General features: G+C 69.2%; 44 protein-coding genes and 1 pseudogene (2 of these 45 only partly in view). 25 read left to right on the forward strand and 20 right to left on the reverse strand.

What is annotated here, in order from left to right:
- From yidC to HUA74_RS22130, 5 genes are all read left to right on the forward strand, one after another.
- On the forward strand, window positions 1–629 hold the end of the coding sequence (gene yidC, locus HUA74_RS22110) for a membrane protein insertase YidC (protein ID WP_174456106.1). The gene continues 1,192 nt to the left of window position 1, outside the view; 629 of the gene's 1,821 nt are visible here — the last part of the coding sequence; the start codon falls outside the window, past its left edge; it ends in the stop codon at window positions 627–629.
- A complete protein-coding gene (locus tag HUA74_RS22115; RefSeq protein WP_371817285.1) occupies window positions 626–1,456 on the forward strand; it encodes a hypothetical protein in 831 nt (276 codons plus the stop codon). The genes yidC and HUA74_RS22115 overlap by 4 nt, the downstream gene beginning before the upstream one ends.
- Before the next feature lie 11 nt (window positions 1,457–1,467).
- On the forward strand, window positions 1,468–1,695 hold the full coding sequence (locus HUA74_RS22120; protein WP_141648817.1) for a hypothetical protein: 228 nt from the start codon (window positions 1,468–1,470) through the stop codon (window positions 1,693–1,695).
- A 39-nt stretch (window positions 1,696–1,734) separates the two neighbouring features.
- Window positions 1,735–3,291 (forward strand): tRNA modification GTPase, encoded by a 1,557-nt coding sequence (locus HUA74_RS22125; RefSeq protein ID WP_174456107.1) that lies wholly within the window; start codon window positions 1,735–1,737, stop codon window positions 3,289–3,291.
- Between the two features lie 77 nt (window positions 3,292–3,368).
- Window positions 3,369–3,980, forward strand: a complete 612-nt coding sequence (locus tag HUA74_RS22130; RefSeq protein WP_174456108.1) for a Uma2 family endonuclease — start codon at window positions 3,369–3,371, stop codon at window positions 3,978–3,980.
- 15 nt (window positions 3,981–3,995) lie between these two features.
- Here the strand turns inward: HUA74_RS22130 and HUA74_RS22135 are convergent, their stop codons facing one another.
- From HUA74_RS22135 to HUA74_RS22150, 4 genes are all read right to left on the reverse strand, one after another.
- A complete protein-coding gene (locus HUA74_RS22135) occupies window positions 3,996–5,039 on the reverse strand; it encodes a general secretion pathway protein GspE (protein WP_174456109.1) in 1,044 nt (347 codons plus the stop codon).
- 341 nt (window positions 5,040–5,380) lie between these two features.
- Window positions 5,381–7,171, reverse strand: a complete 1,791-nt coding sequence (gene sppA, locus HUA74_RS22140) for a signal peptide peptidase SppA (protein WP_174456110.1) — start codon at window positions 7,169–7,171, stop codon at window positions 5,381–5,383.
- Window positions 7,172–7,388: 217 nt separating this feature from the next.
- On the reverse strand, window positions 7,389–8,030 hold the full coding sequence (locus tag HUA74_RS22145; protein WP_174456111.1) for a metallophosphatase domain-containing protein: 642 nt from the start codon (window positions 8,028–8,030) through the stop codon (window positions 7,389–7,391).
- 99 nt (window positions 8,031–8,129) lie between these two features.
- Window positions 8,130–8,768 carry a hypothetical protein gene (locus HUA74_RS22150; protein WP_174456112.1) on the reverse strand — a complete coding sequence of 213 codons (639 nt, stop codon included), beginning with the start codon at window positions 8,766–8,768 and terminating at the stop codon, window positions 8,130–8,132.
- Window positions 8,769–9,047: 279 nt separating this feature from the next.
- Here HUA74_RS22150 and HUA74_RS22155 point away from each other — a divergent pair, with 279 nt between their 5' ends.
- A complete protein-coding gene (locus HUA74_RS22155) occupies window positions 9,048–11,870 on the forward strand; it encodes a pitrilysin family protein (protein ID WP_174456113.1) in 2,823 nt (940 codons plus the stop codon).
- A gap of 139 nt (window positions 11,871–12,009) precedes the next feature.
- Here the strand turns inward: HUA74_RS22155 and HUA74_RS22160 are convergent.
- Both HUA74_RS22160 and HUA74_RS22165 read right to left on the reverse strand, forming a co-directional pair.
- A pseudogene (locus HUA74_RS22160) lies at window positions 12,010–12,165 on the reverse strand (ClpX C4-type zinc finger protein); the annotation flags it as partial.
- Window positions 12,166–12,601: 436 nt separating this feature from the next.
- On the reverse strand, window positions 12,602–13,849 hold the full coding sequence (locus tag HUA74_RS22165) for a multidrug effflux MFS transporter (RefSeq protein ID WP_174456114.1): 1,248 nt from the start codon (window positions 13,847–13,849) through the stop codon (window positions 12,602–12,604).
- 889 nt (window positions 13,850–14,738) lie between these two features.
- Here HUA74_RS22165 and mnmG point away from each other — a divergent pair.
- The 4 genes from mnmG to HUA74_RS22185 all read left to right on the forward strand — a co-directional run bounded on the left by mnmG (window position 14,739) and on the right by HUA74_RS22185 (window position 18,752).
- Entirely contained in the window at window positions 14,739–16,586 is a 1,848-nt protein-coding gene (mnmG, locus tag HUA74_RS22170) for a tRNA uridine-5-carboxymethylaminomethyl(34) synthesis enzyme MnmG (RefSeq protein WP_174456115.1), read from the forward strand.
- A gap of 98 nt (window positions 16,587–16,684) precedes the next feature.
- Entirely contained in the window at window positions 16,685–17,338 is a 654-nt protein-coding gene (rsmG, locus tag HUA74_RS22175) for a 16S rRNA (guanine(527)-N(7))-methyltransferase RsmG (protein WP_174456116.1), read from the forward strand.
- Window positions 17,339–17,494: 156 nt separating this feature from the next.
- Window positions 17,495–18,163: a hypothetical protein gene (locus HUA74_RS22180; RefSeq protein ID WP_174456117.1), complete on the forward strand. Its 669-nt coding sequence runs from the start codon at window positions 17,495–17,497 to the stop codon at window positions 18,161–18,163.
- Between the two features lie 196 nt (window positions 18,164–18,359).
- Window positions 18,360–18,752, forward strand: coding sequence for a VOC family protein (locus tag HUA74_RS22185; RefSeq protein ID WP_141642454.1), 393 nt, complete (start codon window positions 18,360–18,362; stop codon window positions 18,750–18,752).
- A 49-nt stretch (window positions 18,753–18,801) separates the two neighbouring features.
- Here the strand turns inward: HUA74_RS22185 and HUA74_RS22190 are convergent, their stop codons facing one another.
- Window positions 18,802–19,683 (reverse strand): hypothetical protein, encoded by an 882-nt coding sequence (locus HUA74_RS22190; RefSeq protein WP_174456118.1) that lies wholly within the window; start codon window positions 19,681–19,683, stop codon window positions 18,802–18,804.
- A 7,818-nt stretch (window positions 19,684–27,501) separates the two neighbouring features.
- On the opposite strand from HUA74_RS22190, the gene HUA74_RS22195 reads away from it, so the two are divergent.
- The 6 genes from HUA74_RS22195 (at window position 27,502) to HUA74_RS22220 (ending at window position 31,401) form a co-directional block, all read left to right on the forward strand.
- Window positions 27,502–28,293: a ParA family protein gene (locus tag HUA74_RS22195; RefSeq protein WP_141642456.1), complete on the forward strand. Its 792-nt coding sequence runs from the start codon at window positions 27,502–27,504 to the stop codon at window positions 28,291–28,293.
- Window positions 28,294–28,360: 67 nt separating this feature from the next.
- Window positions 28,361–29,251 carry a ParB/RepB/Spo0J family partition protein gene (locus HUA74_RS22200; RefSeq protein WP_141642457.1) on the forward strand — a complete coding sequence of 297 codons (891 nt, stop codon included), beginning with the start codon at window positions 28,361–28,363 and terminating at the stop codon, window positions 29,249–29,251.
- Window positions 29,252–29,254: 3 nt separating this feature from the next.
- Window positions 29,255–29,713, forward strand: coding sequence for a bactofilin BacM (bacM, locus tag HUA74_RS22205; RefSeq protein WP_141642458.1), 459 nt, complete (start codon window positions 29,255–29,257; stop codon window positions 29,711–29,713).
- Window position 29,714: 1 nt separating this feature from the next.
- A complete protein-coding gene (locus HUA74_RS22210) occupies window positions 29,715–30,263 on the forward strand; it encodes a hypothetical protein (protein ID WP_141642459.1) in 549 nt (182 codons plus the stop codon).
- A 218-nt stretch (window positions 30,264–30,481) separates the two neighbouring features.
- Window positions 30,482–30,949 carry a CoA-binding protein gene (locus HUA74_RS22215; protein ID WP_174456119.1) on the forward strand — a complete coding sequence of 156 codons (468 nt, stop codon included), beginning with the start codon at window positions 30,482–30,484 and terminating at the stop codon, window positions 30,947–30,949.
- Between the two features lie 266 nt (window positions 30,950–31,215).
- Window positions 31,216–31,401 carry a hypothetical protein gene (locus tag HUA74_RS22220; protein WP_174456120.1) on the forward strand — a complete coding sequence of 62 codons (186 nt, stop codon included), beginning with the start codon at window positions 31,216–31,218 and terminating at the stop codon, window positions 31,399–31,401.
- 64 nt (window positions 31,402–31,465) lie between these two features.
- Here HUA74_RS22220 and egtD read toward each other — a convergent pair whose 3' ends face one another.
- Together egtD and egtB are read right to left on the reverse strand one after the other, a co-directional pair.
- On the reverse strand, window positions 31,466–32,494 hold the full coding sequence (gene egtD, locus HUA74_RS22225; protein WP_174456121.1) for an L-histidine N(alpha)-methyltransferase: 1,029 nt from the start codon (window positions 32,492–32,494) through the stop codon (window positions 31,466–31,468).
- Window positions 32,495–32,498: 4 nt separating this feature from the next.
- Window positions 32,499–33,845, reverse strand: coding sequence for an ergothioneine biosynthesis protein EgtB (egtB, locus tag HUA74_RS22230; protein ID WP_141642463.1), 1,347 nt, complete (start codon window positions 33,843–33,845; stop codon window positions 32,499–32,501).
- Window positions 33,846–34,141: 296 nt separating this feature from the next.
- Here egtB and HUA74_RS22235 point away from each other — a divergent pair, with 296 nt between their 5' ends.
- Complete coding sequence (locus HUA74_RS22235) at window positions 34,142–34,531, forward strand: response regulator transcription factor (protein WP_141642464.1); 390 nt, start codon at window positions 34,142–34,144, stop codon at window positions 34,529–34,531.
- 18 nt (window positions 34,532–34,549) lie between these two features.
- Here HUA74_RS22235 and HUA74_RS22240 read toward each other — a convergent pair whose 3' ends face one another.
- Entirely contained in the window at window positions 34,550–34,819 is a 270-nt protein-coding gene (locus HUA74_RS22240; RefSeq protein ID WP_254625175.1) for a hypothetical protein, read from the reverse strand.
- Window positions 34,820–35,172: 353 nt separating this feature from the next.
- Between HUA74_RS22240 and HUA74_RS22245 the strand changes: the two genes are divergently transcribed.
- Together HUA74_RS22245 and HUA74_RS22250 are read left to right on the forward strand one after the other, a co-directional pair.
- Window positions 35,173–35,700 carry a hypothetical protein gene (locus HUA74_RS22245; protein WP_141642465.1) on the forward strand — a complete coding sequence of 176 codons (528 nt, stop codon included), beginning with the start codon at window positions 35,173–35,175 and terminating at the stop codon, window positions 35,698–35,700.
- Between the two features lie 161 nt (window positions 35,701–35,861).
- On the forward strand, window positions 35,862–36,242 hold the full coding sequence (locus HUA74_RS22250) for a helix-turn-helix domain-containing protein (protein WP_141642466.1): 381 nt from the start codon (window positions 35,862–35,864) through the stop codon (window positions 36,240–36,242).
- Between the two features lie 136 nt (window positions 36,243–36,378).
- On the opposite strand, the gene HUA74_RS22255 is transcribed toward HUA74_RS22250, so the two are convergent.
- The gene (locus tag HUA74_RS22255) at window positions 36,379–37,656 is read right to left on the reverse strand and encodes a serine/threonine-protein kinase (RefSeq protein ID WP_174456122.1); all 1,278 of its coding nucleotides are present in this window, start codon (window positions 37,654–37,656) and stop codon (window positions 36,379–36,381) included.
- 453 nt (window positions 37,657–38,109) lie between these two features.
- On the opposite strand from HUA74_RS22255, the gene HUA74_RS22260 reads away from it, so the two are divergent.
- Window positions 38,110–38,604: a hypothetical protein gene (locus HUA74_RS22260; RefSeq protein WP_174456123.1), complete on the forward strand. Its 495-nt coding sequence runs from the start codon at window positions 38,110–38,112 to the stop codon at window positions 38,602–38,604.
- 19 nt (window positions 38,605–38,623) lie between these two features.
- Window positions 38,624–39,103 carry a cupin domain-containing protein gene (locus HUA74_RS22265; RefSeq protein WP_174456124.1) on the forward strand — a complete coding sequence of 160 codons (480 nt, stop codon included), beginning with the start codon at window positions 38,624–38,626 and terminating at the stop codon, window positions 39,101–39,103.
- A 15-nt stretch (window positions 39,104–39,118) separates the two neighbouring features.
- Here the strand turns inward: HUA74_RS22265 and HUA74_RS22270 are convergent, their stop codons facing one another.
- The 3 genes from HUA74_RS22270 to HUA74_RS22280 form a co-directional block, all read right to left on the reverse strand.
- On the reverse strand, window positions 39,119–41,962 hold the full coding sequence (locus HUA74_RS22270) for an Ig-like domain-containing protein (RefSeq protein WP_174456125.1): 2,844 nt from the start codon (window positions 41,960–41,962) through the stop codon (window positions 39,119–39,121).
- 382 nt (window positions 41,963–42,344) lie between these two features.
- Window positions 42,345–42,662: a hypothetical protein gene (locus tag HUA74_RS22275; RefSeq protein ID WP_371817286.1), complete on the reverse strand. Its 318-nt coding sequence runs from the start codon at window positions 42,660–42,662 to the stop codon at window positions 42,345–42,347.
- 15 nt (window positions 42,663–42,677) lie between these two features.
- Window positions 42,678–44,519 (reverse strand): chloride channel protein, encoded by a 1,842-nt coding sequence (locus HUA74_RS22280; protein WP_174456126.1) that lies wholly within the window; start codon window positions 44,517–44,519, stop codon window positions 42,678–42,680.
- Between the two features lie 61 nt (window positions 44,520–44,580).
- On the opposite strand from HUA74_RS22280, the gene HUA74_RS46425 reads away from it, so the two are divergent.
- Window positions 44,581–44,706 (forward strand): hypothetical protein, encoded by a 126-nt coding sequence (locus tag HUA74_RS46425; RefSeq protein WP_256434696.1) that lies wholly within the window; start codon window positions 44,581–44,583, stop codon window positions 44,704–44,706.
- A 74-nt stretch (window positions 44,707–44,780) separates the two neighbouring features.
- Here HUA74_RS46425 and HUA74_RS22285 read toward each other — a convergent pair whose 3' ends face one another.
- Together HUA74_RS22285 and HUA74_RS22290 are read right to left on the reverse strand one after the other, a co-directional pair.
- Window positions 44,781–47,633, reverse strand: a complete 2,853-nt coding sequence (locus tag HUA74_RS22285; protein WP_174456127.1) for an Ig-like domain-containing protein — start codon at window positions 47,631–47,633, stop codon at window positions 44,781–44,783.
- Between the two features lie 484 nt (window positions 47,634–48,117).
- Entirely contained in the window at window positions 48,118–49,077 is a 960-nt protein-coding gene (locus tag HUA74_RS22290) for an ornithine cyclodeaminase family protein (protein WP_174456128.1), read from the reverse strand.
- Window positions 49,078–49,156: 79 nt separating this feature from the next.
- Between HUA74_RS22290 and HUA74_RS22295 the strand changes: the two genes are divergently transcribed.
- Complete coding sequence (locus tag HUA74_RS22295) at window positions 49,157–50,107, forward strand: DUF1152 domain-containing protein (RefSeq protein WP_174456129.1); 951 nt, start codon at window positions 49,157–49,159, stop codon at window positions 50,105–50,107.
- A gap of 257 nt (window positions 50,108–50,364) precedes the next feature.
- Window positions 50,365–55,311 carry a tetratricopeptide repeat protein gene (locus tag HUA74_RS22300; protein WP_174456130.1) on the forward strand — a complete coding sequence of 1,649 codons (4,947 nt, stop codon included), beginning with the start codon at window positions 50,365–50,367 and terminating at the stop codon, window positions 55,309–55,311.
- A gap of 13 nt (window positions 55,312–55,324) precedes the next feature.
- Here the strand turns inward: HUA74_RS22300 and HUA74_RS22305 are convergent, their stop codons facing one another.
- From HUA74_RS22305 to HUA74_RS22315, 3 genes are all read right to left on the reverse strand, one after another.
- A complete protein-coding gene (locus tag HUA74_RS22305) occupies window positions 55,325–55,747 on the reverse strand; it encodes a DUF4326 domain-containing protein (protein ID WP_174456247.1) in 423 nt (140 codons plus the stop codon).
- Between the two features lie 17 nt (window positions 55,748–55,764).
- On the reverse strand, window positions 55,765–56,046 hold the full coding sequence (locus HUA74_RS22310) for a hypothetical protein (RefSeq protein WP_141642476.1): 282 nt from the start codon (window positions 56,044–56,046) through the stop codon (window positions 55,765–55,767).
- A gap of 188 nt (window positions 56,047–56,234) precedes the next feature.
- Window positions 56,235–57,005, reverse strand: coding sequence for a class I SAM-dependent methyltransferase (locus HUA74_RS22315; RefSeq protein ID WP_217443530.1), 771 nt, complete (start codon window positions 57,003–57,005; stop codon window positions 56,235–56,237).
- 134 nt (window positions 57,006–57,139) lie between these two features.
- On the opposite strand from HUA74_RS22315, the gene HUA74_RS22320 reads away from it, so the two are divergent.
- Entirely contained in the window at window positions 57,140–57,454 is a 315-nt protein-coding gene (locus HUA74_RS22320) for a hypothetical protein (RefSeq protein ID WP_174456131.1), read from the forward strand.
- Window positions 57,455–57,512: 58 nt separating this feature from the next.
- Here HUA74_RS22320 and HUA74_RS22325 read toward each other — a convergent pair whose 3' ends face one another.
- A protein-coding gene (locus HUA74_RS22325) for a Fic family protein (protein ID WP_174456132.1) crosses the window boundary here: on the reverse strand, window positions 57,513–57,671 show its end. 1,374 nt of this gene lie beyond the right edge of the window; 159 of the gene's 1,533 nt are visible here — the last part of the coding sequence; the start codon falls outside the window, past its right edge; its stop codon occupies window positions 57,513–57,515.

The raw sequence follows: 57,671 nt of genomic DNA on the forward strand, positions 1-57,671 counted from the left end.
CCGGCAACTGGGGCGTGGCCATCATCCTGCTCACCGTTGTGGTGAAGCTGGTGCTGCTGCCACTCACCTACCGCTCCATGGTCAGCATGGAAGAGGTGAAGAAGCTCCAGCCGCGCATGGAGGAGATTCGCAAGAAGTTCGCGGACAACCGCGAGCAGCAGAACGTGGAAATCATGAAGCTGTACCAGGAGGCGAAGGTCAATCCGCTCGGCGGCTGCCTCCCGCTGCTCATCCAGATGCCGGTCTGGATTGCCCTCTTCACGGCGCTGCGCAACAGCTTCGACCTGTACGGTGAGCCCTTCTTCGGTCCCATCTGGAGGGACCTGACCTACAAGGACCCCACGTACCTGCTGCCCCTGGCGCTGGGCATTTCGATGATCATCACCCAGAAGATGCAGCCGCAGATGATGGATGCGACCCAGGCGAAGATCATGACCTGGTTCGTGCCCGGCATCTTCACGCTGACGCTGCTTCAGTACCCGGCGGGCCTGTCGCTCTACATCTTCACCAACAACATCCTCTCCATCGCGCAGCAGTACGGGCTCCGGAAGTGGCTGGACCGGAAGAACAAGCCCCAGGCAGGGGGCGGAACGCCCGCGGTGGCGACAGCGGGAGGAAAACGCAAGTGAGCGAGCAGCAGGTTCCTCAGCAGGCCCCCGTGGGCGGCGCTCCCGCCTCGGGCGGGACTCCGGCCCCGGACTTCCGGCCGCGCGTGGAGAAGCTCCTCGGGGACATCCTCGGGCTGATGGGCTTCCCCGCGCGCCTGGACATGCAGGACGCGGCGGATGGCAGCCTGTCCGTCTCGCTGCACTTCGAGGCGGGTCCTCCTCCCGGCGTGGAGCAGGGTCGCCGCAGTCAGGTGCTGGATTCGCTCCAGTTCCTGCTCAACAAGATGCTGCACCGTCCCGGCGTCGAGCGGCGCTGGGTGGTGCTGGGCTGTGGCGCGCACCCGGAGCCTCGTCAGCGTCGCGAGCCGCAGCAGCAGGCCCCCGCGCAGGCGCCCGCCCCCGTGGCTGGCGCGGCGGCGGCCCCGGCTCCTGCTCCCGCGGCGGCGCCCCGTGCGCCTGCTCCCGTGGCTCAGTCGCAGGCTCCCGGGAAGCAGGCGCAGCGAGGGGCGGCTCAGGCCGCGGCGCCTCGGAGTGCGGCGGCGCCCGCGCGGGCGGGCGGCGAGTCGGATGAGCGCTCGGTGGCCGTGGAAGAGGATGCGGCGCTGCGAGAGGCGGTCCGCCGGCTCGCGGAGAAGTCCGCCAGCCTGGGGCGCTTCTACGCGCTCGCCGCGATGAAACAGGATGACCGCGCGCGCGTCTTGAAGGCGGTAGAAGGTGTGGCGGGGTTGAAGGTGACGGCCGAGGGCGAGGGTCGCAACCGCCGTGTCGTGTTCACTCCGGAGAAGCCGGCGCCGCTGCCCAAGCGGAGCTTGCTCCCGGATGATGACGAGGACGATTTCGACGAGTGAGAGGGCGGTGCATGGGCAAGGCGAAGGGTCTCAAGGACAAGCTGTACGGCGCGGCGGTGCTGAAGATGAGCTTCCGCCTGCGCGGGGATGAGGAGTCTCCCGCCTTCCGCTTCGTCTACCCGGGAGTGCTCCGGGACCTGGAAATCGAAGACGGAGCGGTCGAGAAGTACATCGAGGAGAATCGCGAGGCCGTCGAGAAGGCCGCCCGTGGTTCCACGCCCCCCATGGGGCCCCGGTAGTCTCTCCCGCGCGGAGGGGAGCATCGCTCCCCAGCCGAGATGACTTCAGCCACTTCCACCATCGTCGCGCTGGCCACGGCACCCACCGCTGGGGCCGTGGGCATCCTCCGGCTGTCGGGCCCCGCCGCGCTGGAGGTGGGTCGCCGCCTGGCGCCGAGCATTCCCGTGGAGCCCACGCCTCGCCACGCGTACCTCGCGGGCTTCGTGGACGCTCAGGGCCGCGCGCTGGACGAGGGCCTCTTCCTCTACTTCCGCGCGCCCTCCTCCTTCACGGGCGAGGACGTGGTGGAGCTCCAGGCGCACGGCAGTCCGCGATTGCTTCAGTTGTTGCTGGCGCGTGCGCTGGAGGACGGGCTCGCGCGTCCCGCGGCGCCCGGTGAGTTCACCCGGCGCGCCTTCCTGAATGGCCGCATCGACCTGACGCGCGCGGAGGCGGTGGCGGACCTGGTGGCGGCCGACTCGGAGTCTGCGGTGCGTGCCGCCGCGGCGGGGCTCTCGGGTGCGCTCACGGAGCGGGTGCGTGCGCTGGAGGAGCCGCTGCGCTCGCTGCATGCGGACCTGGAGGGAGTGCTCAACTTCCCCGACGAGGCGGAGGGCGCGGACGAGGATTCGGAGGCGCGAGTCCAGGTGCTGCGGGCTCGGGCGGAGGTGCTGCTCTCCGAGGCGGGACAGGGTCGACTGGTGCGCCGGGGCGCGCGCGTGGCGTTGTTTGGCCCGGTCAACGCGGGCAAGTCCACGCTGTTCAACCGACTGGTGGGCGAGGCGCGCGCGCTGGTGGACGACGAGCCTGGGACGACGCGCGATGCACTGGAGGCCCGTGTCGAGTGGAACGGCCTGGGCGTCACGCTGTTCGACACGGCGGGCCTGCGCGAGACGCCGGGCCGCGTGGAGGCGCTGGGTATCGCCCGGACGCGCGAGCTGCTGGCGGGCGTGGACCTGACGGTGCTCGTGCTGCCTCCAGGGACTTCCGAGTCTGACGCGGAGCGCTGGCGGGCCGAGGCGGGCGCGACGGACGTGCTGGTCATCGACGGCAAGTGCGACGTGGGGCCGGAGACCCTCGGTGCGCCGCTCCCCCGTGTCAGCGAAGCCGAGGCAGCATCCGATGCTGAGACGACGGCGGGAGGGACACTCCCGCCGCGTCGCCGCATCAGCGGGCTGACCGGTGAAGGCGATGGAGGGCTCGGCGTCGAAGCACCCTCGTTGGATTCCCCACCGCGCCCGCGTGTCAGCGGGCTGACCGGCGAGGGCGATAGCAGGCTCGGCGTCGAAGCACCCTCGTCGGCTTCCCCACCCCGCCCGCGTGTCAGCGGGCTCACGGGCGAAGGCGTGGACGCCCTGCGCGAATCCCTCCTCTCCCGGCTGTGGGGTGGCGGTACGCCCTCCGCGGTAGCCCTCGTGTCCGAGCGCCACGCCGATGCCCTGCGTCGCGCCGCCGAGGCACTTTCTCGCGCGGAGTCCGCGTCGCGCCTGTCCACCCTGGAAGTCGTCTCCGGTGAGCTGGCCCTCGCCCTGGAGGCGCTCGGCGAACTGTCCGGAACCTCCGCTTCCGAGGCACTCATCGACGCAATCTTCCAGCGATTCTGCATCGGAAAGTGACGCGTTCCGAGCAGTCGGGGACGTGTCAGACCCCCTCCTAGAATGCCGCCCTCAACCGCCGCACCTTCGGAGGCGCTGTGACGGAAGGCATCATCCACCTGGCGAACCACTCGATGCTCTCGGCCCTGCCCTCGGGCTGGGTGGGAGAAGTCCTCGACGAGGAGTTCGTCGCTTCACCCAGGCTGACTCCCGCGCAGACTCGCGCCGCTTTCATGCTGGGGGTGGAACTGGGCGAACAGCTCGACCGACGCCGGGGTGGCAGTGGCCGCTGGTGCTTCCTGCGCGCCCCCGAGCTTCGGCTCGGTCACGACGTGCTCGTCCCGGACGTGGCCGGCTGGCGTCGAGACCGCGTCGCCTCCCCCATCGACCCGGACGTGCCCTTCCTCACGCTGGCCCCGGATTGGGTGTGCGAAGTGCTTGCGCCCTCCACCGCCGCGCTGGACCGCACGCGCAAGCTGCCCGTCTACGCGCGCCAGGGCGTCTCCCATGTCTGGCTGGTGGACCCCCTCGCGCGCACGCTGGAGACGTACCAGCGCGTCAAGCGAGGCTGGCTCCTCACCGGCTGCTACGAGTCCGACGCGCTGGTGCGCGCCGAGCCCTTCACCTCCGCACCGGTGGAACTCGAGACGCTGTGGCTCCCCGAGTCCTCGCTGTGCGGGGAGACCTCACTGCTCTCCGCCGTGCCCTGACTCCCGTCGCGCCCTTCAGCTGGCGCGGCGGAGAAACGTGGCATCACCCGCGGGATGCACCATCCTGCGCACCGCACGCAGCAAGAGGTCCGGATCCACCGGGGCGGCCAGGAAGCCTCGGGCCCCCACCGCCTGCGCGCGAGGCAGGTCCACCTCGGGCGTCTTGCCCGCAACCACCACCTGCGCGGGCACCTTGCACCCCAGGGCCTCCAGCGACGGCAGCGGCGTCACCACCACCTGCATCTCGCTCGAAGCCAGCAGCTCCTCGGTGCTCGCCACGCGGGAGGTGAGTCCCGCGCCCGCCAGCACCTTCACCAGCCCCGCAGCCGCGTCCACGCCCCAGCCGTACACCAGCACCTGGGCCATGGGCTCCGGACGGGCCGCCGTCAGCGTGGGCAGCTTCGAGCGCAAGGGCGCCCTCGGCGCGGGCACCTTCACCGCGGGCTGGGGCCGCGCCGCCTCTTCCTCCAGCGAGGACAGGAGCGGCAGCGCCTCCTCGGGCGGCGCCTCCATGTTCGTCAGCTCCACCATGCTGGCGCCGAGCACCATGGTCATCTGCTCGTCCGCCTCGGGCAGGGAGAACCCCTCCATGCCGGGCCGCCGGGCGACGACGTCCGTCTCGCCCCGGTACATCCGGCCAATGGCTCGGCGGATGGACGCATCCGTGGCCAGCTTCGCCACCACCCGCGTCCGCCCCGTCACGCTCTTCACCGCGTCCAGCGACGCGAGGCTCGCCGGAGCGGCCATGGCCACCACCAGTGTGTCCTTGGGCGCGTGTCCTTCCAGCCGCAGGGGCACCACCCGGTGCGCCTCCGCCACCCGCTCCGGAATCAGCCGCGCCAGGCCGGGCTCGGGCGCCTGCGCCGACAGGTCCACCGTCTGCATTCCCACCTGCTCCCCCAGTGCCTCCAGCACCTGATCCGCCGAGCAGAAGCGTTGATCCACGACCACCTGCCCCAACGGCACCCCCCACTTGCGCTGATACGCCAGCGCGGAGTGGAGCTGCAGCGCATCAATCACGCCGCGCGCCAGCAAGATGTCCCCCAGTCGCTTCTTCATACCCGGCTCCTCCGGCCCCCCACGGCGGCCACTACCCCTGGGAACGCACTCGTCCCGGAAAATTGAAACAGTTCTACGCTCGCACCGGCCGTTTCGGCTTCCTCGCCGACGACAGACGGTTCCGCGTCCACGACATCTGCAAGGCAGGGGCCCAGGGGCGCCCACCCACCGTGCCGCGTCGTCACGTCTCCTCTGGGAGACGGAGCGCGTCCAGGGTTGTGACGGCGCGAAAAGGGCTTCGAGGCGTGCAGCGAGCCCCGAAGCCCTTGGATCCACGGCGTTCCGACATCACGCCCCTGCGTCCGGAAGGCACGCGGGGCCGCGTAAAACGGAAAGGCCCGCTACCAGCGCGTCTGGGGCATGGGCGCGTACAGCGAGCCGCGCTCGGGTGCGAAGACACCCAGCCGCACCCCCAGGCCATGCACCACACGCGTGGCCTCCACCAGCGGCGCCCAGGGCGTGACGACCGCCGTCGTGGCGGAAGTGTCCTCGCTGTTGTCCCCGGTCTCGCCCAGCACGGAGGAGAGCACCTCGGCGGGGCTCTTCTTGCGCGGATACTCCTCGATGCGCACCCGGGCATCCGCGGGGAGCTTCGCCGCTTCCTTCGCCAACTCGAGCGCCTTGGCATAGCCGCCCAGCGCGTCCACCAGTCCGTTCTCCAGCGCGTCCTCACCCGTCCAGACGCGGCCCTTGGCCAGGCCCTGCAGCTTCTCCAGCGGCATCTTCCGGCTGCTCGCGGCGCGCGTGGTGAAGTCCGTGTAGATGCGGTCCAGCTCCGCGTCCACCCGCGCCTGCTGCTCCGGCGTGTAGTCCGCGTCCGAGCTGGCGAGCGTGGCGTTGCGCCCCAGCGCCACGGTGTCGAAGTTGACGCCCAGCTTCTCCCAGAAGCCGTTGGTGACGAACTTGCCGGTGTACACGCCGATGCTGCCCGTCAGCGTGCCGGGCTGGGCGACAATCTTGTCCGCCTCCATGGCGAAGTAGTACCCGCCGCTGGCGGCGTACGAACCCATGGTGGCGATGACGGGCTTGCCCGCCTCGCGAGCGCGCTGCACCTCGCGGCGCACCGTGTCGCTGGCCACGTAGCTGCCGCCGGGGCTGTCCACGCGGAAGATGATGGCCTTCACGCGCGAGTCGTCGGAGGCCTTGCGCAGCGCCGCCGCCACGGTGTCACCGCCCATGGCCCCCTCGCCGAACGGGCTGCCTCCGCTCTTGCCGCGCGCCACCTCGCCCACCCCGTACACGAGGGCAATGGTCTCCCCCGTGGTGTGCGGCCGGCCCGCGCGCTCCAGGTACTTCTTCACGTACAGGAGCTCCGCGCCGTCGCCCGCCGCCTTCTTCTGCTCGGCGTAGACCTCGTCGCGGTAGCGCAGGCCGTTCAGCAGCTTGCCGTCCACCGCCTCCGGCGCGAGCAGCGGCGCCCGGTCGATGAGCGCGCGCACCGCGTCCTCCGTCAGCCCGCGCCCCTCGGCGATGCCTCGCACCATCTGCCCGAAGAGGCTGCCCGCGAAGCGCTCGGTGGCCTCCAGGTGCGGCCCGGTGTAGCCCTGCTCGGTGTAGCTGTTGACCGCGTTCTTGAACTCGTAGCGCTTGTCGAACTGGGGCTTCACGCCCAGCTTCGCCAGCGCATCCCGAGCGAACGGCGTCTCGAACGCGAGGCCGATGATGTTCACCGCGCCGGACGGCTGCATGTAGATTTCATCGAAGGCCGAGGCGAAGTAGTACGCGCTGGTGCCGTTGGCCTCCTCGCCGAAGGAGTCGGTGAAGGCGATGGCCTGCTTGCCCTTGGCCCGGAACGCCTTCACCGCGTCGCGCAGCTCCTGCGTCGTCGCGGGAGTGCCGGGGCTGGTGCCCACGCGCACCACCAGCGACTTCACCCGCGAGTCCTCTCCGGCCTTCTCCAGCGCATCCACCACGTCGCGCACCGTGAGCGGGTCCTCACCGAAGGCCCCGGCCAGCGAGTCGCCCGACACGTGCTCCGGCAGCGGCTGCGACAGGTCCATTTCCAGCACGAGGTTGGACGGCACGCTCGGGCGGCTCGTGGAGGCCATCACGATGAGGGCGATGAGGCCCAGCATGAAGAGGACGGACATCGCGCCAATGAAGGCGAGCGCGCCGATGAGAAATCGTTTCATCCGAAGAAGCTCCTGGTACCTGGGAGACGGGCCACGAATCCGGCACGCGGTCCTTACTACTTAACGGGCCAGGGTGCCGATGCTTGCACGTCTCCCCACGCCTCCCCGCCGCCCGAGCGACATTCCGGAGGATGAAGACTGGACGCACGGGTCTTCCTGGCCCCTCGCCGGGGGACGGGGCGCTCGTTCCCCCCTGGCGCGGGTGGAGCCACCCGGCTCAGCGCGCGTCCAGCTCCACCACCACGGGAGGCCGCATCCCGAACGGGTGGAGGTGACAGTTGGCCACGTTGAGGAAGCGGGTGGGCACGTCGGGAAGCGCGTGCTCGCCCGGTGACTCGTGGATGTGGCCGAAGACGTGGAGGCGCGGGAGGACCTGCCGCACGCGCGCGAGCAAATCCGCGCAGCCCACGTGCGCCCCGAGGAACGTGCGGTCCCCGAGGCCCTTGGGGGGACCGTGGGTGATGAGCACATCCAGGCCCTCGGGGATGCGGTTCCAGTGGGTGAGGATGTCGGCGCCCCGCTCGCGGTTGAAGGCCATGCCGCCGAAACGTGGCGTCACCGGGGAGCCCCAGAGGCGCAGTCCTCCAACGAGCACCTCCTCGTCTTCGAGGTAGTGCACGCCCGCTTCTCGCGCCAGGGTCCGGGTCAGCTCGGGCTGCGTCTCGCAGATGAAGTCGTGATTGCCCGCGACGAACACCTTCTCGCGGGCCGGGCGGCTGGCGAACCAGGCGAGGAAGGACTCCAGCTCCGGCTGCTTTCCCCGGCGAGAGAAGTCACCCGCGTGGATGAGCACGTCACACGCGGGGACCTCCAGCTCCTCGTGCCGTCGATGGGTGTCGGAGATGAGCACCAGCCTCATACGAATCCCTTCGCTTCGGGCGTGGAAGTCCGAGGCTGGAGGGGACGCTACACCGGCACGAGGGCCTTCCTCGCGGCACTTCGCTCGGGAGTCAGTGACTCAGTTCTTGAGCAGCTTGTTCAAGATGCTCTCGTGGGCTTGCAGCCGCCGCTCGGTGTCTTCCCGGTCGACGGTGAGCCGGGCGACCTTCCCGTTGACGTGGAACAGTCCCCGACGCAGCTCCGAGGTCGAGGCACCCACGTGGTCGCTCAACTTCGCGAGGGACTCGACGGCTTGCTCGAAGCCCGCTCGGACCACCTGGAGGTCACGGGAGAACACGTCGACCTTCTCCTCGACGACCAGGAGCCGATGGTCCGAGGCCTTCGACTTGTCTTCCAGCGTGTGGACCCTGTTGTCCAAGGTATGCACCTTGCTGTCCAGGGCATCCACCTTGCTGTCCAGGGCATCCACCTTGCTGTCCAGGACCTCCACCTTCTGCTTGAGCGCACTCACCTCATGTTTCAACTCACGGACGTCCTGCCTGACCTCCGTGACGTCCTGCCTGAACTCCGTGACCTCTCGTCGCAGCTCCCCGACTGCAACCGTGGCCTCTTGGGACGCCCTCCGTCCGTCCCGGATGGCCTCCTTGAGCTCCATGTGGCTCCGGTCGAGCGCATCCAGACGCACTCGAGTGCGCTCCATGACCTTCGAGAGGTCCTTGAGCGCCGCGTCCACTCCCCCACCGTCGTATCTCGCCATCCCGCCTGCCTCCCTCCGAGCGGCCCCATGCCGCTTCCAAGGTTGAAGACACCCTACCAAACCAATCTGACACGGTGGCAATCAGACAAACAACCCATGAGGTTGTCATGGGAAATCCAGACGAACCCGTGTGTCGAGGGGCCGAGGGGCGGGTCCGCGCGCTCCCTCCCCTGTCTCACGGTGGACGCCCGTCAGGAGGAAGTGCTGGCTTCCGGGATGGCGGATGACCCGTACCGGGTTAGAAGCGCCGTGCACTTTATGAAGACCCGCGAGGACCGCATGAGGCGTCGTACCCCGCTTTCCCTGTTGGCCCCCCTGATGCTGGTGGCCACCACTCCTGTATGGGCCCAGGCCCCTGCCCCCTCCCCTACCCCCGCCGCGAAGGCCGCTCCCGCGAAGGCCAAGGGCTCCGCGCTCACTCCGGTGACGAGCGTGGAGGGCATCACCGAGTACCGCCTCGCCAATGGCATGCGCGTGCTCCTCTTCCCCGACCCGACCAAGCCCAACGTCACCGTGAACGTGACGTACTTCGTGGGCAGCAAGCACGAGGGCTATGGCGAGACGGGCATGGCCCACCTGCTCGAGCACCTGATGTTCAAGGGCACGCCCACCACCAAGAACGTGCCCCAGGCGCTCACCGAGCGGGGCGCTCGCCCCAACGGCACGACGTGGCTGGACCGCACCAACTACTTCGAGACGCTGCCCGCCTCGGACGAGAACCTGCGCTGGGCGCTGTCCTTCGAAGCCGACCGCATGGTCAACAGCTTCATCGCCAAGAAGGACCTCGACAGCGAGATGACCGTCGTCCGCAACGAGTTCGAGTCCGGCGAGAACGACCCGGGCAGCATCCTCCAGGAGCGCGTCCTCAGCGCCGCGTACATCTGGCACAGCTACGGCAAGTCGACCATCGGCGCGCGCTCCGATTTGGAGAACGTGCCCATCGACCGGCTCCAGGCCTTCTACCGGAAGTACTACCGCCCGGATAACGCGATGCTGGTGGTGGCCGGCCGCTTCGACGAGGCGAAGACGCTGGGTTTCATCCAGTCCTCCTTCGGCAAGCTGAAGAAGCCCGCCGCGCCCCTGCCCGTCACGTACACCGCCGAGCCCACCCAGGACGGTGAGCGCGAGGTGACGCTGCGCCGCGTGGGCGACAACACCCTGCTCGCCAGCGTGTATCACGTGCCCGAGGGCGCCCACCCCGACTTCGCCGCCATCGACGTGCTGACGCTCGCGCTGGGCGACCACCCGTCGGGCCGTCTCTACAAGAGCATGGTGGAGACGAAGAAGGCGTCGAACGTGTCCGCGTACAACTACCAGTTCCGCGACCCGGGCATCATCGGGTTCAGCGCGGACATGCGCGAGGACCAGCCCCTGGCCGCCGCGCGCGAGGCGCTGCTGAAGACGGTGGAGGACTCGGCGCGCACGCCCTTCACCGAGGAGGAGGTCTCCCGCGCGAAGACGACGCTCTTGAAGATGATGGAGCTGACGCTGAACAACTCCGAGCGCGCCGCCATCGGCCTGTCCGAGTGGGCCGCCACCGGCGACTGGCGCTTGATGTTCCTGCACCGCGACCGCATCGAGGCGGTGAAGCCCGTGGACGTCACGCGCGTGGCGGCCACCTACCTCAAGGCCTCCAACCGCACGCTGGGCGCGTTCATCCCCACGGCGAAGCCGGAGCGCTCGGAGCTGCCGCCGCCGGTGGAGATGGCGAAGATGATGGACGGCTACAAGGGCCGCGCCGCGGTGGCGCAGGGCGAGGCGTTCGACCCCTCCCCCGCCAACATCGAGGCGCGCGTGCAGCGCGGCGAGCTGCCGGGCGGCATGAAGTACGCGGTGCTGTCCAAGAAGACGCGCGGTGAGATGGTGAACGCGTCCCTGTCCTTCCACTGGGGCACGGAGGCGGCGCTGCGCGGGAAGGCCGACGCGGCGTCGTACGCGGGCCGCATGCTGATGCGCGGCACCAAGAAGCACACGCGGCAGCAAATCCAGGACGAGTTCGACAAGCTGAAGGCGCGCGTTGGCGTGGACGGGGGCCTTGCCGGAGCGTCGGTGTCCATCGAGTGCCCGCGCGCGAGCCTGCCCAAGGTGCTGGCGCTGGTGGCCGAGATTCTTCGCGAGCCCTCCTTCGACGAGAAGGAGTTCACCCTGCTCAAGCAGTCGCGGCTGGCGGACCTGGAGTCGCAGCGCAGCGAGCCGGAGACGCAGGGCAGCATCGCCTTCTGGCGGACGCTGTCGAGCCACTACACGAAGGGCCACCCCTACTACGTGCCCACGCTCGACGAGCGCATCGCCGGCGCGAAGGACACCACGCTGGAGCAGGCCCGCGCCTTCCACAAGGCGTTCTACGGCGGCGCCAACGCGGAGCTGGCCGTGGTGGGTGACTTCGACCCGAAGGAACTCGTGGCCGAGACTGGCAAGCTGTTCGGCGACTGGAAGAGCCCGGCGCCCTACGCGCGCGTGCCGGAGGTCTTCAACGACGTGGGCCCCAAGGCCGTGGCCCTGGAGACGCCGGACAAGGCGAACGCGTACTTCTACGCGGGGCAGACGCTCAAGCTGCGCGAGGACGACAAGGACTGGCCGGCGCTGATGCTCGGCAACTTCGTGCTCGGCGGCGGCTTCCTCAACTCGCGGCTGGCCACGCGCATCCGCCAGAAGGATGGCCTGTCCTACGGCGTCGCGAGCAACATCGACCCGGGCGATTTGGACGCGGTGGGCACGTTCATCACCTACGCCATCTACGCGCCGGAGAACGCGAGCCGGCTCGAAACGGCGATGCGCGAGGAAGTGACGAACGTCTTGCAGAAGGACTACTCAGCGGAGGAGCTGGAGAAGGCTCGCGCGGGTCTGCTGGAGTACCGGCAGGCGGCTCGTGCGCAGGACGGCAACCTGGCGCGCAAGCTCGCCGGCTACCTGTACCTGGGCCGCACCCTCACCTTCGACGCGGGCGTGGAACAGCAGCTCTCCAATCTCAAGCCGACGGACGTGCGTCAGGCCATGTCGCGACACCTGGACTGGACGAAGGTCACCCAGGTGAAGGCGGGTGACTTCGCCACCGCGGAGAAGAAGGCGAAGGCCCCCGTACCGGCTCAGGCCGCGCCGTGACGCGGTGACTGCTCACCCTTCACGGGGTTGAGCGCTCAGCCCCGAGGTGCCCGCGTGGCGCCTCGGGGCTTTTTCATGCCCGCGCGGGGGCGTGAGAGATGTGGGAGCGGACCTCGCCGATGCCCTAGGTCGAGGAACGTTCCTCATTGATGACGTCGTTGCACAGGCCGACGCATTCGTCGCAGATGAAGACGTTCGGGCCCGCGATGAGCTTTCTCACCTCGCGCTGGTACTTCTCGCAGAATGAGCATTGGACGTTGATGCCGGGGTCGAATTTCCGCGTGGCGTCGGCGATCTTGTCGAACCACAGAGAACTCCAATACGCCAGTGCTCTCTCCGCGTCCTCGGAGCGGACCAGGTCGGCCCGCCATTCGAGGACCATGGTTTTTTCAAGGCGGGCCCAGCTCCCATCCGGCGCCACATTCAGGGCCCAGCTTTCAGGCTTGCGTTCACCGTCCTTGTAGACACCCAGATGCACCACCAGGCCGTCTGGACCGAACTCCGCGTAGAGCCCCTCCTTCCGGTCGAATGAGACGCCCTCTGGCATCCACGAGCGGTCGAACCGTTCCTTCTTGTCCATGCGGTGGCACCTCTTCCCGCGAGGCGGATGGAGGAGAAGACCCACGTCGGTGCGGGAACCCGATGGTCCACACGAGAAGATAGCCTTTTCATGAGAGGCTTTCGCTCAGGGTGCACCCGCGGACGACAGGCTCGAAGTCACATTTCACACATCACGTTTCGCCAACACGTGACGCCCCGGTCATCGTGGGCTCCGTGCTCGCGGCTCGCGAGCGCGCCCTGTGGCCCAGGAAGCCAGACAGCCACGCCAGCACGGCCGCCGCCAACACCACGCCGCCCATCGGCTTCGCGGTGTTGTCATTGAGCACGCTCACCGCCCAGGACGCGGAGGCCGCGGCGGTGAACTGGAGCGCGCCCAGCACCGCGGACGCGAGCCCCGCGTGCGCGGCGTGTCGCTCCAGCGCGATGGCCGCGGAGTTGGGTCCCACCAATCCCAGCGTCGGCACGAACAGGAACAGCGCGGCGGCAATCCCCCAGAAGCCCCCTACCCCACTCCACGTGACCGCCATCACCCCCGCCGCCGTCACCACATACAGCGTCAATGCCAGACGCAGCAGCCGGTGCAACGGGATGTGGCGCAGCAGCTTGCGATTGAGCTGCGCCAGCGCCACCAGCCCCACCGCGTTCGCACCGAAGAACCAGCCGAAGTCCTGCTCCTTCACGCCATGCAGCGTGATGAACACGAACGGCGCGCCCGCGATGTATGCGAACATTCCCGCGTACGCGAAGCCACCCGCGAGCGCCGGGCCGACGAAGTCCGCGTCCCGCAGCAGCTCCCCCAAGCGCGCGCGCATGCTCTTCGTCTTCGAGTGCTCGGGCGCGGTCTCCGGCAACACCCTCCACGTGGCGACCAGCGCCACCGCGCCGATGCCCGCGAGCAACACGAAGATGACCCGCCAGCTCGTGTGCTGGAGCACGAAGCCTCCCAGCAACGGCGCGAGCACGGGCGCCACGCCCACCACGAGCATCAAGCGCGACATCGTCCTCGCCGCGTCCGCGCCGGACCACAAGTCCCGCACCACCGCGCGCGGCGCCACCAACGCCACCGCGCCGCCCAGCGCCTGGAAGAAGCGCATCGCCACCAGCGCCGTCGCCGTGGGCGCGAGCGCACAGCCGAGCGAGCCCAGCACATACACCGCCAGCCCCGCGTACAACGGCCGCGTCCGTCCGAACCGGTCGATGAGCGGACCGGTGAAGAGCTGTCCCAACGCCAGCCCCGCGAAGCACGACGCGAGCGTGAGCTGGATGACGGACTGGGTCGACTGCAGGTCCGTCGCGATGCGTGGCAGCGCGGGCAGGTACATGTCGATGGACAGCGGCGCGAACGCGGTGAGCGCTCCCAGCAGCAGCTCCAGCGACAGGGTGCCCGATGGGGGCGACTTCTTCGTGAGGGTGTTCATGCCATCCCAGGCGTGAGGCGCGCACCGCCGCGCGCGCGAGTTCGTTCAGGGCTCTGGATGCCGAGCAGGCGACCTCTCGGCGGGCCGCTCGCGAGCAACGCGGTGGCGACTCCCTGGGAGGTTCTCCGGAGCTTCATCATCGTCGACGCTGGATTAGCGGCGCGGACCCTGGCTGACCAGCGACACGAGGTTCCACGCAGTGTTCCACGCACGGAACAATCCCCACGCCTGTCCCCGGCGGGCGTCACAAGTCCTGCCTCCGCCCGTCTTCAGGATGAAGCAGCCGCATGCGGGGGAGGGGAGTGGCCGGGTCCCACCTCCACGCCAACTCACCCTCGGAGGGGCCGGCCTGGCGAAGGCCGGCATGTCAGACCCTCCGGTTATTCCTTTCCCCGTCGCGCACACGGGGGTGCAGGACCCTTCGGAGTCTCGAGCTCGAGTTTACCGTCGCGCCCTCACCGCCACGGTCCCAGGTCCGCCCTCCGTGTGTGCGACACCATGAAGACGAAGCACGCGAGGAGGCAGGGGCCATCTCGCGCGCGCAGGGGGATGGGGCGCCGCGCTCGGGAATCGCGGGCCCCATGAGGTACCGGCGACGCCTTCGGGCTCGCCCGACATTCTTGAATCGCCATCCACGCCGGAGGGGAAGCCCGTTGCACGGGACTTGTCCTTCCGGAGGATGGCCGGTGCGCGCGAGGCAGGCAGCTCCTCAACCCCTCCCACTGCCCGCCTCGCGCGCTCCCGTAAACCTTCCCTTTGCTTGCCAAGGGGGCGCACCGGAGACATAGGGGACATCACAGGTCGCGGCGCGCGGAGCGAGGGTGCTCGGTGCCATGACGGAGCGGGCGCCACGTCAGGTCCCGAAACCCTCCGGCGACCCTCGTGAGCAATGGGACTCCGGTACGACGTCATCGTGGTGGGCCTGGGCCATGCGGGCTGTGAGGCGGCGCTGGCCTGCGCGCGCCTGGGCCTGGCCACGCTGGGAATCACGCTCAAGCGCGAGCGCTCCGCGGTGATGAGCTGCAACCCCGCCGTGGGTGGCACCGCCAAGGGACACCTGGTGCGGGAGCTGGACGCGCTCGGGGGACAGATGGGGCGCGTGGCGGACCTCGCCGGCACGCACTTCAAGACGCTCAACGCCTCCAAGGGCCCCGCCGTCCAGGCGACTCGCGTGTTGTGCGACCGCGAGCAGTACTCCGCCCTGATGCAGTCGGTCCTCTTCAACGAGCCGAACCTCACCGTGCGCGAGGGCGAGGTCTCCACGCTGGTGGTCGAGGAGGGGAGGGTGACGGGCGTGCTGCTCGGCGACGGCACGCAGGTGTCCGCGTCGGCGGTGCTGCTCACGACGGGCACCTTCCTCCAGGCGCTGATGCACGTGGGCGAGAAGAAGGAAGTCGGCGGACGGCTGGGCGACGACGCGGCGCGAGGCCTGTCCGATTCGCTTCGCGCGCTCGGCTTCACGCTGGGCCGCTTCAAGACGGGTACTCCGGCGCGGCTCGCGCGCGCGAGCATCGACTGGGACGCGGTGCAGCCGCAGCACGGCGACTTCCCGCCGCGTCCGCTCTCCTGGCGCACGCGCGCGGAGTCGGCTTCGGGAGTGCCGTTTCCGCGTCAGCCCTCGGTGACGTGCGGCATCACGGCCACCACGCTCCAGACGCACCGCGTGCTGCGCGACAACCTGCACCGCTCGCCGCTGTACCAGGGGGAGATTGTCGGCCGGGGGCCGCGCTACTGCCCGTCGCTGGAGGACAAGGTCGTGCGCTTCGCGGAGCGCGAGCGGCACCAGGTGTTCCTGGAGCCCGAGGGCCCCGACTCGCCGCTGGTGTATCCGGCGGGCCTGTCCACCAGCCTGCCCGCGGACGTGCAGCTCGACTTCCTGCGCACCATCCCCGGACTGGAGCGGGTGGAGGTCATCCGCTACGGCTACGCGGTGGAGTACGACTACGCGCCGCCCACGCAGCTCAAGCCCACGCTGGAGACGAAGGCCGTCGCGGGCCTGTTCTTCGCGGGCCAGCTCAACGGCACCTCGGGCTACGAGGAGGCCGCCTTCCAGGGCCTGTGGGCCGGGCTCAACGCGGGCCTCATGGTGAAGGGCGAGCCGCCGCTGCTGCTCGGCCGCGACGAAGCCCATGGCGCGGTGCTGGTGGATGACCTGGTGACCAAGGGCGTGGACGAGCCGTTCCGCATGTTCACCAGTCGCTCCGAGCACCGGCTCCGGCTGCGCGAGGGCAACGCGGACCTGCGGCTGGCGCGTCACGGGCACCGGGTGGGGCTGTTGCCGCGCGAGGCGTTGGAGCGGGCGGAGGCGCGGCAGCGCGCGGTGACGGACGAAGTGACGCGGCTCAAGCGCACGGGTCTGGCGGCGCGGCTGAAGCGGCCCGAAGTCACGTACGGGCAGCTGGGGGAGGGGAGGGTGGACTGGCCCGTGGTGGCGGAGGATGTGGCCGAGGAGGTGGAGGTGGAGGTGAAGTACGAGGGCTACATCGCCCAGGCGGCGCGAGCGGCGGCGCGCGAGTCGGAGGCGACGGACCGGTGGCGGATTCCGGAAGGCTTTCGCTTCACGGAGGTGCGGGGGCTGAGCAAGGAGGCGGCGGAGAAGCTCGGCGCGCACCGGCCTTCGACGGTGGGACAGGCGCGGAGGATTCCAGGCCTGACGCCCACGGCGGTGTCGCTGCTCCTGGTCGCGCTCAAGCGCGTCTCGGGCCCCTCGGGCGGCGGCGAAACACCCCTGGAGTGATCAGAACAGGGGGTGTGGACAACGTGTGGACAACTTTGGGGATAGAAATCCCCTGAATGATTCCGGAGGGTTATGCCCCTCCGCGCTGTGGAGGTGCTGTGGATAACACGAGGTTCGTAGATCTGCTGGCATCCGGCTGCCAGGCGCTGGGCGTGTCGGTGGGGGAGGACGTGGGCCCCCGGTTGCAGCGGCTGATGGCGGAGCTGCTGAAGTGGAACGCGAAGGTGAATCTCACGGCGATTACGGCGCCGGAGGAGGTGCTGGAGAAGCACTTCCTGGACTCGCTCGCGGTGCTGCCGGAGGTGACGGGCGCGGCGTCGTTGTTGGATTTGGGCGCGGGTGCGGGCTTCCCGGGACTGCCGTTGAAGATTGCGTTGCCAGCGCTCGGCGTGACGCTGGTGGACACGGTGGGCAAGAAGGTCGCGTTCATCAAGGCCGCGTCGGCGAGCCTCGGGTTGCAGGGCGTGCGCGGGTTGCACGCGCGCGCCGAGGGACAGCCGGAGACGGAAGGGATTCCGCGCGCGGAGTTGTTGATTGCGCGCGCGTTCATGGACCTGCCGGACTGGCTGGCGTTGGCGCCGGCGTATGTGGAGCCGGGCGGGCGCGTGGTGGCGATGCTCGGCAAGTCGCAGACGGACGCGGAGCTGGCGTCGCGCGCCGCGGAGCGACACCTGCGAGTGGTCTCCGCGAGGGCGTACCGGCTGCCGTTCTCCGGCGCGGAGCGTCAGGTCGCGGTGTTCGCGAAGGAGTAGGGCAGGGGAGGGCGGGCCCGCGCGTGCACGGTGGAGGTGCGCGCGTGGCGCCATGCGGACAACTGCTATCCATTGTCAGTTGTGGACGTGGCGTGGGAGTGAGGGGGCAGGCATGCGAGGAGGGGCCGCGTTAGCTTCAAAGCGGAGGTACCTCGCATGCAGCCGATTCCGACGGACCGACCGGTGGTCTGGGGTGACGACGAGCCCCATGAGTCTGAAGTCGCGGTGGCCCGAGCGTCCCGCGCCGACTTCGAGCAACGCTGGGGACCTCCGCACTTCCGAGACGTGGAAGGTGATGGACTCGGACCCACTGACTACTGGGGTTGGCGCGCGGACTGCGGCTTCCAGTTCTTCGTCTTCTATCTGCAGGCCACGGACGATTTCCATGTCATGACCTCGGAGGAGGAGCTGAGCCATGCGCTCGCGCATCTCGACTGGTGGCGCGATGAAGTGGTGTGGCGGGCCAACCCTGGAGCGCCGCCGCTGACGGATGGCTGGGCGGTGTACCGGCAGGACGACACGGGTCATCGCCATGATGTCTGTGTGATGACGAGCCGAGGACATGCGGAGTGCCTGGCACGTCGGATGGAGGCTCGGGCGCACAAGCAGTGGTACGCCGTGGAGCAGCGTGGAACACCGCCCGTGAGGCAGTCCCGTCCGCGTCAGGGTTGGGCTGTGATTCGGCAGGATGAGCACGGCAACCGGGCGGAGGTGGCCGTGTTTCGGACCGAGCGGCGCGCGCGGGAGCTGGCCGCCGCGTACGACTCCGAGCCTCGGCACAAACAGGCGTACTTCGTGGAGCCCGTGTCTCCTCCGAATCCGTGAGGCGTCGGCCCACGGCGCTGACGCGTTGGCCTTCTGCCATTGCCTTGCCGTGTGCGGACACGCGCGCCGGAGATGGCGCGATGCTTCCGCGACTTCATCGTGCACCGCGCACTGCTCGTCATTGAGTGCGCACGCGTCACGACCGTGAGACGCGCGAACCTTCACCGGGTTCGTTCGTGGTGAGGACGGACCTGGGATGGAGATGTGCAAGCTGCGAGTCGCTCGACCGACGCGGAGCCTGGCGACGGTGGTGCGGTTCTATCGAGAGGGGCTTGGCTTCGAGCTCGTGGGAGGCTTCGAGGACCATGCGGGCTTCGATGGGGTGATGCTCGGCCAGGTCGGGACGCCGTACCACTTGGAGTTCACGGTGGAACGCGGACACGAGGCGCCTCGCGCTCCTTCGCCGGACCATCTGCTGGTTCTCTATGTGTCGCGGCGCGAGGAGTGGGACGCGCGGGTGCGGCGCATGGTGCAAGCGGGCTTCCACCCTGTGCGCTCGCACAACCCTTACTGGGACGTGTACGGGAAGACCTTCGAGGACCCCGATGGATATCGCGTCGTGCTCTACCAGGGAGAGTGGACGCGCTGAGCTTGTGTCGAGGCGCGATGTCTCTCGAACCCTGGGTTTGCGTTGGGCGTTACCCCAGGTCGCGCAGGAGCGCGTCGCGGTCCGTGATGAGCTTCTTCGAATTGAGGTGTTTGCGAATCACGCGCTCCGCCTCCGCGCGGACCGTTGAGTCACTGAGTCGAGCGAGCCACTGCGTGCGCAGTGCTTCGAGTTGTTGTCGCTGGGGCAGGGGTGTCGATGCGAACCATTGCTCCAGTTCGAGGATGATGTCGGGACGGGGTGGTCGAACCGGAGGCTCCGCGACGAGGTCCGAGGGCTTCGGCGTGTATCGAAGCGAGGCCAGTTCATCGGAGAGCGGACCCCATGATTCGGCGAGTCCGCGCAGCCCGTGTCGGACCACGTCGAGCGGTACTTCCTGTCGCGGGTCGGAGAGAAGGCCCCAGTCGACGAGTCGTTGCTGCAAGGCCTCGCGTCCGTGGACCTCGTCATGGACTTCTTCGCCCAGGTGGGCGGTGCCCCAGACGTTGAATTGATGGTTGTGGGAGAAGATGGCGCTCTCGACGTAGGCATCGCCGAAGACGCAGGTGCCCAGGGGTTCGTCTTCGCCGAACAGGCGGCGGACGCGAAGGTCCCCGAGGATGACGAGGTACTCGGAAGTGTAGACGGTGTGCGCGATGAGGTTGCCGCGCACGAAGACGAGTCCGCCTGGATTTTCGAACCAGCCATCGACGACCAGGTCGCCGTCGATGAACGTCGAGCCTCGGGTGTTCTCCAGCCTGAGTGATGAGACGCGCCCGCCTGTGAACAGCCCGGCGCCGCTGAAGAAGCCGTCGGAGAGGACGAGGGCGTCCACGTCCATGCCGTTGCCGGCGCTTCGTTGCTTGAAGGCCGCATAGGGACGGAGCACCTCGGCGGCTTCCTCGGGAGACAACCAGCGTTGAAGCGGGAGCACGGAGTGAGCCTTGGAAGTGGAGGTGTTGGCGTGTCGCCGCGGACGATGCCCGCGATGGGTCGTGTGTCTCGCGGAGTATCGCAAGGGTTCGAGCGCTGCGGTTGCCAGCTCAGGATGTGACCAGGCACTCGCGCGGATACTGGCTCGGGGCAGGGGAGGGGAGTGCGAGCGGACGGTTCCTTCAGTCGGGGAACACGCCTGCCTGGTCTGGCGTGAAGCTGAGTGCGAGAGCACACGCTCGATGGGACGGTCACTCGACCAGCGAGAGGTCCAGGGGTGGACTTGTCTGCTCGCGAGGCGAGAGGTGAGCGAGCTTTGGACCACGGCGCGAACTCTGTTGCACGCGGCTGTGCTGCCACTCATCGCGCGGGAGTCTTTCGGCGCGTGTGGCATCGGGGCGACTGCTCTCGAAGCGGACGCGTGACGCCAGGACTGTTCGCGAGTGACTCCGTTCGAGCCCATGGCGTACTCAGGCGAGGTGCCGCGGATGGAGTCGCGTCACGAGGTTGGAGGAGGAGCATTCCTGCGTGCTCAGCCCTGCACGGTTGTCATGACTTGATGCGAGCGTCCAAGCAGGTGCCCGCAGGCCCTGTTGCGCGGGTTCTGAGCCCGCGGCTACTGCTCGTTCCACGTGGAACAGGGTGAGTCGGGTCCAAGTCAGCGCGGGCTCCGACCGTGAGGACGGAGGCGTCATCGTGAAGCGATGGCTTCGAACGGACCTCGCGTGAGTTTGCCGCTCGTGGCTGAAGTTCCTGCAGCCCGTGGTGATGCAGGCCAGCCCTTCGAACCACACGTCGGTGAGCTCCATCGTTCGTGACGCGTGGACATGAGGGCCGTTCGACGTGTGTATCCCTGGAGGTTCGTGCCCACGGTTCGGACGCCATGCGCACCGGCGCAGGTGATGGGCCGTACGCAGACTCTTTTCGGTGGGGCCTCCGGATTCTTCGCGAACCCCAGACCCACTTGAGCCGAATCGGTGAGGGCAGGTTGGTGGTGGTCTGGTCGTGAAGCGCGAACCTCCGCACGGCGAGGTGTCGCGAGTGAGGGACGCGGGGTTCTTGCGTCGCGGCAGCGGGACCGAACCTTCGCGGCGACTGCTGGCTCTGAAAGGTCGGGCGCGACAAGGGAACTCGCACGGCAGTGAGGATGCGAGCGCGCCAGATGGGGGCGCATCGGGTGTCCGTACGGGTGAGGGTTCTTCGAGGTGCTCGTTCGTGGACCTTCGAGACGGGGCGCGGATGGGGGAGGGGAGGGGAGGGGATGCCGTCCGTCACTTCTGCCCTGCACTACATGGCGCGAACTCTGGAGTCAGCGAGTGCTCTTGGCTGTCGGACCGTTCTCCGGAGTTGCTGCCCTGTGAGTGATGCCGAGCACAGGGTCCTGCTGGTGGCGTGAAGTGAAGACCCACGCGGCTGGCCCGTGCTGAGCCTGCTTCAACGAGAGGGGGAGCGCGGTGAGGTTCCATGTGGAACCCGAAGCGAGGAGTCGACTCGCGCCGCTTTCGCTGCAACGGCGTGCAGCGGACGGCGTGGGTTGAGTGAAGGGAAGAGGCTGCTTGGTGGGTGGGGGAGGGGGCACGTGTTGTTGGCGGAGTGCGGAGCCGCCTTCACCGTCACCCCGAGAAGCCGTGTCTCGATGGTGCCCGACCATGAGGACGCGTGAGAGGTCTCGTTCAGCCGCGCACCCCGGGAACGGAGACGAGTCCATGCGGTGAGGGAGACTCTGGCTTTCTTGAGAGGTCGCGCACCCGTGGTGCCCCGTTCATCGGTGCGCGACGTCATGCGGTCCCGCTCGGGTTGCTTCTCGCTGGCGAGGTCGCTCACCCATCGAGGCTTCGTGGTGCGGGTCCCCGTGGTTCACGGCTTGGGTGCCGCGGTCGTCCTCTTTCTGGTGAGGACGCCGAGAAGTCCCTTCAGGGTTTCGGTGGCTATCGACTCGCGTGAAGTCCGAACCATCACGCCTTGCCGCGCGTCAGGTTCCACGTGGAACGGCGAAGAGGGATGGGCGCAGCGTGCTGGCTGCACCTGGTTGAAGGGGCCGCTTCTGGAGGTCGTGCATGCCGACGCGGTGAAGCCGCTGCCAGCGTTGCCGCGCACCGTGTTCCATCGTGGAAGGTGGCGGGAGCCAGGGCGAGTTCTCTTGGTGGGGCTTCACCTGGTTGATGGCGGTGCTTCTCGATGGTGCGCCGAATCACGTGAGGCGGGCCTCAGTCAGCCAGCGGTTGCCATGCGCCGTGCTCCACCCGGGAAGGTGGCGGGGGCCAGGGCGAGTTCTCTTGGTGGCTTCACCCGGTTGAAGTCGTGGCTTCTCGATGCCGCGCGCCGAATCACGTGAGGCAGGGCTCGGCCAGCCAGCGGTTTCCACGCGCCGCGCCCCATGTGGAGCGGTGACGGGGTCGAGGGTGAGTCCTCTGGGTTTCTTCACCCGGTTGAAGCAGCCGCTTCGCGAAGGCGTGCGCACCGGCTTGTGTGAGGCCTCGGTCAGCCAGCGTTGCCACGCGCCGCGTTCCACGTGGAACGGTGGCGGGGCCTTGGGTGAGGTTCTCGTTGAGTCCGCGCCCGGTTGGAGCAGGTGCTTCGCGATGCCGGGCACGGCGACGCGCGTGGTGCCTCCACCAACCGGCGATGCCGCGTTCCACGTGGAACGGTGGAGGGGCCTTGGGTGAGTTCGTCCTCAGCAGCTCAAGGAGTCGCTTCGCGATGCCGTGCCGGCGGATTCGCCTGAAGTCTTCGCCAACCAGCGAGCCGTGCTTCACGTGGAACGATGAAGGGAACCAGGGTGGGGGCACGGGTCCTGAACTGGTTGGGGCAGTCGCTTCGCGATGCCGTGCACGGCGACTCGTGCGAAGCCCCCGCCAACCAGCGATGCCGTGTTCCACGTGGAACGGTGACGGGGCCTTGGGTGAGTTCCTCGTTGAGGCCGCGCCTGGTTGAAGCAGAGGCTTCGTGATGCCGTGCACGGCGACTCGTGCGAAGCCCCGCCAATCAGCGATGCCGTGTTCCACGTGGAACCCTGATGAGGTCCGGGATGAGGGCCTCGTTGAGGTCGCGCCCGGTTGAAGGAGGTGCTTCGCGATGCCATGCGCGGCGACTTGCGTGATGCCTCCACCAACCGGCGATGCCGTGTTCCACGTGGAACGAAGAAGAGGTCCAGATGGCCATCGCGTGCTGGCCTCACCTGGTTGAAGAGACCGCCGCGAAGCTTCTTCACGGTGTTGGTGCTGGCGAACTCGCATGAAGCCGCTGCCATCCCGCGATGCCGTGCGCCGTGTTCCACGTGGAACGAAGAAGGGGTCCGGATGAGCGCCGCGTTGGCTTCCTCGCCTTGCTGATGAAGTGGCTGAGAAGCCGTCTCGTGGTGGCGACGCCTGATGGTTCGTGTGCGGTGTTCCACGTGGAACCGATGCGAGCATGAGCACCGCTCCACGTGCCCGGGCATCGGCATCGATGCGCGGAGGAGGTGCGCCGCGATGCTCGGTCTGGCGACGCATGTGCCGCCTTCGCGCGCAGGTGTTCTGGTGAGCATCCGTGTTCCACGTGGAACGCATCACGCGCTTCACCACCTCTTCAACGAGATGCCGCGGCTGGTGGTGAGGGCCTCACGTGAGGCCTCCATCACCACGTGTTGCCGCGAACCGAGCAGATGGCGAACCCACTTCCTGATGCGCGACGTGTGCCGTGTTCCACGTGGAACGCGGTGGTGCGTGGACTGGTGTGGACCGTCCAGTTGCTGGTGCCGTGCGGCCCATGCACGCGCGTTCGTGTTCCACGTGGAACGGCGGAGAGACAGCGCTCGGATGCGTCGATGCCTTCGCCGAGAAAGGGTCGTGAGCGCGTTCTCGATGATGTCCGCATGCCGCCATGCGTGAGGTCATGCGAGGTCGATGCGGCGCGAATCGTGTTCCACGCGGAACACGAAAGTGGTCCGCGCGAGCGGTCGAAACCCGTGCTCACGCGATGCCGTGTTCCACGTGGAACGAGGTGACGCCTGAACCGGTCTCAAGGACTCGTGCTGGTAGCGGAGCCTCATGCTCCCGTGTTCCACGTGGAACGCAGAAGCCGTTCACGTGGTGGCGAGCTACGTGCCGTTCACCCCATCAACATGGTGGTGGGCCTTGGCTGGTGATGGCGCAACGACGCTGACCTGCGTGGCGCTGTCGCGAGCGGTCGATGCGAGCCGTGTTCCACGTGGAACGCGGAAGCCGTTCTCAAGGTGGCGCGCGCTACGTGCCGTTCACCTCATCGACGTGGTGTTGGGCCGTTGCCCGGTGAGGCTCAGCGGTCCCGTTCTGCATGACGCTGTCGCGAGCGGTTCGTGTTCCACGTGGAACGCAGAAGCCGTTCACGTGGTGGCGACTACGTGCCGTTCACCTCATCAACGTGGTGGTGGGCCTTGGCCGGTGATGCGCAACGGCGCTGACCTGCGTGACGCTGTCGCGAGCAGTTGAGGCGACGCGGGTCGTGTTCCACGTGGAACGCGGAAGCCGTTCGCGAGGTGGTTCGCGCCGCGCGCCCTTCACCTCATCAACGTGGTGTTGGACCTTGGCCCAGCGAGGCTCCGCGGTGCCGTTCTGCATGACGCTGTCGCGAGCGGGTCGTGTTCCACGTGGAACGCAGAAGCCGTTCACGTGGTGGTGTTGGGCCTTTGCCCGGTGAGGCTCAACCACGCTGACCCGCGTGACGCTGCCGCGAGCCGTTGAGGCGACGCGGGTCGTGTTCCACGTGGACCGGTGATGGGTGCCGAGTAGTGGTGGAACGCCGGTGCCGTGTTCCATGTGGAACGCGGAAGCAGCCCGCGTGGTGAGGTGTGCTCGGCCTCATCGACGTGGTGGTGAAGACCGATGAGGAGGTGTTCACATGCTGCGCTTCCTCGATGGTCTGAAGGCCCCCGTGCCGTGTTCCACATGGAACGCGGTCACGAGTCGGAAGGGCAGACTTCATCCGCGAAGACAACGTGCCCCTCGCTCCGAGCCGATGTCGCGGACAGGCAGATGCCTGGTGCCAGCGCGTCGCGCGCGAGTTCCGATGTCGCCGTGGCCTTTGAGGCTGTTCCACGTGGAGCGCGCGCGCCGATGTGGTGCGCGGGTGTTCATCCGAAGCGCGCTTCAGCGTGTGGCGTGTCCCACGCGGGAACGGGTGTCGTGTTCGATGGGGGCGGACAACGGGCATCGTGTGAACACGGTGAGCCACTTGGGCCCGCGTTGCCGCCGCCGTGTTCCATGTGGAACGCCGTGGTGGTGATGCGTGCTGAGGCGGCGACGAACGCGTGTCGCCTTCCACGCGGAACAGGCGAAGTGACCGCGCTGAGTCCTGGGGGTGGAGATGAGGACTCGCGAGGCCGGGTGCCGACCCAGGGTTCCCATGTCGGGTCCGTCCCCGGTTGTGGCGATGCCGTGTGCTCATGCTTGCTGGCTTCAGCGTGAAGCGAGCTGTGCGGTGGACGGTGGACGCGCGCTGGAAGCCGGACAACGCTTCGATGACTTCACGGCATCGAGTGAGGGTCGCGGCGCGCATCAGATGGAACGAAGCAGAACCTCACGCTGAATCGATCGATGCGGAAGATGTCTGGCGCGAGTTGGCGAGTTCGATGCCGCGCGCGCCGTGGCCCGCGTGAAACGGAGGTGCGGTCCGCGGCCCCGTGTCCAGATGGTGCCGAACGGGCAGTTGGGTTTCGGCAAGCACCGCCGGCCGCGCGCATCGCCGCATGTGGAGTGGCGATGGGGGAGCTGGTTCATGCCAGCGTGGTGATCGCGGCACGGATGGCGTGTCGAACTGGCCGTTGAGCCGGTAGGGCAGTTCATGCGGCGCCGCTGAAAGCGCTCGGATGGCGGGGTTCATCGCTGAACGAGGCTGCACCTCGCTTCATGTCGAATGGTCGATGGAGGTCGCGAGCCGGTTCGCGCCGCGTCAGTTGGAACCAGCGAAGAGTGTTCGCGCGATGCCCCACGTCGAACGGGTGCTGGCGGTAGCGAACTCGTTCATGTGGAGGCTTTCGATGATGCGTCAGCGATGGGCTCCGGACCGGATGGTGGTCGCGCCACTCCTCATGTCGAACGGGTGCTGGCGGTAGCGAACTCGTCCAGGTGGAGGCGTCCGATGATGAGTCAGCGATGGGCGCCGGACCGGATGTTGGTCGCGCCACTCCTCACGTCGAACGGCTGTCGGGAGTCGTGAGCGCGCTCATGTGGAGGCTTCCGATGATGAGTCAGCGATGGGCGCCGCACCGGCCAGTGGCCGAACTGCACCTCGCGTCGAACGGGTGCTGGGAGTGGTGAGCGCGCTCACGTGGAGGCTTCCGATGATGAGCCCGCGATGGGCGCCGGACTGGATGGTGGTCGAACCACACCTCACGTCGACCGGCGGCTGGCGGTAGCGAACTCGTTCATGCAGAGGCTCGTTGATGAGGCGCGAGGGTTGCCACATGGGGCAGTGGCCAAACCGCCCCTCGCGTTGGATGGGTGATGGAGGTGGCGAACTGGTTCGTGCGGAGGCTCTCGATGAGGAGACATCGGCGGGCGACGCATTGGAGGGCGTGCGGTGCCTCACGCCGGATGAGCGGGGGAGGTGGCGAACCGGTTCATGCGGAGGCTCTTGGTGGTGACGCATCGGAAGGGGTCGTGCAGCGCTTCACACCGGATGGGTGATGGAGGTGGCGAAGTGGCGCATGCGGAGGTCTCGATGATGACGCCTCAATGAACTGAATGGTGGTCGACCCACGTCTCCCGTCGAACGAGCGATGGAGGTGCCGAGTTCGCTCATGCGCAGGCTCTCGCCGATGAGCATTGAGGAGCGCTGCATCGGACGGTGGTCGACCCATGCCTCAAGTCCAACGAGCGATGGATGGAGATGGCGGACCTGCCCGTGCGAGGGCGCTCGATGATGACGCATCGATGGGCGACGCATCGGACGGTGGCCGAACCGCACCTCATGACGAACAGGCATGAACAGTGACGGCCGGTTCCTGTTGGTGCTTCCGACAACTGCATCGAGTTGGCGCACGGTGCGGAGGTTCCCCTTCGCTTCGTGTTGAACGGACGAGAGCCATGGTGGGCCGGTTCATGCGAATGCGACCAACAACGCACCGATGAGTGGGCGTCACCTCCGATGACCCCGAGGCGACTTCATGTTGAACGGACGAGAGCCATGGTGGGCCGGCTCATGCGAAGGCGACCAACAGCGCAGCGATGAACAGCTGCCACCGCGGAAGACAGTCGAAGCGCACTTCATGTCGAACGAGTCACGGGCGAAGAGGTGGCTCACGCGAGGGCTCGTGACAGCGCATGGAGGGTGCGCGCCATCGCAGGGCAACCGCAGTGCGCTTCATGGCGGACATGCGATGAAGGTTGCGAGCCGGTACGAACCGGCACTTCCGATGCTGCCTGGGTGGGCCTCATCGTCCGGCGAGGTTGCCCAGCGCTTCCACGTCACCCAACCCATTTGAACGGTGCACGGAGGTCGCGAGTCGAGCAGGCCCGTTCCATATGGAACGCGTGCGCGGACGGACTTGAGCGGTGACACCGACCCCCGTCACCCGCGTGCCCCCTTATAAGGAGGGCATCCGAGCAGTCTCCCCACGCCGCCCGAATCCAGGATGCGAACGCCCGGTCGGCCGGGTTCTGGACGTAGGAAACCGTGCTCCAAGTCTCCGGAATCAGGCCTTCCGGCTTGCTTGGAAGCCCTCGAAAAGAGTCGTCACGCTGGGAGCGCCGTGAATTTGATCCAACACCGAATCGCGTGCTAGCAGCGGATCAGCGTGCAGTCGTGCACCGCATCACGCACGGCGCCCGGCTCTCGCCGGGCAAGAGAGAGGATGGGGCTCGTGGGTCGAATCATCTGCATCTCCAATCAGAAGGGTGGCGTGGGCAAGACGACCACCGCCATCAACCTCGCCGCGAGCCTCGCCTCCGCCGAGCGCCGCACGCTCCTGGTTGACATGGACCCGCAGGGCAACGCCGGCAGCGGCCTGGGCCTCAAGCAGGACAAGCTCCACGGCACCATCTACGACGCGCTCCTCAATGGCCGCCCCATGAAGGAGCTCTTCCACCCGACCGAGCTGCGCTACCTCCAGGTCGTCCCCGCCACGCCCGACCTCACCGGCGCCGAAGTCGAACTCGTCAACCTGGAGAACCGCGAGTTCCGCCTCCGCGACGCCCTGCGCCCCCTGGCCTCCGAGTTCGACTACATCATCATCGACTGCCCGCCCTCGCTCGGCCTGCTCACCCTCAACGCCCTGTCCGCCGCGGACTCCGTCCTCATCCCGCTGCAGTGCGAGTACTACGCGCTCGAGGGCCTCTCCCAACTCACGCACACCATCGACCTGGTGAAGCAGGGCCTCAACCCCGACCTCAAGATGGAGGGCATCCTCCTCACCATGTTCGACGCTCGCGCCAACATCGCCCACCAGGTCGTGGACGAGGTGCGCGGCTACTTCAAGGAGCAGGTCTTCCAGGTCGTCGTGCCGCGCAACGTGCGCCTGTCCGAGTGCCCGTCCTTCGGCAAGCCCATCATCCTCTATGACATCAAGTCCAAGGGCTGCGAGAGCTACCTCGCCCTCGGCCGCGAACTGATGAAGCGCGATACTCCCAAGACGCCCCGCCGGCGGGTCGCCTGAAGCCCCCCGCGAGCCCCCGCGTCGCCCATGCCCGTCGTGAGTCTCCTCGCGGCGCTGGAGTCCTGACTTGGTGAAAGCAGACACGCAGAAGCGCGCCCTCGGTCGTGGGCTCTCCGCACTCATCCCCCAGGCCGCTCCCGGCAAGGCCGCCGAACAGGCCGCCCTCAAGGCCGGCGTCCTCAAGCTCCCGATTGAGGCCATCCACCGGGACAAGGACCAGCCCCGGCGCTACTTCGACGAGGAGAAGCTCAAGGAGCTCACCGAGTCCATCAAGACGCAGGGCATCCTCCAGCCCATCCTCGTGCGCAAGGACGGGGACGGCGGCTACAAGCTCATCGCCGGTGAGCGCCGGTGGCGCGCCTCCCAGGCCGCGGGCCTCAAGGAAGTGCCCGCCATCATCAAGGACGTCACCGAGGTCCAGGCCTTCGAGCTGGCCCTCGTGGAGAACCTCCAGCGCGCGGACCTCAACCCCATTGAAGAGGCGGAGGGCTACAAGCGCCTGACGGACGAGTTCCGCCTCACGCAGGAGCAGGTCAGCCAGCGCGTGGGCAAGGAGCGCTCCACGGTGGCCAACGCGCTGCGCCTGCTCGCGCTGCCCGCGGACGTGAAGCTGATGGTGGCGGACGGCTCGTTGAGCATGGGACACGCGCGCGCCCTCCTGGGCGTCCCCCGCCTGCCCGAGCTGCAAAACCTGGCCAAGCAAGTGGCCGACAAGAAGCTGTCCGTGCGTGACACGGAGCGGCTGGTCCAGCAGAGTCGCACCCACGGCAAGAAGGATGCGGGCAAGACGCCGCCGAAACAGAGCCCGCAGGTGAAGTCCTTGGTGGAAGAGCTCCAACGTCGTTTGGGGACGAAGGTCCGGTTGACCGAACGAAGCCCCGGAAAGGGCACCATCGAGGTGGACTTCTTCTCCTACGATGACCTGGACCGGCTGTTGAAGCTGCTCAGGAAGGAGTAGCGCGTGGCGCTCCTTGGCGGGAAGAAAGACGAAGCACCCAGCAAGCCCCTGTTCAAGCGGGAGGAGGAATCCGTGTCGCAGCGCTCTGGTGAGGTTCATACGCTTCTGGGCAAGGGAAGCGAGTTCGAGGGGAAGCTTACCTTCGAGGGGCAGGTCCGCATCGACGGCAAGTTCCAGGGGCAGATCATCACCAAGGACGTGCTCGTCATTGGGGATGGCGCCAAGGTCAATGCCGAAATCCAGGCCGGCACCGTCATCATCAACGGTCAGGTCGAAGGCAACGTGAAGGCCACCCAGATCATCGAGCTCAAGACTCCGGGCCGCGTGAAGGGAAATCTAGAGACGCCGTCGCTGTCCATGGACCGTGGCGTCGTCTTCGAGGGCACGCTGAAGATGGAGAACCTGGGTGGCAACGCCGCCTCGGCGCGTCCTCCTCCTCCTGGCGGCGAGTCGAAGAAGTAAGGTGCGTCAGCGCGCGCACATCGCGCCAGCCCTGGTGCTGGCGCTGTCGCTGCTGTCCGGCTGCAAGGGCTGCAAGGACGAGGGTGCTGACTCCGGCGCCCTCTCTCCGGACGGCGCCGCGCAGACCCCTCGTTCCGGTGTGAAGGTTCCACTGCCGGACGGTTGGTCCGCGCAGGTCGCTCCCGACGACAGCTTCCAGGCGGGCCCGCCCGGCCGCCCGGTGCTTCGAGTGGACCTGCGCCGAGGCCAGGGTGAGCAGTTGCCCACCGTGGACGCGCTGGCGGAGCGCGTGCGCGAGGAGTCGAAGAACTTCGAGGTGTCGCTGGACCAGGAAGAGTCCAAGGACACCTACTCGCTCTTGCGCGTGACGATGGCGCCGAAGCTCGCGGACGGTGGCATTGGCCTTCAGGCCCCCGCGCTCTTTGGTGCCCGCCGCGTGGGCAACGACCTGTTCCTCTGCGCGACGCTGCCCGGCGCCTCACCGGAAGATGTCCGGCTGGCCACCGAGGCGTGCCGCGAAATCGAAGTCCAGTCCTCCCAGTCCAAGTAGTCGCGCGGCCTCACGATGGCGGGCCGGTGCCTCCTCGCCCCGCGAGCGAGCCACCGAGCCCCTGGCCCGGCCCATGTCCCCGCTCACGAAGAGGCGCGCGCTCCCGAGCACTGGACCTCCAGGGTCCAGTTGCCTTCCGCGGAACGAACCCGCCGTTTCGGCGTCGGACGGGTCGTCACCGGGAGCGAGCGTGGCAAGGTTGGCTCCAGGAGGTGGTCATGGACTGGAGAGCGAATCTCGTCGAGGACGACGCGGGCGTGAGGCAGGTGCTGGAGCACTCGCGGAGGGTGGCGGTGCTGGGCATCCGCTCGGAGGCGCAGGCGCACAAGCCGGCGTACTCGGTGCCGGCGTTCCTCCAGAAACACGGCTACGACATCGTCCCGGTGTCGGTGCACGGCGAGAAGGAGCCCATCCTCGGCCGGCCCGTGTACTCCGCCGTGGCGGACATCCCGGGGGACGTGGACCTGGTGCAGGTGTTCCGTCGCCCGGAGGACATCGACGCGCACGTGCCGGACCTGCTCGCCAAGAAGCCGCGCGCGGTGTGGTTCCAACTGGGCATCCGCAATGACGCGGCGGCGGAGAAGCTGGCCCGTGCCGGCATCCGCGTGGTCCAGGACCGGTGCATGAAGGTGGAGCTGATGCGGCTGCTCCAGGAGCGCCAGCTCGGTGGCGCACTCCCCGTCTGACGCCCGAGAGCAGGCAGGCGTGGCGCGGTGCTGAACATTCAGCGAGCGCCGGACGTCCATCCGATTATGGATGAGAAGATGAACCGGATGGCTCCGAGCTTGGGACGAGGGGTGCACTTCCGTGCACGCCGCGTCGCCATCGTCGCACGGGGACTTCCAGATTCTTTCGCGAGTCCCTAACCTTGTCGTTCCCCCGGCCCGTGGTGGGTCAACACCCCAGCCCATCCTCCGGACCTCCACGCAGCGCCCCGCAAGGAGTTCCCCGCATGTCGTTCACCGGAATGCTCCCCCTTCACCTTGCCACCGTGGACCTCAGCCCCGTGGGGGAGCGGCTGTTCGCCGCTGGAGGGCTCGCCGTCACCGTCCTCGCCGCGCTGTGGTTTGCCTGGACTCGGCCCATGCCGCAGCCCGTGCCCGTGCGCGTGCAGTCCCGTCGCAACCCCCGACGTTAGTCGTCGGATGACGCCGGACCTGGTGGCCGGGTGATGCCCGACCCCAGGTCCGAGCCCCTGGAACTCAGCCGCGCTTGAGCGCGAGGGACAGGGCGAAGTCACCCGCTCCGTCCGTCCACCACGCCGCCAGTCCCAGCCCCGCCGCGTCCAGCTCCGCCTCGACGCGTGCCTGCTCGAACTTGCAGCTCACCTCCGTGCGCAGCACCTCGCCCTCGGCGAAGTCCACCCGGCGCTTCAGGGAGGACAGCCAGACGGACTGCGTGCGCTGCGACACCAGGCGCATCTCCACCCAGGCGTTGTGCTCGTCGAAGGGCGCGACGTGCTCGAACGCCTCCGGGTCGAAGTCCGCGCCCAGCTCGCGGTTGAGCACGCGCAGCACGTTGCGGTTGAACTCGGCCGTCACCCCGGCGCTGTCGTTGTAGGCGGCGAACAGCCGCGCGCGGTCCTTGATGAGGTCGGTGCCCAGGAGCAGGCCGTCACCGGGCTGCAGGCCCGAGGACAGCTCGCGCAGGAAGCGCGCTCGCTCGGTCGGCTTCAGGTTGCCGATGGTGCCACCCAGGAACGCCACCAGTCGCCGTCCGCCTCCGGGCAGGCACGACAGGTGGTGCTCGAAGTCGCCCACCACCGCGTGCACGGTGATGCCCGGGTACTCGCGCGCCAGGGACGCCGCCGCGCGCCGGAGGAACGCCTCGCTCACGTCGAACGGAACGAAGCGCGACAACTGTCCCGCCTCCTCCATCGCATCCAGGAGCAGGCGCGTCTTCTCGCTGGTGCCACTGCCCAGTTCGATGAGCGTCGTCGCGCCGCTCAGCCTCGCCACGTCTCCTGCATGGGCCAGCAGGATTTCCCGCTCACGCCGCGTGGGGTAGTACTCCGGCAGGCGGGTGATGTCGTCGAAGAGCTGGCTGCCCCGCTCGTCATAGAGCCACCGGGGTGACAGCTCCTTGGGCGAGCCGCACAGCCCCTGGAGCACTTCCTGTCGCAGGGCGCGCTTCGCGTCGCCCGGCTTCACGTACACCTCCACCTTCACCCCGGGGACGGCCCGCGTCCCCTCGCCCGAAGTCGTCTCCACCGGCTGCACTGTCGACCTCATTGATTCACCTCACCTCTGACGCACAACGGAAGCCGGCGAAAATCTGCCGCCGGATGGGGTAGTCCCAGTTGCGAAAGCCATTGCGTACCGCCACGGGCGCGCTCGCCCAGGCCCCGCCTCGAAGCACCTTGTAGTCGTCGCCGAAGAACACCTCCGAGTACTCGCGATAGGGATATGCGCGAAAGCCCGCATAGGGATGGAAGTCGCTCGCCGTCCATTCCCAGACATCTCCCAACAGGCCCCAGACGCCCTCGCTGCTGACGCCCTGGGGATGACTGCCCACTCGCGCGGGGCCCCACGCGTCACCGCCCAGGTTGGCGTGCGCGGGCGTGGGCGCGTCGTCGCCCCACGGGTGCTCGCGCGCGACGCCGTCCGAGCCGCGCGCCGCTGTCTCCCATTCGGCTTCCGTGGGCAGCCGCTTCCCCGCCCAGCGCGCGTACGCGTCCGCTTCGTACCAGCACACGTGCTGGACCGGCTCGTTCGAGGGCAGCGGCTCCACCTGTCCGAAGCGCCTGCGCAGCCAGTGCCCGCCCTGCTGGGGCAGCCAGAACTGCGGGTGGCGCAGTTGCTCCGCGCGCACGAAGTCCCAGCCCTTGGGATGCCACCAGCGCGCGTCGTCGTAGCCCCCCGATTCGACGAAGGCGACGTAGTCCCCGTTGGTGACGGGGTGCGCATCCATGAGGAAGGGCGCGACCTCGCGCGCGTGCGCGGGCCGCTCGTTGTCGTACGCCCACGGTGACTCGCTGCCCAGGCGCACCGTGCCGCCGGGGATGAAGACGGGCTGGCGGGTGATGGGAACGGGGCTCGGATGCGGACGCGGCGAGCTGATGCGGTACTCCACGTCCGTCATCAACTGGAGCGTGGCGGCGAGCGTCTCCGCGTGCTGCTGCTCGTGCTGTGCCACCATGCCGAAGACGTACCCGCCCACCAGCAGCGGCGCCTCGCTGTCCTCGGGCACGTGGTCCGACAGGTGCGCGCGCACGGCTTGACGCACGCGCGCGGCGTAGGCGAACGCGGACTCGGGGGACAGCAGCGGCAACAGGGCGCGCGTGTTCCGGGGGTGCTGGAAGGCGTCGTAGATGGCGTCGAAGGCCGGGTCCGTCAGCGCCGGTGCGCCGAGCGCTCGCAGCAGCCACTGCTCCTCGTAGTTTGCGACGTGCGCGACGTCCCAGATGAGCGGTGACATCAACGGCGAGTGCTGGTTCATCAGCACGTGCTCCGGAAGTCCGGCGAGCATGCGCAGCACGCGGGCGCGTGCGGCCTCCAGCTCGGCCCAGGCCCGCGCCTTCCAAGCCCTTCCCGGTGCACTGCCTGGCTGTCGTGTCGTCGAGCTGTCCGTCGTGCGGGACATGGCGCCTCAAGCTAGGGCGTGGAACGGCGTGAGGGTAAGTCCCGGGCCCCTCGGCCGCAGGTCCCCGTGCGGGAATGTACGTTTCCGTGGGGGGCGGCCGACCTGGCCGATGCTGCGACACCTCGCTGGCACTCCACCCGTGACATCACCTCGCGCCTCGCGTGTTTCCCGCGCGTCGTGAGCGAGCCCGTCCTCCCCGTCAGGGTGCGTGGCGCCCGACGCGTGGGCGCACGATTCTGTCCACTTTCGCCGCGTAGACTCGCCCCCAGGGTCGCCGTGAGGGGGAGGGGACCTCTATGCTGTCCACCATGGCCAGCGTCGCGAAGCACAGCTCCGTGCTCGTCGTGGAGGACGAGGACGACATCCGTGCCGCCATCGCGGAGATTCTGGAGAGCGAGGGCTACGACGTCACCATCGCGACCAATGGGCGCGAGGCGATGGAGGAGCTCTCCGACGTGCGCTACGTGCCCCGGCTCATCCTGCTGGACTTGATGATGCCGGAGATGAACGGGCATGAGTTCCTCGCGCGGCGGCAGACCATCCCCCGGTTGCGAAACGTTCCGGTGATGGTGCTCACCGCCGTCACCACCGACATTCCACCTGGCGCCAATGCGCTCCTGCGCAAGCCCTTCTCCGTGGAGGAGCTGCTGGAGGCGGTGCGCAGCATGTTGCCCATCGCCGCCTGAGTGGCGGGGGGCCGGCGCTCACGGCTCGCGCTCCAGGGAGAGCAACGTCAACGTGCGCGAGCGCTCGTCCCACGAGTAGCCCAGGACGAGCCCATGGTGCGCCAGCACGTGTCGACCCAGGCCGCCGCCTTCGGGCAACGGACCCCGCACGGTGGTGTCCCCCAGCCGCTCCAGCGCGCCCTGCAGCGCCCCGAAGGCCTCCGCGCTCATACGCCCCACCTCTCGCCACGCCTGGGGCGAGTAGTGGATGCGGTGCGGTCCGGGTGGGCGTTGGCGGAGCTGCGGCATGTCCTGGCGTCGACGTTCCTTTCCAGGGGGACTCCCTTGCCAATCCCGTGCCCGCGCGGATCCACCCCGTTCGTCCCCTCTGGGTGCGGGGGAGATGGTTCGAAGCTGAAGGAGTTACAGGAGGAAGCGAAAGAGGCCGGAAGAAACGACAGGTGACGAGGGGTCCTCTGCTCGGGAGGAGGGCGGGGGATCAGCCTCGCCGTGCCCTCGCCCGAGAAGAGGACGAGCCCGCCCGGGTGGCCGGGGGGGAGGCGGCACCCCGAGCCGTCGTCGTGCCCTGGCTGCCCGCTCGCGGCCCGCGTGCTCACGTTTCGACACACGGGGAGGCACGTGGCCCCGGACAAGGAGAAGCCATGGCGGCACGGCGCAGATACACCCCCTGGTCTGCCACGAACGGGCTGCTGTTCGGCGTCATCGCGGGCGTGGTGTTGGGGTTGGCGGAGGTGGTGATGGCCCTGGCCGCGGGTGACAGTCCCATGCGGCCGGTGCGCATGTCCGCGGGCATGGTGCTGGGGCCTCGAGTCTTTGGCGAAGGCTTCCCCATGGGGACGATGGTGCTGGTGGGCGTGGGCCTCCACCTGGCGGTGTCCGCGCTGGTGGGCGTGTTCTATTCGTTCCTCGACGCCATGCTTCCGGTGGATGGACGGGGACGCTGGGAGTTCCAGGCCGCGGTGGGAATGTTGTTCGGCATCGCGGTGTGGCTGGTGGACTTCCAGTTCATCGCGCGGGGCTACTACCCGTGGTTCCTCGACGTGCCGCAGTTCCCCCAAATCGTGTTGCACGCCGTGTTCCTCGGGTTGCCGTTGGCGTTGCTCTTCACCGCGGCGGAGCGACGCCGCGCGCTGATGGACGTGGCGGAGAGCGCGTCTTCATCACCGTGACGTGCGAGTGAAGCGGGAGGCCGCGAGAGGCGCGCGCGAGGCGTGGCGCGCGTTTGAAAAAACGCTGAAGGTATGGTGAAAGTACCCGACCTTCAGGGTTATCTAGGGGCTTCCGAGGCGCCTGGAGCGGGGCCCTCCTTTCGTGGACGACTGACACACGCATGGACACAGAACTGGCGAGCATGCTGGGCGCGGCGGCGAGGGCTGCCCGGGTGCGGATGGGCCTGACGCAGGCCGATGTGGCGGAGCGGATTGGGATGGCGTCGGAGGTGTACGGCCGCCTGGAGCGAGGTCACATGCTCCCCAGCGTGCAGAACCTGCGGCGACTGTGCGTGGTGCTGAATGTGCCGCCCCACCAACTGCTGGGGTTGGGTGATGACCTGGCCGCGCCGCCGCCCGCGAAGGACAAGGCGGGCAGCAAGTCTCGCGAGGATGACACGCCGGAGATGCGGCGGCTGATGCGCAACCTGCGCAAGCTGTCCCCGGTGCAGCTCAAGCTGATGAACCTGGTCGCCTCGGCGATGCAGCAGAAGAAGAAGTGAGGCACCGGGCCCCGGCGCCGTGAGCGCGGGGGCTGTGTCCTGGGCTCGTGGGCCGCGAGGTTCGGAGGTCCGCTGGAGTCCGTGTGGATCCGACCGGTTCGTGCGGAGGATCCACCGACGTGCCCGCTGGGGTGACTCACCTCGGGGCGGGTGATGCCACGAGCACCTCGTCGGGGCCCATCGTCCCAGAGAGGGCGGCCTCCGGTGCGCAGCGCAGGGCCGAGAGCGCCCACCCCAGCAGGAGGATCAACACGACCCACGCGCCCACCATCCAGGGGCTCAGCGTGATGCGGAGTTCTCGGCGTGCCTTGCGGGGATGTGCCCGTGCGCCTCCTCCGGATGAGGACGTGGGCCTCGCCTGGGAACGGGGGCCGCTTGGAGGTGTCAGCCTCCTCGGGGGCCTGTGGATCAGGGGTGTGGGCCAGGGGCCAAGGGTGGAGGAATCACCCGGGGCGCGTCGGGAGTCCGTCGCGTTCTTCTCGGGAGGTGGTCGTGAGAACAGGGGCCTGTCCCAGTCGAGCGTCGCCGCGCGCAGCGCCGTTTCGAGCGCATCGTGCAGCGCGCCGCCATCCGGGAACCGTTCTTCGGGACGCTTGCGGAGCAGCCGCTGGGTGATGGCCTCCAGTGCGAGGGGGACGTGCTCGTTCAGCGTGGAGGCCGGTGGCGGCATGCGCGTCTCGATGTGCTCGGCCAGCACCTCGCGTGGGAGCGTGAGCGAGAAGGCGGGTGTTCCCGTGAGGACCTCGTGGAGCGTCACGCCCAGGGCGTAGAGGTCATCCGTGGCGCGGAAGGCATAGCGAGCGCTCTTCTGGGAGTGGTGCTCGCGGTGGAAGCGCAGGGCTTCCGGGCTGCGGTACTGGGGCGTGCCTGGAGGGAGGGGACCTTCGGTGAGTGGCAGGGACTCGGCGTGGTTCGCGCTGCCGAAGTCCACCAGGACCGGGGAGTCATCGATGGCGCGCACCAGGATGTTGGACGGCTTGAGGTCGCGGTGGAAGACGCTGCGCGCGTGGAGTTCCTGGAGCGTCAGTGCGAGTCGGGAGAACAGGCGCGCCACGCGGCGCGCGGAGGGGGCCTCGCGCTTCACCCAGGCGGCCAGCGTGGCGCCCTCCACGTAGTCGAGGACGACGTAGTGGTAGCCCGTCCGCGCATCCGGCCAGCGCCCGTGGGCCCAGACGCGCACGACATGGGGATGCACGGCATGGAGCAGACACGCCAGCTCCCGGATGGCCCGTGCGTCCGTGCGGTCCAGGTCGTCACTGCCCGGCCCGCGCAGCGCGAACTTGAGCGCATGCAGTCGCCCGCCGTGCTCCACCTGGAACACCGCGCCGAAGGAACCCTGACCCAGCCGAGCGAGGACACGCCAGGGACCCACCTTCATCCCCGGACGCAGCGCGAGCGGATGGCCCGTCATCATGGCGTCCCCCGGAGCACCGTGACGGTGGCGCGTCCGAGACGCCTGGACCCCGCGCTCCATCCGGGCCTCGGGAGGGACGCGTCCACGTCATCCATCGACGCGGTGTGCTCGTGGGTGCATCCGTGCCTCGCGAGAGTCCTCCTGGCGGACGCGTCGCACAGCGGACGCATCGACCGTTCCAGGTGAGGGCCCGCGAGGCGGGAGAAGGGGGCAATCATCGACAGGACCCGGGGGTTGGGTTGGAACAATGGGTGACGACCTCCTGGGTTACAACCTAACAGGGTGGCCCCACGTTGGAAGATGGAACAGGTAGGGTCTCGCGCTTGGGGGACGGAGGACCCTCCTGGAATCCATGCACCTCCGGGCTGTAACCACGGGACGCGCGCCGACGTAGCGGGGAACGACACCCATCGGGTGGGCCCATGGCCCGCCATCACGTGACGAGGTCCCCCTGTGCGACTGTGCTTCGCGGCGTGCGCCGTGCTCCTGCTGCTGACCGCCTGTGGTCCGTCCTCCTCCGTGGATGAAGGGCTGGGCGTGGTCGGGGAACTGGACACGTCGGAGGCGGGCATCACCGCCTTCGTGCGGCAGGGGCTCTACCGAGAGTGGCTCGCCGAGCCCGCGCCGCGCAAGTCCGTGAACTCCCACGGGGACAAGGTCCGCGTGTTCTTCAACCCGATGCTGGCGCAGTCGATGGAGGCGGGGAACCCCACGCACCCGGTGGGCAGCATCACGGTGAAGGAACTCTTCGAGTCGGACGGGAAGACGGTGCGAGGGTACGCGCTCGACGTGAAGGTGTCCGAGGGCTCGGGCAAGAACACCTGGGTCTTCTACGAGGGCTTCGGGCCGGACTACGACGACAACTACTACGGACGGGGACACGACACCTGTCATGGATGCCACGCGGCCAACGGGACGGACTACGTCGCCACCCCGCTGCCTCGCTGACGGCGCGTAGACTGCGCCCATGGTCGACGAGCTGATTCGCGGGCTGGGCCTCGTGCCGCATCCCGAGGGTGGTTTCTACAAGGAGACGTACCGCGCGGCGCTGAAGGTGGAGACCCCTCGGGGGATTCGCTCCGCGGGCACGGCCATCTACTACCTGCTGACGCAGGACACCTTCGCCGCATGGCACACCGTCACCTCCGACGAGGTGTGGCACTTCTACGAAGGAGCGCCGCTCGCGCTGTACCTCGTGGGCGAGGACGGACGGCTGGAGACAGTGGTGCTGGGGCGCGACGTGACGAAGGGCGAGCAGCCTCAAGTCGTCGTCCCCGCGGGCGTGTTGCAGGCAGGGGAGTCTCGGGGCGCGTACTCGCTGGTGGGCTGCACGGTGGCCCCGGGCTTCGACTTCTCCGACTGGGAGATGCCGACCCCGGAGTCGCTGGTGTCCGAGCACCCCGCGCACTCGGAGCTGATGCGCCGGCTGTCTCGGGCCCGTCCCTAGCCGCGTGCTCGTGCGCTACGGCGCGTTGTGCGTGAAGAAGGGGAACGTCTGGAGGGCGAAGTTCCCCGCGGGGTCCTCCAGCCAGACCTCCACGGTGTGCGCGCCGTCCATCAGCTCGCGCGTGTCCAACTCCGCGGTCCACAGGCCCTCCGCGTTCAGCGTCGCGCCGCGAATGCCCGAGCCGTCTCGTGTGAAGGCCACGCTCCGCACGCCGCTGACCGCGTCCGTCACGCGCGCCGTCAACGTCACCACGCCGCTGTACGTCCCCTCCGCCTGGGGAATCAGCAGCTCCGCCACGGGAGGCGCGTTGTCGTAGCGCACCGTGCGAGTGAGCGTCGTGCGCAGGCCCGCCTCGTTCGTCACGGTCAGCGTGAACACGTTGTCACCCGGCCTCAAGGGCAGCAGCGCCTGCACTCCGCCACCCCCGCGCGGCAGCGAGTACATGCCTCCGCCGGGGCTCACCTCCACCCGGGTCGCCGACTCCGCGTACACGCCGAGGTCGTAGGCCAGGATGTCATCGGGCTGCGGCCCCACGAGCCACCCGTCCGGAAGCCCCGTGGCCACCCACGGCGCCTGCGCATCCACCCAGACGCGCACCACTCGCTCCGTCACATGGCCCACCGCGTCCGTCGCGCGAATCAGGACGTCATTCGCCCCCTGTGAGAGCCCCACCGTGTGCGTCACCGCGCCACCGCCGGCGGGGAGGTCCGTGACGTGAACCCAGTTCGTCTCCACGCGCACCGGCGACCAGTCACGCACCACCACGCGGACCTCCACCTGTCCGTCCGCCAGCGTCGAGTCCTCCTCGGGCGAGAGCACCGTGATTTCGGGCGCGGTGGCATCCACCATCACCGTCGCCTCCTGGCTCGCCTGTCCGCCCAGCGTGTCCATGGCGACCAGCCGGATGACGTTCGCTCCGTCGCGCAGCGGAAGCTCTGTCCACACGAAGCCGCCGCTGAAGTCTGGCACCACCGGGTAGCGCTCGCCGTGGAGGAGGAAGGCCACGGACTCGATGGAGGCACCCGGGGCCAGGGCCGTCACGAAGCCACACACGCCCACGGAGGTATCACTCGTGAAGCCGGGCAGCCCGCACAGCGTCACCGAGGGTCGAGGATAGGGCGACGGCAGAATCTCCACCGCGCGCGAGGAGGAGCTGCCCAGTCGGTTGTCCCGCATCGGCTGGAGCGTCACGCCCGAGTACACCGCGCGCACATCCGAGGCCCCCAGCACGTCCCACGTCGCACGCGGTCGCCACACGAGCGAGTACACGCCGTCGCCATCCGCGTCGTTGTCCGCGCCCACGGTGACACCCGCCACCATGAACGTCACCACACCCAGACCCGGGCCTCGCGCCTCCCAGCCGTCCTCACCTGTCACTCGCGCGGAGAGCACGTTGTCCAGCGCCACCGTGAGCTGTCCGTCCACGGGTGACTCCACGGTGGTGGTGGTCGGCAGGCCCTGGGTGGGCGGCGGCGGATTCGTGTACGTGGTGACGAGCACGGAGCCCTTCACGCCGTGCGTGCTGTCCGACGCGGCCACCACCATGACGCCCGACGAGAGGGACGGCGCGAGCCCCGGAGGCGCGGACACGGTGAGCGTGACGGTGGCCTCGGCGTCGGGACCCAGCTCCAACGTGGTGGGGGCAATCGTCGCCGTCCATCCCGTCAGCCCACCCTGCGTGTCGAGCGTGTACGTGTCCGCCTTGTAGCCATGGTTGCGCACGGTGAGCGTGTACGTGGCGCTCTGGACTCGCGGCAGGTCCTGCTCCAGCGGCCTGCTCGGAGCGCCGTCCACGGCGACGCTGACGCTGTAGTCCCCGAAGCACGCGAGCGCGAGCGCGCCGAAGGTGGTGGGGATGTCCGGATAGCGCGTGCCCACGCCCCAGCTCCCGTCCTCGGCCTGTCGCGACTTGAGCCAGTCGAGCGCCTGGGTCATCCGTCCATCCGCGCCCGGCTTGCGGCCCGCGAGGCACAGCGCGTACAGCGCCAGACTGGTGGACGTCTCGTCCGCGGGTGCGCCGTCCAGGTTGCCCCAGCCCGGTGCATCACCAAGGGCTCTCGTCGCGAGCAGTCGCGAGGCCAGTGAGTCGAGCGCGGCGGTGTTCTCGCCCTGCTCACCGGGGCCGGCGACCTTCATGCCCACGGCGGCCCAGGCCACCTGGAACGTGTAGCGCTGGCTGTCCTCCAGCGGCCCGTCGGTCATGTCATCCAGGTGCGCGCGGATGTACGCGGCGGCGCGTTGCAGCGACTCCTGGTAGCGCGCGGCCCTGGCCGGGTCCACGCGCTCGCGAGCCTGGGCCACGGCGGTCATCAGCCGCGCGGTGATGCCCATGTTGGAGGCACCCACGGGCTCGAAGGGGAAGTCCTCCACCCACCGGCCACTCAGCTCCTGGGTGCTCACCGCCCAGTCGGCCGCGCGCACCAGCGCCTCCGTGTAGCGCGTGCCCACCTTCGCGTCGTAGCCGGCGAGCCCGAAGGCCGAGTAGCTGGAGCGCGCGTTGCGGTAGTGGATGCGTTCGTGAATCCACGAGCCGTCGGGCTCCTGCTGCGCCTGGAGGTCCCGCGCCATCGTCTCCATGTTCTCGCGGTTGGTGCGGCCGTTGCGCGTGACGGCCTCCAGGTCGAAGCCGGAGGCGCCCGCGTGGGCCAGGCCGTAGAGGGCCGCGCCATGCCGGTGACAGGCGGTGCAGCCGAAGATGCCCGACCACCCCACCGCGTCCGCGCTGACGAAGTCGAGCGCCTTCTGCGCCGCCTCCGCGTTGGTGGCCGCGCGCGCCGACGTGACGGACAACAGCAGCGTGAGCACGAGCCCCAGCGAGGCGGACGAGACAGGACGAAGCGAGAGCGCGCGGAAGAGCATCGAACGTGTGTACCCATGGGCCGGACCGCGCGTGTTTCACGCCCAGGTGCCTTGGCGCCTGAGACGAATCATCGCGCGTGCGGGCCTCATCACAAACAAAGCCACACGAGTGTCCGCGCCCCTCCGCGCGAGAGGGCGGAACGTGAAGTCGCGCCGTGCTCAGAGCGTGGATGACGCATGTCTGAAAACAGGAAGGAGTGTCAGCGCCGGGGCTGGAGAGAGGAATCCACGAGTCGTGTCATCGAGTCCGTGGAATCCCGAATGACAGTCATTGTGAAACAAGCCCCGGGCCCTGGGCTCGGCGCCAGGGTCGGAGAGCGGGCGAGCTGCTTCTCCCTCGCGCGGAGTTGGAGCGGCTTTCGTTTCGGCTCGCGAGGCTCCGTCATTCCCCGGTCTTTCGAGCGGGTGACTCGTCCTCACGTGGCGCGGGCCGCGACGGCTGCTCCGGCTCCAGGTCGCCGGCCGGAAGCTGGGGCAGCGGCCAGCCCTCGAACAGGGGCCATGCGCGGTACATGGAGCGGCGCTCCTCGGGCGTGAGCGGGGGCGGTGCCTCGGTGGGCTCCTCGACGCGGGGTGTGCTCCGGGGCGCGGCGGGCGTGGGCTCGCGCAGCAACACGGTGCCCAGCACGATGCACAGCAGGGACATCACGACGATGCTCCACGCGCGTGCGGGTCCGCGCAGTCCCTTTGGCTCGTCCACGGGGGGCCCTCGACCTCAGAAAGTACCCTGGCTCAACACGTCTCTCTTGGAGATGGTTCCGAGCAGCCGACGGCCGCCGTCCACCACGGGCAGCCGCTCGAGCGCCGTCCGCGCGAACCGGGAGGCCACCTCTCCCAGCGACAGCTCGGGTGTGATGGGCTGCACCTGCGTGTCCATGACGTCCTCGGCGATGGTCGCCTGGAGCAGCGCGTGGTCCGGCACATGCCCCTTGAGCGCATCCAGCACCAGCATGCCCCGGTACCGGCCCTCTTCATCCGTGACGTAGAGGTCCTCCCCCGCGGGTGCCTCCAGCAGCAACGCGACCACTTCCTGGAACGGCGCCGAGGGCGATACGCGCTGGCTCACGGGCTTCAGCAACGCCCGCGCGCCCTCCTGTCGCAGCCAATGGGGGATGGTGGCCGGCATGCGCACGTTGCGACGGTTGAGCACGGATGTGTAGAGCGACTCGGGCTCCAGTCGCCGGCTGACGGCGGCGGCCACCACCGCGCTGAGCATCAGCGGCAACACCAGCGGATAGTCACCGGTCATCTCGAAGATGAGCAGCACCGCGGACACCGACGCATGCGTCGTCCCCGCCAGCACCGCCCCCATGCCCAGCAGCGCATACGCCCCACTGGGGGCACCGCCGGGAAGCAGCCGCTCGGCCATCATCCCGAAGGCGCCGCCCAGCAGCGCGCCGTAGAACAGCGACGGCGTGAAGAGTCCGCCCGGCACCCCCGCGCCCGCGCACAGCGACGTCAGCGCGAGCTTCGCCAGGGGCAACACGAGCAGCAGCGCGAAGGGCAGTCGCCCCAGCAGCGCCGAGTTCACCGCGTCGTAGCCGTTTCCCAGCAACTGGGGCAGCCACACCGCTGTGATTCCCACGAACGTCATCGCCAGCAGCGGCAGGAACGGCGCGAGCCACGACGCGGCGCGGTCCAGCAAATCCGACATCACGTTGACGCCCCGCACGTAGAACGCGGAGGCGACGCCGAGCACCGCGCCCAGCACCACCGCCAGGAGCAGCTCGCGCGGGTGCAGGAGCGCATAGTCGGGGATGACGTAGCTGGGGTGGTCCGCGATGAGCAGGCGCGAGACGAGCGTGGCCACCACGCAGGAGACGACGATGGGGCCGAACAGCTCCAGCGCGAAGCTGCCCAGCAGCACCTCCAGCCCGAAGAGGGCCGCGCCGATGGGCACGTTGTACGCGGACGCCATGCCGGCCGAAGCCCCGCACGCCACCAGCAGGCGAGCCTGTCCCGGACCCAACCGGAGCCACCGGGCGAGCGACGAGCCGCTCGCCGCCCCTGTGGACAGCAGCGCGCCCTCACGGCCCAGGGGCGCACCCATGGCCACGGCGAGGATGGAGACGAACCCGCGCAACAGCGCGCGCGGCAGGGGCAGTCGTCCCGAGCGCACCCAGATGGACTCGATGATGCCCGCGGTGCCGTGGCCCCGCAGCGGCTGACCGACGACGAGCGACAACAACGTCACCAGCGCCCCGCCCAGCACAGGGATGAGCAGTCGCCGCCACGTGGGCGCCGCCGCGACTCCGGACAGGAAGTCCTCCGATGCGCTCCGCCAGAAGAGCTCCTGGGTGAAGCGCAGCACCTTGAGCAACCCCACCGCGCCCAGCCCCGCGATGAGACCCACCGCCACCACCAGCACCCAGAAGCGCTTCTCCACCCGGGTGAGGTCGCGCAGGTAGTCCGCGACGGAGTGGTGGAACTTGCGCGTGACGTTCACGCCGGGAGGTCCAACCTCGGGGTCTGGCGGGGTGTCGCGCGGAGGGCCCACGCGTGTCCAACCTAGGCACCCTGGCGTCCAGGCTCCGCGCCCGTGGACTCGTCTGCCCATCACTCGAGGCGGGCCGCCTGTCCTCTTGTCCCCAGAGGTTCTCGGGTTCTCGCGAACCTGGATGCGGAGCACGCGCACCCGGGCGAATGTCCTCGGGTTCCGGGAGCGCGAGGAGTGCATGCGCGCTTCCAACGGGACGCGGGCCCGTCAGAAGGGCCACACGGTGCTGGCCGAGCTGCTGGGCTGAGGGGGTGAAACGACGACCCCGTCGCCCGGGAGGGCCTCCGTCCTTCGAGGCCACCCCGAGCGCGGGGAGGTGCATCAGTTGTCGACGAAGAAGTTGAAGCGCTGGACGGTGGAGTTACCCACGCCGTCGCTCATCCACACGTCGATGGTGTGCGCGCCGTCGAGCAGCTCCGTGGTGTCGAGCAGCGCCGTCCAGTTGCCGTCCGGCTGGAGCGTGCCCTGACGGATGCCGGACATGTCGCGGCTGAAGCCGATGTTGGACACCGGGCCGAAGTTGTCGGTGACGCGAGCGCGCAGAGTGATGGTGCTGCTGACGGTGCTGCCCGTGGTGGGCGCGAGCAGCGTGGCGGTGGGGGCCTGCACGTCGTAGTTCACCCGACGCGTGAGGGTGGAGGAGACGCCCGTCTCGCTCAGGGTGACGATGGAGAGGTTGTTGACGCCCGGGCTGAGGGTGAGCGTCGTCTGCACCGCGCCGCCGCCGCGTCCCACCGCGATGGGCGCGCCGCCGTTGATGCGCACCGTCGTCGCGGAGAGCGACTGGACGTTGACGGTGTACGTCAGGGCGTTGTTCGCCAGCGGGCCGTAGAGCTGGTTGTCCGCCGGGTTGGTGCTCACCACGGGCGAGCCCGGGTCCACCCAGATGAACACCAGCTTCTCCGTCACGTTGAAGGCGCTGTCCGTGGCGCGCACCAGGATGACCTGGTCGCCGTAGTTCATCGGCACCGTGTGCTCCACCGTGCCGTTGCCGAACTCCAGGAGCGACGTGGCCACCCACTGCGTCTCCACGCGCACCGGCGTCTGGTCCTGAACCGACGACGTCACCGTGACGTTCAGTCCGCTGAGCGCCGCGCCGTTGGTGGGCGCCAGGATGGTGAGGACGGGCGGCACGCGGTCCACCGTGAGGTTGACCTGCTTGGTGGTGACGCCACCGAAGCTGTCGCGCGCGGTGAGCTGGATGATGTTGGGGCCTTCGGTCAGGGTGATGGTGGTGTAGATGAGGCCACCGTTGCCGGGCGTGAGGGGGATGGTCGTCGCGCCGTTGATGATGAAGGCGGCGTAGGTGATGACGGCGCCGGGCGCGCGCGGCGTGGCATAGCCCCAGATGTCCAGCGTCGTCTCCTGCGTGAAGGCCGGCGGGTTGCCGATGGTGACCGACGGCGTGTCATGCGGGAACGCGTCGATGATGACGGTGCGCGCGTCGGTGCTGCCCAGCAGGTTGGCCAGGGGCGGCGCCAGCTCCACGCCCGAGTACACCGCGCGGAAGTCCTGCGAGCCCGTCACCGTCCACGTGTCGGTGGGCGGCACCCAGTTGAAGGTGAAGAGTCCATCGCCATCCACGTCCGCGTCTCCGCCCACGGGCACGCCCGCGACGTAGAAGGTGACGACGCCGCGGTTGGGTCCGACGACGGGCAGGTTGTTCGAGTCACGCACGCGCGCGGACAGCACATTGCCCGTGCCAATGGTGATGTGCGCGTTGACGGCGGGCGCCTGGATGGTGGTGACGGTGGGCAGGCCGGTGACGGGAGGCAGCGGCGGGGTGTACGCGTTGACGCGGGCCGAACCGGACACGCCCGGCGCGCCACCCGAGGCGGCGACCAGCGTGAACTCCGACGTGAGCGCGGGAATCAGGCCCGCGGGCGCGGTGACGGTGACGGTGACGGTGCTCTCGTCACCCGCGGCCAGGAACAGGCTGACGGGCGTGGGGAACGACGTCCAGCCGGGCAGGCCGCCCGTGGTGCTCAGCGTATAGGTGTCCGCCTGATAGCCGTGGTTCTTCACGTTGAAGGTGAAGGTGACTTGCTGCGCCTGCTGCGAGCCGATGACCAGCTCCTTGCGGGCCGCGCCCACCACGGTGACGTGCACGCTGAAGTCGCCGTAGCAGGACAGGCCCAGCGACGCGAAGGTGGTGGGGATGTCGAACGTCGCGGAGCCGGTGCGCCAGCTGCCGTCGGCGGACTGGCGCGTCTTCAGCCACTCGATGCTGCTGCGCACGCGCGGGTCCGTGGCGGGCTCGCGGCCGGCGAGGCACAGCGCGTAGATGGCGCTGCCGGTGGCCACGTCGTTGGCGGCGGCGTTGGGCAAGTCTCCCCAGCCCGGGTTGCCGGGCGAGACGCGGGTGAGCAGCCGGTTGGCCAGGGTGTTGATGGCGGTGACATTCGCGTTGGCCGGGCCGGGGCCCGCGGCCTTCAGGCCCACCACGGCCCAGGCGACCTGGAAGGTGTACGGCATGCCGTTGCCTGTGGCGGACGTGTCGCCGTTGTCCAGGTTGGCCCGGATGTACGCGGCGGAGCGGTCCAGCGCGGCCTGGTATGCGGCGGCCCTGGCCGGGTCCACGCGCTGCTTCGCCTGGGCGATGCCCGTCATGATGCGCGCGGTGGTGGGCAGGCTGCCGTGGTCCACCGGGAAGCTGGCGTGGTCGGACGCCCACCGGCCACTGGCCTCCTGCGTGGCGAGCGCCCAGTTGGCCGCGGCCACCAGCGTCGCGCTGTACTGCGTGGAGACGTTCTGGTCATACCCGGCCAGGCCGAACGTGGCGTAGGACGTCTTCTCGTTGCGGAACGAGGCGCCCTCGTGAATCCACGAGCCGTTGGCGAGCTGCTCGTTCTTGATGCGCTGGCCGAGGAACTCCAGGTTGAACTGGTTCGTCCGGCCGTTGGAGGCGACGACGTTCATGTCGTAGCCGTTGGCGCGCGCCGCGGCGATGCCGAACGTCGTGGCGCCCACGCGGTGACAGGCCGCGCAGCCGTTGGCGGTGACCCAGTTGGACACGTCCGCGCTCAGGAAGTTGATGGCGCGCTGGGTGGACTGGGTGTTGGTCTGCGTCTGCGCCGACGCGGGCGCGGACAAGAAGGCGACGACGAGCGTCAGCAGGCCCAACAGGGCCGGCCGCCGCGCGGGACGCCGCGACGAGGTAGCAAGGGAAGACATGGTGCTCCGAAGAGGTGGATGGCTGGCGCCAGCCATTGGCGCCGTGCGCGACACCTTTCGGGGCTCTGGGACGTGGCCGTGCCGTTCCGGAGCCGGAATCCCTCCAGGGTTCCTGTCCGAACGGGTGTGTCCAAAGAGTGAGTGGCCCCCCCCACAGGCAGCGCGTATTCGTGAAATACTGCAAGGTTGCTGAAATTGTCCAGTAGCCGAAAATCGGACAGTCCCAGTGATAACGGGGTTTTGAGTGACACCCACCCTCTATGAGAGGGCCGTGCATCGCCTGTGGTCGTGAAAGACCCGGGAGCGTGGGAGGCGGGTGACTCGGGCGTCTGGTGGGGTTGTCCCAGGCCGAAGGCGAGGGTGGCGCCGACGGTGGGGCGGGTGTTCAGCCCGAGCCGGGCGTCATCCCAGCCGCCCCGCGAGCCCGCGGACGCGAGCCTGGATGCAGAGGCTCGCGCGCAGGGGGCCGTGAGTCGGTCGAGGCTCAGCCGCCGACGATGTCGAGCGTCTGGCCGACGCCTCGGGTCCGCGCGACGTCGTAGAGGGCGCGGGCGAGGGCGACGTCCTGGAGCGCGAGGCCGGTGGAGTCGAAGATGGTGACTTCGTCTCCGGCGCGGCCGGGCTTCTTGCCGGCGACGACCTCTCCGAGGGTGCCGGCGATCTGCTCGGCGCGCAGCAGGCCGTCATGCAGGGGGACGTTGACCTCGCCGGAGTGGAGGGCCTGGTCGGTGTCGTCGATGAAGACGCGGCCCTCGGTGAGGATGCGTGGGTCCAGCTCCTGCTTGCCGGGGGCATCCGCGCCCATGGCGTTGATGTGCGCGCCGGGCTTGAGCCACTCGCGCTTCACCACGGGGGTGCGCGAGGGCGTGGAGGTGCAGACGATGTCCGCGCCGGAGGCTTCCTGGAGGCTGACCACGCGGCCACCCTTCTCGGCCTGGAGGGCCTTGGCGGAGACCTCCGAGACGTCGGCCAGGAGCAGCTCCAGCTCGCCGAAGATGGCGCGGTGCGCGTCGATGAGGACGCGGGCCTGCACGCCACAGCCGACGAGGCCGAGGGTGCGGGGCTTGGGCTTCGCGAGGAACTTGGATGCGACGCCGCCAGCGGCGCCGGTGCGCCAGGCGGTGAGCAGCGTGCCGTCGAGGATGGCGAGCGGGGACGCGGTGTCCGGGTCGCTGAGGATGTAGAGGGCGCGCACGGTGGGCAGGCCGTGCTTCTTGGGGTTCTGGGGATGGGCGTTGACCCACTTCACGCCCGCGGCGCCGTCGAGGAACGCCGGCATGGCGCGGAAGTCGCCGTCGTACTGCGGCAGGGAGAGGTACACCTTGGGAGGCATGAGCGACTCGCCACGACCGTGGGCCCGGAAGGCCCGCTCGACGGCGTCCAGGCCGAGCTCGACGGTGTAGAGGCCGCGCAGCTCTTTCGCGCTGAGGATGAGGGTGGACATGGCGGCGCTATATACCGGAGCGGCCGGGATGGCGCCGTAAGCGCGGTATTGGCGGTGCTTCGGGAAAGGACTTCGCCCCATGGACTTGTTCACTTCGCCCCTGTTGGAGCGGCTCGCGTCGGCCCGTCACGTGCTCATCGCGGGCGGTGGGGGTGGCTTCGATGTGTTCAGCGGGCTGCCGCTGTACTTCCGGCTGCGCGCGCTGGGGAAGACGGTGACGCTGGCGAACCTCAGCTTCACGCGGCTGGAGGCGCTGGAGTGTGAGCGGCCGGTGCCCGGCGTGTTCCGGGTGGACGCCTCCACCGAGGGGCGGGGGTACTACTTCCCCGAGGGGTGGCTGGCACGCTGGTTCGAGCGCCGGGGTGAGCAGGTGCCCCTCTATTGCTTCGAGCAGACCGGGATGGCGCCGCTGCGGGAGGCGTATGCCGCGCTGCACGCGCACCTGGGGTTCGACGCGGTGGTGCTGGTGGATGGGGGCACGGACATCCTGATGCGCGGGGACGAGGTGGGCCTGGGCACGCCGCAGGAGGACATCGCGAGCCTGGGGGCGGTGCATGCGCTGCCGGTGAGCGACAAGCTGGCGGTGTGCCTGGGCTTCGGGGTGGATACCCACCATGGCGTCTGCCACGCGCACTTCCTGGAGGCGGTGGCGGCGCTGAGCAAGGAGGGTGGCTACCTGGGTGTCACCGCGCTCCTGGAGGCGATGCCGGAGGTGGCGCTGTACAAGGAAGCCGTGGGCTACGTCTGTGAGCAGATGTCCCGCTCGCCGAGCATCGTCTCGCTCTCCGTGGTGTCGGCGCTGGAGGGGGACTATGGCGACGTGCATCGCACGCAGCGCACCCAGGGCAGCACGCTGTGGATCAACCCGCTGATGAGCATGTACTGGGCGTTCGATTTGACGCCCGTGGCGCGGCGCTGTCTGTACCTGGACGCGCTGAAGGACACGCGCACGCCGTGGGAGATGAACCTCGTCATCGAGATGTTCCGCGCCTCGCTGTCCATCCGGCCGTGGAAGGACATCCCGGTGTGACGTCGGGTGTGGGATGGCGCCTGGATTCCCAGGGAATCCTCGGGCGATGGGGCCTCCGACATGGCTTCCGACAGGTCAGGCCATGCCCGCCGCCATGACGGACAGGGCTAGGATGTCGAGGGCGCTGGGAGGGTTGGGAGGTCGCTGTCAGGCGGTCATCCTCGCGGCGTCCTGACCCGCCGATGCGCCCTGATCCATCTCTGTCCTCCGTCCTCTCGCCGGCCCCTCTCTTCCTCTCGAATCCGCCCATCGAGTCCGTGACGCCCGACCTGTATGCGCGGGTGCGGGACCTCTACGAGCAGGGCCTCTATGTCCAGGCGTACCGGCTGACCGAAGCGGGCGTGCCCCTGGAGCGGTGGACCGGGCCTCGGGCGCGGGTGCTGGCGGGGCGACTGCTGCACCAGCTCGGCGCCTCGCGCGCGGCCTGTCTCCAGTGGACGCGCGCCTTCCGCGAGTCGCCGAATCACGCGGAGGCCCGCTACTACTTCTCGGCACTGCTCGCGCGCCGCAAGGGCCCACTGGCCGTGCTGGACTTCCTGGAGGGCGCGGCGGACCTGGAGTCCGCTTCGCTGGAGCAGCGCGCGGATCTGCTGCTCGCCCGCGCGGAGGCGCTCGTCGTCCTTCGCGACTTCGAGGACGCCGAGCGCTGGGTGAAGGAGGCGCTCACCCTCGTCCCCGAACATCCCTGGGTCCACGTGGTGCGCGCGTCGCTCCTGGAGGAACAGGACCGGCGTGAAGAGGCGCTCGAGGCGGTGCGGTATTCGCTCTCGCTGCACCCCTTCTATCGCCCGGCCGTGCACACGGCGGGGAGCCTCCTCACCCACCTGGGGCAGGACGCGGAGGCGCTGGAGCTGCTGTCGACGGCGTCACAGCGGCTGGAGTGCTCGGCGGTGTCGGGACAGCTCGCGCGTCTCCAGGAGGAGCTGGGCCTGTACGACGACGCCTGGGCGAGCTGGGAGCGCGCGTTGCTGCTGGCACCGAGGCTGGAGTCGAAGAACTTCTCGATGCTGATGTCCATGTGCTCGGACACGGCCTACCTGCGCGGGGATGTGCAGCGGGCCATCGACCTGGCCCAACTGAGTGGCTCTCCCTTCCACGCCCAGGTGGCGGAGCGGATGGCGGCGAGCACGGAGGGCCGTCGGCGGCTGTTGCCCGTGCGCTTCGTGCGGCAGCACCACAAGACGTGTGCGCCCGCGACGCTGGCCTCGGTGGCGGCGCTGTGGGACGTACCGGTGGAGCACCTGCAGGTGGCGGAGTCCATCTGCTACGACGGGACGCCCGCGTACCAGGAGCGCCACTGGGCGGCGACCACGGGCTGGCACGTGCGCGAGTTCCGCGTCACCTGGGACAGCGCCCGCGCGCTCCTGGACCAGGGCATCGCCTTCACGCTCACCACGCAGGAGCCGGGCAACAGCCACCTGCAGGCCGTGGTGGGCTACGACGAGCGCCGGGGCACGCTGCTGGTGAGAGACCCGTCCACGCGCCACCTCGTGGAGTTCGACACGGAGAAGGCGCTGGCGCACTACGCCTCCTGCGGTCCGCGCGGCATGGCGCTGGTGCCCGTGGCGCAGACCGCGCGGCTGGACGCGGTGGAGCTGCCGGAGGCCTCGCTGTACGACGCGCTCCACCAGATGGACGCGGCGCTGGTGGCGAATGACCGGACGGCGGCGACGGGCGTGCTGGAGTCGATGGAGCGCGACGCGCCCGGGCACCGGCTGACGTGGCAGGCGAAGCGCGCGCTGGCCGGCTACGACGACAGCACGCTGGACGCGCTGGCGGCGCTGAGCGGGCTGCGCGAGGCGTACCCCGACAACCTCAACTACCTGATGTCGTGGCTGGGCTGCCTGAACGAACTGGGCCGCCGCGAGGAGCTGCTTGGCGTGCTGCGCGAGCGCGCTCGGGAGAAGAAGGCGCACCCCATCCTGTGGCATGCGCTGGCGGCCGAGCTGATGACAGACGCGCGCGAGGAGGCCGAGGCGGAGCGACTGCTGGCTCGCACCTTGCGCATGCACCCCACCTTCGCGCCCACGTATCGCTCGCTGGCACAGCTGCGTGACTCCCAGCTCCGTCGGGACCAGGCGCTGCGGCTGTACCGCGCGGCGGCGTGCCTGGAGAAGCTGAGCGAGGGGTATGCCTGGAGCTATTTCGTGGCGGCCCAGGCGCGAGGAGAGACGGCGCGCGCGCTGGACTTCGTGACGGACCGCTTCCAGCGCTTCGGTGCGCGCAACGCCGCGCCCGCGCGCACGCTGTGCCGCGCGCTGGAGGAGCTGAGCCGGCCGCTGGAGGCGCTCGAGTTGCTGGAGCAGGCGTGCTCGCTGCGGCCCGAGGATGGAGAGCTGGCCCTCTTCGCCGCGGAGATGCACTCGCGCCTGGGCAACGAGGAGGCGGCGTCGCGTCACCTGCGCTCGGCGGAGGGCCGGGTGCGGGACGTGGCGTGGCACCGTGCCGCCGCCATCCTTTCGTCCGCGCGCGGAGAGCTCGCGGTGTCGCTGGGGCATTGGGAGCAGGTGCTCGCACGCGAGCCGCTGCCCTCGGATGCGCACCGGGAGCGGGTGCGGTTGCTCACCGACCTGGGCCGTGCTCCGGAGGCGAAGGCGCACCTGGATGCGGTGTGCGCGCGCTTCCCTCTTCACGCGGGCCTGCTGCAACTGCGCGTCGCGTGGACTCGGGAGCACGCGCCGTCGGCGGCCTTCGATGCACTGGAGGCCTTCCTGTCCGCGCACCCGGAGGACGCGTGGGCCCGGCGCGAGCGCGCGTCGATGTTGTCGGACCAGGGACGCCGCGAGGAGGCGCTGGAGGAGCTGGTGCGCGCGGAGGCGCTGGAGCCGCGCCACCCGTCGCTGCACTACTGCCGAGGACAGATTCTGGAGGCGTGTGGACGCAACGCCGAGGCGGAGGTCGCCTACCGCGAGTCCCTGAGGATTCAACCCTCCCGGCCCGGGATGCACGCGCTGATGGCACTGGCGACGACGCCCGAGGCGCGGCGAGCCTCGCTGGCCTTCGTGCGCGAGTCGCTGGAGGGCATGGCGCAGCTCGATGACTCGGTGCTGGCCTTCGAGAAGGTGGCGGGCGACGTGCTGTCGACCGAGGAGCTGGGGGCCTGTCTGGAGGGCCTGCTCCAGCGCCACCCCGACTGCTGGGAGGCGTGGGTGGCGCGGCTGCGTCAGTTGCTGCGCGCGCGGGACCTGGACGAGGCGGCGCGCGTGGCGGAGCAGGCCACCACGCGCTTCGCGATGCTGGCGCCGGTGTGGCTGGAGCGCGCGCTGGTCCACCGGGCACGCGAGGACGACGCGGGTGAGCGTGAGGCGCTGGAGGCGGCGTGTCGGCACTCGCCGGGCTGGACGCGTCCGGCGTGCGAGCTGTCGGAGCTGCTGGAGCGCGTGGGCGAGGTGGCCCAGGCGCGCGAGGTGCTGGAGCGCGTGGGCCGCGAGAATCCGCGTGATGGCATGACGCGGGGGTTCCTGGCGGACCTGCTGTGGCGCTCGGAGGAGCATGACCTGGCGTTGGAGCGCCTCTTCGAATCGCTGCGGTTGGACCCGACGTACGGGTGGGGCTGGGCGCGGCTGCAGGAGTGGTCGGAGGAACTGGAGCGGCAGGCGGACGCGGTGGCCTTCGCGCGGGAACTCTGCGAGGGCCCCCTGCCGGACCCCATGGCGCGGCTGGCGCTCGCGGAGCTGCTGGAGGAAGCAGGGGAGGCCACGCGCGAGGAGCGATTGGCGCTGCTCGACGGAGCGCTGGAGTCCTTCCCTCGCATGGATGACGCGCACGACGCGCGAGCACGGATGCTCGTCGAGGCGGGGCGACTGGACGAAGCGCTGGCGGCCTGTGCACCGGCGGCCTACGGCGGCGAGCCTCCCTTGGCGCTGCGTGGCCGGGCCGCGTGGGTGCTCTTCGAGAAGGGCGCGCAGCGTGACGCGGTGACGGCGATGGAGGCCGTGCTCGCGGAGGCGCCTCGCTACGGCTGGGGTTGGCAGACGCTGGGCGAGTGGGCGCAGTCACTCGAGGACGACGCCCTCCTCACGAAGGCGCGGGAGGCACTGGTGGAGCTGGGCCCCGAGGACCCGGTGGCGCACGCGCGGCTGGCCGACGTGCGCGCGAAGGCGGGCGATTTGAAGAGCGCCATCGCCGGGTGGGAGCGCGCGCTGGAGCTGGCGCCGGACTACGCCTATGCCGCGACGCACCTCTTCGACGCGCGACTGGAGCAGGGCCAGCTGGACGAGGCGGCGCGGGCGCTGGAGGCGGCGCGGGGACATGCCCCGGAAGTGTTGGTGGCCGCGCGTGAGGTGCGGCTGGCCTGTGCCCGGGGCGACGCGAAGGCGGCCGCGCGCCATGTGGAGCAGACGTTGGCGGTGGTGGGGGACAGCACCTGGGCGATGGAGCGCTGCACGGAGGCCATGCGCTCACGAGGCTGGGGCTCGGTGATGGAGCGCGCGGTGGATGCGGCGATGGCGGCGCGTGGAGGCGAGACCTCGGAGGTGCTCGCGCGAGCCTGGAGTCTCCAGCACGCGGAGCGGACGTGGACCTGGAGGGTGTGGGGAAGCCTGCACGCGCTGGCCTCGGAGAGCGCCGTGGGCGTCGAGGCCCTGGCGGTGTACGTGGAGCGACTGGGTGAGCTGGGGCGCACCGTCCTGCTGGCGCTGTTCGTCTTCCTGTACGCGACCCCGCTGCGCTCGCATTCGCGAACCTGGGGCGCCGTGGGTTATGCGCTGATGAAGCAGCAGCGCCGGGCGCGGGCATGGCGTTGGCTGCGCGACTGGCGCGAGCAGCCCGCCGACGAGCTGCGTCCCTGGATGATGATGAACGTGCTGGTGGCCTGCTACGAGCACGGACGCCGCGAGGACGCCGAGGCGGCACTGGCTTTGGGATTGGCGCTGCCGGAGGAGCCCACGAGCGGGCACATGAAGGTGTGGCATGCCTTCTTCATCTCGCTGCGGGATGACCCCGAAGCCTTGTTGGACGCGGCGCTGCTGGACGTGACGCACGTGCCCACGGATGGCCTGCTCAAGCTCGCCCTCGGGCTGGCCAGGACGGTGCAAACCGCGCGGAAGTCGGGGGCCCGCGCGGCGCGCGCTGCGTTGGCTATGGCCGAGCAGGGCATGGAGGGCTTCCACTCGCATGCGTTGGCGCGCAGGGCGCATCGCGACGCGGTGGCCCGGGTGCGCGCGGTGGTGGGCTGGCGCGCGTGGCTGCGCTCTTTGTTCTGAGTGCCTCTGGCCGTCAGCGCCGCGAGTCCAGCCAGGACACCAGCACGTCGGCGTGACAGGGGCCGGGCTTGCACCAGCAGCCCAGCCGCTGGCCCCGCAGCGCGAGCACGTCCTCGCGCCAGGCGGCGTCGTGACGGGTGCGCAAGTCCAGGTACCAGCGGAAGGACTCGAACGCGTCCACGTCCGGGCCCATGCGACGCAGGGCCTCTTCGCGGACCTGCTGCTGCTCGGTCTCCGGCAGCGCGCCGAGCCAGGGGACGAAGTACTTCTTCAGCATGGCGCCCGGAGTGCCGACGCCTCCGGGTTTGAACGGGTTGCCGAAACGACCGGGCACGGGGTTGGTGGGGCTCGGCTTCGCCCACGCGCGGAAGGCCCGGCCCACGTACACGTCACAGCCTTCGTGCACATGGACCGCCGTGGTGCGCGTCCCGGTCATCGGCATCACCTTCAGGGCTACTTCTTGCGCTTCTTGCCGGACGCGGGGACGGCGGCGGGGGCGGCGGCCGCGGCCTGCTCGGCGGCGACCTTCAGCTCGTCGCGCTCCTTCGACACGTTGGCCAGCTCACCCTCCAGCTCGCCGACCTTCGTCTTGAGCGCCTCGTTCTCCGCGCTCAGCGTCTCCTTGTCCTTGCGCAGCACGTTCACTTCGACTTTCGCGCGGTTCAGCTCGCGCGAACCACCGCATCCGACGAGGGGAACCACCGCCAGCATCGCCACGGCCATCCATGCCTTCATGTGAGTCTGCTCCTCTGTGCCCCGGGCCCGAGGGCCTGGGGACTTGATTCATTCGGTGAGGGGAAGGGGCCGGAGGAGCCCACCCGTCCCACCGGCATCGAGCCGGCGAGCCTAGGCATGGAGCCGTCACGAGCGGAAGCCACCGTTGCGTCGGATGCGCTCACGCTGAGGGAGGGAGTGTTTGCATCTCAAAGCGCGGCGCCGGGCCCCGCAGTGCCAGCTCCTTGGACTTCGTGAATCCACACGGACTCGAGGCCCCAGGTGAAGAGGGCGCGGTGGTGGGAGAGGACGGTGAAGCCCTTGGCCTCCACGGGGCGGGTGACGGTGAGGATGCGGGTGCCGGGGCGGCAGGCGAGCAGGCGGGTGACGAGCCGGGCCCGGGTGTCTGGAGCGAAGGCCGTCCAGTTGATGAAGACGTGGGTGGCGTCGCCGAGCGAAAGGTCCGCCTGGGTGGCGTCCGCCTGCCGCAGCACCGCGCCCGTCCTGGCCAGGGGCCCCGAGGCGAGCGCGACGTGTTGTTCGAGCAGTTCGAGCCCCAGGGCCTCCGCGCCCAGCCAGCGCGCGGCGAGCAGGGCCCGCCCGCGTCCCGCGCCCAGGTCCACCAGCCGGGAGCCCTTCGTCAGCCCGGCTTTCCGGAAGAGCGACAGCGCGGTGTGCACGGGCGTCTCGCCGTACATCAGCTCGTGGAAGTCCTGGTGGCTCGCGTGCAGGACGCGGATCAACTCGAAGGAGCGACGCGGGCGGTAGGGTGAGACGAGCACCTCGCGCAGCCACAGTCGCAGCCAGGCGAGCAGGAGCCGGGGGCGCCACGCGAGCACGAGAAAATCCCCCAGCCGGTTCACCCCTTCCAGGCCCAGGCTCCAGACGCGGATGACGAGGAGTCGGGGGAGGGAGATGTGGAGGTCGTCGTCGGATGACGAATCTCGCCGCGCGGGCGGGCTGGGTGAGTCCTCGGCCATGGCTGGGGCGGGCGAGGGTAGCACTCGTGAGAGCAAGGCCGTGCCGAGGTGCCCCGCGACTTTTCGCGGGGACCCGGGTTCGTACCGCCAGACCCGATGAGCCGGCCTGCCCGGCCTGACGCTGGAGATGAGCCATGAAGCGGAACGTGTGGACCGTGGGGACGCTGGTGCTGGGGTTGTTGTTGGCGCTGCCCGCGAGCGCGGCGAAGGCGGACCGTCGGCAGGTGCGCCAGCAGGCGCGCATCGTCCAGGGCGTGAAGAGTGGAGAACTCACGGGCCGCGAGGCGGTGCGGCTCCAGTCCCAGCACCGCGAGCTCCGGCGGGACATCCGTGCGGCGCGAGCGGATGACGGCCGACTCGATGTCCGGGAGCGCGCGAGCATCCAGCGCGAGCAGAACCAGCTCAACCGCCGCATCCATCGCCAGAAGCACGACGGGCAGTCGCGCTAGCCGTTCGGGTGGAGTGACTCGATGCCCTCTGGGGTGCACGCGAACCTTCACCAGGTGCTCAACCCGGGCGGGTCCTCGTGCGAGGCATGAGGTGTTTCTGAACGACCTTCTCCAGTGCCCGTACTTCGTCGTCACTCAAGGCACTGAAGTATTTGGTCCGCTTGCCTTTGGACAAGTGGCCTCCATTCTGGAGGCAGAACTGGACGAAGCGATTGCG

Source organism: Myxococcus sp. CA051A (assembly GCF_013336705.1).
GTDB classification, from domain to species: domain Bacteria; phylum Myxococcota; class Myxococcia; order Myxococcales; family Myxococcaceae; genus Myxococcus; species Myxococcus llanfairpwllgwyngyllgogerychwyrndrobwllllantysiliogogogochensis.

Excerpts from the sequence above, each read along its gene's own strand:
- sppA (WP_174456110.1), bottom strand. The coding sequence starts at position 7,171 with ATGAAACGATTTCTCATCGGCGCGCTCGCCTTCATTGGCGCGATGTCC.
- HUA74_RS22240 (WP_254625175.1), bottom strand. The coding sequence starts at position 34,819 with ATGCCGCAGCTCCGCCAACGCCCACCCGGACCGCACCGCATCCACTAC.
- HUA74_RS22310 (WP_141642476.1), bottom strand. The coding sequence starts at position 56,046 with ATGAAGGCATGGATGGCCGTGGCGATGCTGGCGGTGGTTCCCCTCGTC.
- HUA74_RS22285 (WP_174456127.1), bottom strand. The coding sequence starts at position 47,633 with ATGTCTTCCCTTGCTACCTCGTCGCGGCGTCCCGCGCGGCGGCCGGCC.
- HUA74_RS22280 (WP_174456126.1), bottom strand. The coding sequence starts at position 44,519 with ATGGGCAGACGAGTCCACGGGCGCGGAGCCTGGACGCCAGGGTGCCTA.
- HUA74_RS22215 (WP_174456119.1), top strand. The coding sequence starts at position 30,482 with ATGGACTGGAGAGCGAATCTCGTCGAGGACGACGCGGGCGTGAGGCAG.
- HUA74_RS22185 (WP_141642454.1), top strand. The coding sequence starts at position 18,360 with ATGGAGATGTGCAAGCTGCGAGTCGCTCGACCGACGCGGAGCCTGGCG.
- HUA74_RS22145 (WP_174456111.1), bottom strand. The coding sequence starts at position 8,030 with ATGAGGCTGGTGCTCATCTCCGACACCCATCGACGGCACGAGGAGCTG.
- HUA74_RS22125 (WP_174456107.1), top strand. The coding sequence starts at position 1,735 with ATGACTTCAGCCACTTCCACCATCGTCGCGCTGGCCACGGCACCCACC.
- HUA74_RS22270 (WP_174456125.1), bottom strand. The coding sequence starts at position 41,962 with ATGCTCTTCCGCGCGCTCTCGCTTCGTCCTGTCTCGTCCGCCTCGCTG.
- HUA74_RS22295 (WP_174456129.1), top strand. The coding sequence starts at position 49,157 with ATGGACTTGTTCACTTCGCCCCTGTTGGAGCGGCTCGCGTCGGCCCGT.
- HUA74_RS22155 (WP_174456113.1), top strand. The coding sequence starts at position 9,048 with ATGAGGCGTCGTACCCCGCTTTCCCTGTTGGCCCCCCTGATGCTGGTG.
- HUA74_RS22120 (WP_141648817.1), top strand. The coding sequence starts at position 1,468 with ATGGGCAAGGCGAAGGGTCTCAAGGACAAGCTGTACGGCGCGGCGGTG.
- HUA74_RS22290 (WP_174456128.1), bottom strand. The coding sequence starts at position 49,077 with ATGTCCACCCTCATCCTCAGCGCGAAAGAGCTGCGCGGCCTCTACACC.
- HUA74_RS22315 (WP_217443530.1), bottom strand. The coding sequence starts at position 57,005 with ATGGCCGAGGACTCACCCAGCCCGCCCGCGCGGCGAGATTCGTCATCC.
- HUA74_RS22305 (WP_174456247.1), bottom strand. The coding sequence starts at position 55,747 with ATGACCGGGACGCGCACCACGGCGGTCCATGTGCACGAAGGCTGTGAC.
- mnmG (WP_174456115.1), top strand. The coding sequence starts at position 14,739 with ATGGGACTCCGGTACGACGTCATCGTGGTGGGCCTGGGCCATGCGGGC.
- HUA74_RS22250 (WP_141642466.1), top strand. The coding sequence starts at position 35,862 with ATGGACACAGAACTGGCGAGCATGCTGGGCGCGGCGGCGAGGGCTGCC.
- HUA74_RS22220 (WP_174456120.1), top strand. The coding sequence starts at position 31,216 with ATGTCGTTCACCGGAATGCTCCCCCTTCACCTTGCCACCGTGGACCTC.
- HUA74_RS22265 (WP_174456124.1), top strand. The coding sequence starts at position 38,624 with ATGGTCGACGAGCTGATTCGCGGGCTGGGCCTCGTGCCGCATCCCGAG.
- HUA74_RS22255 (WP_174456122.1), bottom strand. The coding sequence starts at position 37,656 with ATGATGACGGGCCATCCGCTCGCGCTGCGTCCGGGGATGAAGGTGGGT.
- egtD (WP_174456121.1), bottom strand. The coding sequence starts at position 32,494 with ATGAGGTCGACAGTGCAGCCGGTGGAGACGACTTCGGGCGAGGGGACG.
- HUA74_RS22135 (WP_174456109.1), bottom strand. The coding sequence starts at position 5,039 with ATGAAGAAGCGACTGGGGGACATCTTGCTGGCGCGCGGCGTGATTGAT.
- HUA74_RS22150 (WP_174456112.1), bottom strand. The coding sequence starts at position 8,768 with ATGGCGAGATACGACGGTGGGGGAGTGGACGCGGCGCTCAAGGACCTC.
- egtB (WP_141642463.1), bottom strand. The coding sequence starts at position 33,845 with ATGTCCCGCACGACGGACAGCTCGACGACACGACAGCCAGGCAGTGCA.
- HUA74_RS22245 (WP_141642465.1), top strand. The coding sequence starts at position 35,173 with ATGGCGGCACGGCGCAGATACACCCCCTGGTCTGCCACGAACGGGCTG.
- HUA74_RS22180 (WP_174456117.1), top strand. The coding sequence starts at position 17,495 with ATGCAGCCGATTCCGACGGACCGACCGGTGGTCTGGGGTGACGACGAG.
- HUA74_RS46425 (WP_256434696.1), top strand. The coding sequence starts at position 44,581 with ATGCGGAGCACGCGCACCCGGGCGAATGTCCTCGGGTTCCGGGAGCGC.
- HUA74_RS22165 (WP_174456114.1), bottom strand. The coding sequence starts at position 13,849 with ATGAACACCCTCACGAAGAAGTCGCCCCCATCGGGCACCCTGTCGCTG.
- HUA74_RS22320 (WP_174456131.1), top strand. The coding sequence starts at position 57,140 with ATGAAGCGGAACGTGTGGACCGTGGGGACGCTGGTGCTGGGGTTGTTG.
- HUA74_RS22235 (WP_141642464.1), top strand. The coding sequence starts at position 34,142 with ATGCTGTCCACCATGGCCAGCGTCGCGAAGCACAGCTCCGTGCTCGTC.